Genomic DNA, 57,671 nt, shown 5'->3' on the forward strand with positions numbered 1-57,671 from the left:
CGCCGGCCTGCAGATCGCCTCGACTACTAATCGCATTGAAGGCGGCACCAACGCCCAACTCCGGTTGCTGCTGCGGGCCCACCGGGGCATGAGTGAAGAACATCGAAAACGCGCGATCGAGTGGTACCTCTACCTGCACAGCGAACAGCCCCTGCCACCGGCCAAACTCATCAAAGCCGTGCATTACCGTCCGGCCAAGACCGAAGCCATCACCACGACCGAGCAGAAGCCCGGGCCCGAGCTCTACAGCACCGGACTCAGCGCCGACGAAGGACTCTGGCATCGCAAAGGATGGGCAGGCCGCACATGACACACCCGAGATTTACACACGTTTTGTCCTATAACCCAAAGACCAACTCATTACGGGAAATAACCGATACCCCTCAGAAGAAGTCGCTTTATCTAATGTGATTCGGCTCGCATAATGTACTGCGAGCTCATCACCGTTCCACGCCTATGGCAGGAGTACCCCCATGAATCAACAGACGGCTTCCAAGTCCGTCCTGAGGCGCAAGCCCATCGACGACATCGAGGAAGAAAGCAAACACAGCGGACTCTTTAAGAGTCTTGGCCTCTGGCAACTGACAGCAATCGGCGTTGGCGGAATTATCGGCGTCGGGATTTTCTCCCTTGCCGGCCTTGTAGCCCACGGCAGCGAGGGCAACCCGGGCGTAGGCCCCGCCGTGCTCTTTTCCTTCCTGATCGCCGGCCTGGCTTCCGGTGCAGCCGCGCTCTCCTACGCGGAATTCGCCGGCATGATCCCGCGCGCCGGCTCGGCCTACACCTACGGCTACGTTGCCCTTGGCGAGATCATTGGCTGGTTCATCGGCTGGGATCTGCTGCTGGAGTACATTGCGATCGTGGCTGTAGTGGCCATCGGCATCTCCGGCTACTTTGATGCTTTCCTCTCCGGCATCGGAATTCACATGCCAACCTGGATGACGTCCACGGCCGACGAGGGCAAGGGCGGAATCATCAACCTCCCGGCAATCCTGGTCTGCCTCCTGGTCACCTGGATCCTCAGCCGCGGAACCAAGGCCTTTGGCCGGTTCGAGCTGGTAGCTGTGGCCATCAAGGTCATCCTGATCCTGTTCATCATTGGACTGGGCATCTTCTACGTCAACACCGAAAACTACAACCCGTTCATGCCCAGCGGCTTCGGCCCGGTCATTGCCGGTGCCGCCACCGTCTTCTTCGCCGTCTTCGGCTATGACGCCATGAGCACGGCGGCCGAAGAGGCAAAGGACGGCAAGAAGCACATGCCCAAGGCCATCATCCTGTCCTTGATCATTGCCATGCTCCTGTACGTAGCCGCCACGCTGGTCCTGACCGGCATGCAGAACTACAAGGACATCAATCCCACAGCCGGCTTCGCATCGGCGTTCCAGGGCGTGGGACTGCCCGTCATTGCCACCATCATCTCCGTGTTCGCGGTTCTGTCCATCCTGACCGTCATGCTGACCTTCCTGTTGGGCGTCACCCGCGTGTGGTTCTCCATGAGCCGTGACGGCCTGCTGCCGGGCTGGTTCGCCAAGACGGACCGGCACGGGACGCCGCAGCGCGTTACGTGGATCGCCGGCGTTGCTTCGGCATTCCTTGCCGGCGTCTTCCCCATCAAGGAAGTAGCCGACCTCACCAATATCGGCATCCTGGCTGCATTCGTGGTGGTGTGTGTCTCGGTGATTGTCTTCCGCTACACCAAGCCGAACGCTCCAAGGACGTTCCGGTTGCCGCTCATGCCGCTCGTGCCTGCCTTCGGTGTCCTGGCTTCGGCATTCCTGATGTTCCAGCTCCACTGGGAAACCTGGGTACGGTTTGGCGTATGGCTCGTGATTGGCCTGGTGATCTACTTCGCTTACGGCCGACGACACTCCCTGATGAATCCGGACAGCCCCCGCCACAAGGTGGAAAGTACGCCGTTGGCGTAGTTTATCCACAGGCCAATCCGGAACCCTTGGCACCCTTGAAAAGTGGTGTTAGGGTCGGACGCGGAGGAGCGAACTGGCTCCGCGATGGAAGGGAGGTGCCCGTGGGTTTAATTGACGACCTGAAGGGCAAGGCTCAGGGTCTCATTCAAGGCAACGAAGAAGCCATCAAGAATGGCATCGAAAAGGCCGGGGATTTTGTGGACGAGAAGACGGGCGGCAAGTATGCCGGCCACGTCGACAAGGTCCAGAACGCCGCTTCCGACTTCGTGGCCAAGAACGACGGTCAGCCTGGACAGGCTCCCGTCACGGATGAGCCGAAGCAGCCATAGCTGCCTGAGCCGCCGTACCAGATACGTCAAGGGGGCACCGGTCCCGCCGAGAGGCGCCACCGGTGCCCTTGGCGTTTAACGCCCACCCTCTGACGGTCGGGTACGTTGATCTTTATGCCTTCCGTCTCCCCGCCCCGAACGCACGACAGTTCCAGCCGGGAGACACTGGGACCTCCGATTACCGCCGGTATCGTCACCGCGCTGGTGGGTTTCACCTCATCATTTGCCGTCGTCCTTGCCGGCCTGCAGGCGGTGGGCGCCAACCAGGCCCAGGCATCGAGCGGACTACTCGCTCTCACCCTCACCTTTGGCCTTGGAATCCTGTGGCTGTCCTGGCGTTCCAGGTTGCCGGTGACGCTCGCCTGGTCCACGCCCGGGGCGGCGCTGCTCGCCTCAGCCGGAACGGTCGACGGCGGATGGCCGGCTGCCGTGGGGGCGTTCCTTATGGTTGGGGTGCTGATCGTCCTGACTGGACTGTTGCCGGTATTGGGGCGGCTCATGGCAAAAATCCCGACGGCACTTGCCCAAGCCATGCTTGCCGGAGTCCTGCTCCCCCTGTGCCTGGCTCCTTTCAAGTCGCTGGGATCGGCTCCGCTGCTGATTGCTCCCGTGGTCCTGTGCTGGGTTGTCCTGATGAAGTTCGCGCCGCGGTGGTCAGTCCCGGCATCGTTGCTGGTGGCCCTGGCCGTTATCGGAATCCACATTGCCTCCAACGGCGTCCAGATCCCCGTGGACAGTCTCTTGCCAAGGTTGGAGTGGACCACACCGGCTTTCTCCGTGGAGGCGGCAGTAGGGCTGGCCTTGCCCTTGTTCATCGTCACCATGGCCTCCCAGAACATCCCGGGAGTCGCTGTCCTGAAGTCGTTTGGTTACACCACACCTTGGCGTTCCTCCATGCTGGTCACCGGAGCCGGAACCATCGTGGGAGCGCCATTCGGCGGCCATGCAATCAACCTTGCCGCCCTCAGCGCAGCCCTGGCAGCGGGCGAGGAGGCGGGCAGGAACCACAGCAGGCGTTGGATCGCAGCGTTCGTCTCCGGTTTGGCCTACCTGGTCCTGGCCGCAGCTTCGGCGGCCCTGGTGACCTTGGTAGCGGCGGCACCATCGGGGCTGTTGGAAGCCGTAGCCGGCCTGGCACTCCTGGGGACCTTGGCGGCGTCCATTTCCTCTGCGCTGGCCGTCGCAGAGGAACGCATACCAGCCTGCATCACTTTCCTGCTGGCAGCGTCAGGCCTCAGCTTCGCCGGTGTGGGCGCCGCGTTCTGGGCGCTTGCCGGAGGCATCCTGGTTCGCTGGATGCTCAAGAGCCGCGAACCAGTACAGAAAGCGTGAGTCAGGCAGGCTCGTGGTTTTGCGCCTCGCGGGCAAGCGCTGTCAGCCTGGACACAGCACGGAAGTACTTCTTGGTATAGCCGCCGGTCATCATCTCTTCGGTAAAGAGCTTGTCGAAGGGGACGCCACTGGCCAGGATGGGCACATCCTTGTCATAGAGCCTGTCCGCCAACACCACAAAGCGGAGGGCCACAGCCTGTTCCGTGATGGTTTCGACGTCGCTCCAGACCACTGCTTCGACGCCGGAGATGAGCTGCCGGTAGCGGCTGGGGTGTACCGCAGCCAGATGGTTGACCAGTGTGCGGAAATCGTCCACTGCCACCGTCTTGCCTGCAAATTCGGCCTTCATGCGGTGCTTGAGTTCTTCAGTCTTGAGGGGTGCCGGAGCAGCAGGCAAGCCGCGGTGCCGGAAATCCTCGCCGTCGATCCTGACAACATCGAATTGGTCGGCAAGAACCTGGATCTCGCGCTGGAAATCGACGGCGGCAAAGCGCCCCTCACCCAGTGAGCCAGGCAAGGTGTTCGATGTGGCGGCCAGTTTGACGCCGGCGTCGGCCAGTTCGCGCATCAGGCGGGACATCAACACCGTGTCACCTGGATCATCGAGTTCGAATTCGTCGATGCAGACCAGCTTGTAGCTGCTCAGGGCCTCGACGGTCTTGCGGAACGAAAGCGCACCAACCAGGTTGGTGTATTCCACGAACGTGCCGAATGCCTTGGGGCCCGGAGACCTGTGCCACAAGGAGGCCAGGAGGTGGGTTTTGCCCACTCCAAAACCACCGTCAAGGTAGATTCCTGCCCTGGTGGCCGGAGCCTTTTTGGCGAAGAGCTTCTTGAACAATCCGCCACTGTCCTCGGAGCCAACCCCGTCGGCGAAGGCCGAAAGGAGCTTCACGGCGTTGGCCTGGCTCGGCTGCGAGGGATCGGGACGGTAACTGTCGAACGAGACCTCTCCGAATCGCGGAGAGGGGTAGAAACCCTTGAGGAGTTCCTCCACGGAGACTGCCGGTGTGCGGGCAGCCAGTTGTTCGATCTGTACCACGGTGGTCCGTTCCTTCGGTATTAGGTCCCCAGCAAGAATACCGGCATTGGAAGGTCCGGGAAGGACACGTGACCAAGCACATGTTTCATCGTGTGACCGCCGGGAAGCAATCCGGGCAGCCCGTGGTTAGTGTTGGGAGAACGCCGGGCTGGCACCTGCACCATTTTCCACGGCCTGGCTCCCGTCCGTTGTCAGTGAAAGGCCATCACCATGTCCTACCCCGTTGAACAGAACGAAAAGTTTGCCGCATACGCAAACCCGGAACGCCTCGTCTCCACAGAGTGGCTGGCATCAGCCCTGGCCGACGGTGCCATCGCCGACGGCAAGCTGGTAGTGGTGGAGTCCGATGAAGATGTCCTCCTCTACGAGACCGGGCATATCCCGGGGGCCGTGAAGATCGACTGGCACACCGACCTGAACGACGAGGTCACCCGTGACTACGTCGACGGTGCCGCGTTCGCTGCCCTCGCTGCGTCCAAGGGAATCTCCCGTGACAGCACCGTGGTCATCTATGGGGACAAGTCCAACTGGTGGGCTGCTTACGCCCTCTGGGTTTTCACTCTCTTCGGCCACGAAGACGTCCGGCTCCTTGACGGCGGGCGCGACAAGTGGATCGCAGAAGGACGCGCTCTCACCACCGACGCTTCCCAGCCCGTCGTCGGCGAATATCCCGTGGTGGAGCGCAATGACGCCCCCATCCGTGCGTTCAAGGAAGACGTCCTGGCGCACCTGGGCAACCCGCTGATCGATGTCCGCTCCCCCGAGGAATACACCGGCCAACGTACCCACATGCCTGCCTACCCCGAAGAAGGCGCCCTCCGCGGCGGCCACATCCCCACGGCAGCATCGATTCCGTGGGCACGTGCAGCTGCAGAAGATGGCACCTACCGCAGCCGCGAAGAGCTTGAAGCCCTGTACCTGGGTGAAGCCGGGCTCGAAGCCGGCGATGACGTGGTGGCCTACTGCCGGATCGGCGAACGTTCAAGCCACACGTGGTTCGCGCTCAAATACCTGCTGGGCTTTGATTCCGTGCGCAACTACGACGGCTCCTGGACGGAGTGGGGCAACGCAGTACGCGTTCCCATCGTCAAGGGCGCCGATCGGGGCTCGGTACCGGCCGCCTTCGCTCGCAGCTGATACGTGAACGGGAGTCCCGTAGTGTTGCGGTACACAGAGCCATTCCGCCCCGGTTGTGCGTAAGCTGGAAGAGATGAGTACGTACACTTTGCCCACCGCGTTGGCGGAAATCGTCGATGACTTCCAGGCACTGACGGAGCCCGACCGCCTCCAGCTCCTGCTTGAGTTCTCCAGGGGACTGCCGGAGCTTCCGGAACGCTTGAAGGACCACCCCGAGTTGCTGGAACAGGTTGTGGAGTGCCAATCTCCGCTGTTCCTCACGATCGAGTCGGAGAAGAATCCTGATGGCGTCCGGAAGTACCGGCTCTTCTTCAAGGCTCCCCAGGAAGCGCCGACCACCCGCGGCTTCGCCGGTGTCCTGCACGAGGGACTCGACGGATTAACGGCCGAAGATATTCTCGCCGTCCCGGATGACATGCCTGAACTGCTGGGCCTGACCAGGGCCATCACTCCCCTGCGGATGCGGGGAATGACCGCCATGCTCGGCCGCATCAAACGCAAAGTTGCAGCCGCCAACCGGTTGGAACACTGATTCCGTCAGAGCACTGAAAGGCGACACCACACGGTATGGCCAAAAAGATGGCTTCACAGGGAACGCCGGCCACTGCAGCCCTCGCTGCGGCCGGCGTTTCCTTTGTGCTTCACCCGTACGTCCATGACCCGGCGGCAACCAGCTACGGCCTGGAAGCGGCAGAGGTCCTGGGCATTGAACCGGCGCGGGTCTTCAAAACCCTCATGGTTGAAGTCGAAGCCCGCCTTGCCGTGGCCATTGTCCCCGTATCGGGCAACCTGGACCTGAAATCAGTGGCGGCAGCGCTGGGAGCCAAAAAAGCAGCCATGGCAGATCCCAGGGCTGCGGAGCGCCGAACCGGCTACGTGCTCGGCGGCATATCCCCCTTGGGGCAGCGCCAGCCCTCCCCCACTGTCCTTGACGCTTCAGCGCTCGCCTTTGATGCCATCCTGGTATCCGGAGGCCGGCGCGGGCTGGACATCGAACTTGCTCCGACGGACCTGGTCCGGCTGACCAACGCCACTGTCGCGGCCATTAAGACCACACCAACGGCCCAAGGCTAACCAGCCAGCGCGTTCAGCCGCGAGGGCCCTGAACGCCGGCTGTGCCTCCACCGTCCACAGAATCCCCACCATGTACCTGGGCCGTGCCGTCCGTCGGCCCTGCTCCGCCCGCTTGTCCCGGGTTGTTCCGCGGTGCCAGCTGCCGCTGCAGCCATGAGCGCACTATGCGCTCCCACCGTTCCGGGTCCACATTCCATTCCTTGGTGTGCCGGGCGCCGTTGAATGGCTCAAAGGTCACCATCTCCGGGTTCTTCTCGGCAAGGCTCGCCGAGGGTCCGAACGGAACATAGTCATCGTCAACGCTGTGGATCAAAAGCGTGGGTGTGCGCAGCTCCACTGCCCGGGCTTCCCAATCCATTGCCTTGAGGTCAACGGGGGCCGCAAGACCGGTGAGCCTGCGACCCAGCGGGTGACCCAGCATCAACTGCCCGTAGCGCCCCACAGTGTAGGGAATCCTGTTCATCTGCGCGTGGTGTGCCATGACATTGACCCAGTTGATGACAGGGGCATCCAGGACCAGGGCCCGGATGAGATGCCGGTGGCTGGACAGATCGGCGGTCTGGAGGCTGATCGCTCCGCCCATCGACCACCCGAACAGCACGATCTCCTCCGCTCCGTGTTCACGCGCGTAGTCAATGGCAGCCTCTACGTCGCGCCATTCGGTGGATCCCAGGCCGTAGCGTCCATCGAGGGCTGACGGGGCAAGGCCGTCGTTGCGGTAGGAGATGAGCAGGCTGTCCATGCCCAGGCTCTGCGCCGTTCGCACAGCCCGAAGGCCTTCAAGGCGTGTGGCCCCACGCCCGTGGACCATGATTGCCCAGACCGCTGCCGGATTGGACGCCTCGGCGCGGACCAACCACGCAGGTGCCACACCGCCGTCGACCGCTATGTCCACGTCTTGGGCCACCAGGCCAATCGACGCCGGGTCCGGGTAGGTGGCGCCGCTCCACCACCCACGGCGGGCCTCTGCAAGATTTCCGCTGTAGACCTCTTCAACCTCCCGGAGAACGGTCTGCTCGGCCGGGGAATAGGACACGATCCTGCCAATCCGTGCATGGCCCTGACCTCCGGCGAAGAAGAGGCTGAATACGCCGTCTATGGTGGTGTCGGGAGTAGCGGCCAGGATGACTTGGGGGCCCTTGTCGCCCTGGATGACGGCGAGGACCTCCTGGTCCTCATGCCTGGCAGCGGGGGTGATGACGCGGCGGGCAAAGTAGACGGCGAGCGCAGAGGATCCTGCGCCCAGCAGTCCGGCGAGGGTGCCGCCCGCGAGGAAGCCGCCGATGGCCCATTTGGTGCGGAGGGACAGTTTGTTCTCTGCAGCGTCGCTCGCTGACCGGTTAGTCGATGCCATGCTTCCATTGTTGCCGGTCCTTGGCGGTGCCTGGTGCAGGTGCCGGGCGCGCGGCGCCACTGTGCATTGAATCGGCGCGTTGATTCAGTGCGTTGATTCGGCGGCAAAAGCCTGCGGACGCACGTTGGGCGGGACTACGCTGTAGCCATGAGTGATCCCATAGTCATCCTGACTGAAGAGCCCCTTGGCCCCGACGACCGCGTAAACATCGCCAAACTGGTGGACGGCGGTGACACGCCCCTTGTTGTACTGGTTCCGGCCAATACCGAGCGACATCTCCTGGTGGATTTCCTGGAGAACCTCTCGTTACTCGATATTGCCAAGGCATTCCGTGAGCTCACTGCGCAGTCACCGGATCCGGTAGCCGAGCGGGCTGAAGCGTCGGAGACGTTGGCTGCCTCGTTGGCGGCTTTGGCCGGCGTGGGTGGTGGCGTCACCGGTGAAGTAGTCGACGGCGGTGCGGTAGCCGGCTTGGTGGCCAAGGTGCGGGCACTGGATGCTGCTCAAGCTGTGGTGGTCACGCGGCCCCACGCGATCGCCGACACGTTCCACACGGACTGGGCCAACAAGGCCCAGGATCAATTGGGGCTTCCGGTGCTGCATTTGTACGCGGGTTCGGGATTTATCGGCGACTCGTGAGCGTTGGAGAAGACATGAACACTCCTGAGAACACCAGCAAGACAACCGCTGCGCCCGTGGAGAAGAGCGATGCCCAGTGGCGCGAGGAGTTAACCCCGGAGGAATACCGGGTTCTGCGGCAGGCGGGAACGGAGCGACCCTACACCGGGGAGTACTGGGATACCCACACCGAGGGCGTCTATCAGTGCCGTGCTTGTGGCAGCGAACTTTTTACCAGCAAGGAGAAGTTCGATTCCCATTGCGGCTGGCCCTCGTTCTGGGCTCCCCTGGCCGATGGCACGGTCCGATACCTTCATGACCGCACCATGGGGATGGACCGGGTAGAGGTCCGCTGCGCCAACTGTGATTCCCATCTGGGGCACGTGTTCGAGGGTGAGGGCTACGGCACTCCCACCGACCAGCGGTTCTGCATCAATTCCGTTTCCCTCCGCCTGGTCAACGCGGAAGAGAACTGACGCGTCCGGACGGGCCAGCTATTTACTGGTCCGTCCGGCATCGTTCGGAGGAGAAACGCTGCGCGCTGGACCTCGAACGGGACAGAAGCACCCGAAGAGCAAGAGTTGCTTATGCTGAGGGCTTTTTTGGATTAGCAATGCTTTTCGCTTGCTACGCTCGGCCCAGAAGCAATAACTACTTCGGAAAGGGCCGAGCTCCATGACAACCATCGCCACCTCCACCCTCCCGCGTGTCACCGCCGACAACGCCGAGTGGACATCGCTGAAGGCCGCGGCCACAGCGCTCCAGGCACACCAGGAACAGGACGGCTCCATCGCCGATCCTTCTGCCCACGCCGGGGCAGCCGCGCTCGTCGCAACGATCTGCGAAGCCATTACCGCCCTGGCTCCCCTCTTCCCCCACGATGCCCGCTACCTGGAGTTGCTGGTGGAAGACTTCGGCCGGTGGGTGAACGACGGTTTTGGCGTACCTGACTTCCTGGATTCCCTGCAGGCGTTCCAGCCCCAGGAACTTCGCGTGGACGGCCTCCAGCACCTGGTGGTCTTCCCCATGTACACGCAGAACGGCAGCACCAACCGGCTGGTCGAGGCCGTCCTGATCGAGGTTATCTGGCCGGAGTTCATTGGAGGCCTGGAAGCAGGCGAGTACTCCAACAAGCTCTTCGTCCCCATCCGCTTCATCGATTTCACTCCGGGGTACGACACCAACTCAGCGGTCCTCTTCCCCGAAACGGTTGCGGTGCGCGAGACTCCCACCTTCACTTGGGGCGCCATCTTCGCCGACCGCGAAGCCGCACGCTTCCGTCGGGTCCTCAAAGCTGCAGCAGCAACTACGTCACTGGAACTTCCCGCGGATGCAGCCCAGTTGATCGAGGACCAGGAACTCACGCAGCGCACGTTCGTTATGTGGGACCTCATCCACGACCGGACCCACATGCGTGGTGATCTTCCGTTTGATCCGTTCATGATCAAGCAGCGCATGCCGTTCTTCCTCTACTCACTGGAGGAGCTGCGCTGTGACCTGACCGCTTTCCGTGAGTCGGTGCGCATCGAAAAGGACGAGAACGCAGATCCCGATGCCCGGAAGCACGCAAAACTGGTTCAGTATGCGGTGATCTTTGACCGGATCTTCCGTTTCGCCATCACCGGCAGCCGCGTCCGCAACTACGACGGGCTCGGCGGGCAACTGCTGTTCGCCTGGATGCACCAGCACCACGTTCTGCACTGGACCGACAGCAAACTCTCCATTGACTGGGAAGATGCTGCTGCAGTCGTGGTTGAACTCGGCGCAAAGATCGAGGAACTGTACTGGCGTTCGATCGACCGCCCCAAGGCCGCCCACTGGTTGGCTGCTTACGAACTCATTTCCGGCACCGTCACAGCCCACCCGGCGTCGGTATGGGCCAAGGGTCCGGATGCCCTGCCGTTGGACGGTCCTCCCCGCGGGCTCACCGACCAGGTCCTTGACGATGAGTTCCCCCTGTCCATGTTCTACGAAGCACTGGAGAAGAAAATGCGCCCCGTCATCGAATCCACCACCGGCATCACTGGCGCGACGGCAGCCTGATGCCCGGTTTGACCATCCTTGTAACCGGCGGCAGCAGCGCGTCCGGCATCGCCACGGCGCGTGCGTTGGGGGCCGCCGGTCACAAGGTTTTCACCGTCGGCTCGGACGATGCCCGGATCAAGGCCGCGGCGGATGATGCCGGCAACGGAGTCACCCCCATGGTGTGTGACCTCGCCTCCTACGATGCCGTTCGTGAACTGGCCCGCGGGCTCACCGGCCGCGGCGTGGACCGCGTGGATGGTGTGATCCACTTGGTGGGCGGTTGGCGTGGAGCGAAAGGTATAGAAGACCAGTCCGATGAGGACTGGGATGCGATGGAACGCGGCGCTATCACTACCCTGCGCAATGTTTCCCGCGTTTTCTACAGCCAGATTGAGGCCTCCCCCCATGGCCGGCTGGCGATGATTTCCTCCACTGTCGTTTCCTCCCCCACCGCCGCTGCCGCCAGCTACGCCGCTTCCAAAGCCGCCGCTGAAGCCTGGACCCTGGCGGTGGCTGACGGGTTCCGCAGGGCGCAGGCTGACGGCCGGGCCGAAACCCAGCACCAGCCCCAAGACGTGCACAGTGCCGCTGTCATCTTCGTCGTCAAGGCTCTGGTGGATCCTGCCATGCGGGCCGCACACCCGGAGAGGCGGTTCCCCGGCTACACGGACGTCGAAGACCTGGCGGCCGCCGTCGTCGGATTGTTCGAAGAGCCGGCCGCAAACCTCAACGGCCAGCGCATCCTGCTGGCCAAATAGACTTGAAAGCGTGAATGAACAAGTGACGAGCACAACAGAGGCCACTGCCACCGCCAACACGATGGCCGGGCACCAACAACTCCACGACCCATCGGTGCGTGGATTTGCCTCCGACAACTACTCCGGCGTGCATCCTGAGATCCTTGCCGCCTTGGCCGCTGCCAACGGTGGCCACCAGGTTTCCTACGGCGAGGACGTCTACACTGCGCGCCTCCAGGAAGTTCTGGAGCAGCAGTTCGGCTCCGGCATTGAGAGTTTCCCTGTCTTCAACGGCACAGGCGCCAACGTCCTGGCTCTGCAGTCCCTCCTGCCGCGTTGGGGAGCCGTCATCTGCGCTTCCACCGCGCACATCAACATGGATGAGAACGGCGCACCGGAACGCGTCGGCGGGATCAAGCTCCTGCAGGTCCCCACAGAAGACGGCAAGCTCACGCCCGAATTGATTGATCGGGAAGCATGGGGATGGGGCGACGAGCACCGCGCACAGCCCCTGGTGGTCTCCATTACCCAAACCACCGAACTGGGCACCTGCTACACCCCTGAAGAAGTACGTGCCATTGCAGAACACGCCCACGCCAAGGGCATGAAGCTCCACATGGACGGCGCGCGGCTGGCAAACGCCGCGGCCTACCTGGATGTGCCCCTGCGCGCCTTCACCCGCGATGCCGGAGTGGACATCCTCTCCTTTGGCGGCACCAAGAACGGCCTGCTCTTTGGCGAAGTGGTGGTTGCCCTGAACCCTGAGGCAGCGGACGGACTGAAGTTCCTGCGGAAGATGAACATGCAGCTGGCTTCGAAGATGCGCTTCATTTCCGCACAGTTCATCGCCCTGCTTGAGGACGGGCTGTGGTTGCGGTCTGCCGCGCATGCCAACGCCATGGCGGCCCGTCTTCGCACGGCTGTCGAGGCAATCGACGGCGTGGAGCCCACCCAGGCAACGCAGTCCAACGGCGTCTTTGCCATCCTGCCGGCCGGCGTTGCCGATCGCCTGCGCAGGAACTTTGCCTTCTACGATTGGGACGCAGCCAGGGGCGAGGTCCGGTGGATGTGCTCCTTCGACACTACCGAAGCAGACATCGACGCCTTCGTCGCAGGAATCAAGCGGGAACTGGGCTCCCTCTAACCCCGTGCATCCGGGGCGGCGAGCCTGCTGGGAATCGCCGTCCCGGAAGCATAACCTGCGAGGGTGAACGCCCTCGCACAGGTTCCCTCGGACTTTCTTCTCGCTTTGGGAACGCTACGAAAAGCCCAATGCCGCAGCGAACTGCGGCTTGACGAAATCCCTGCACCGGCACGGCTGGCACCCTATGCAGTAGCCCTCGGAGCAGAAGTCTTCAGCCCCACCGCGGCAACACGTCGGGTGCCCGTGCACGGGCCGGCAGCCAAAGCATTCGCAGCCAGCCAGGCCAACACGCCGGCAAGCGAGGACGACGACGAACTGGCCACGGGCCGGTTCATCCTCCTCTACGATCCCGACGGCTCGGCAGTATGGGAAGGCGAATTCCGGATCGTCACCTACATCAGGGCCCAAATGGACGCGGAGATGGGCAATGACTCCATGCTTGGCTCAGTCGCGTGGACATGGCTGGTGGATGCCTTGGAGAACCACGCGGCACCGTACCGCGCGGCCGGTGGCACGGCAACCAGGATCCTCTCCGAGAGCTTCGGCACGCTGGCCGAACGTCCGGACACCATAGACATTGAACTCCGCGCTTCGTGGACGCCGGCCGGCGCTGATGTCCAGGCCCACTTGGAAGCCTGGTCCGACATGGTGTGCACGTTCGCGGGACTTCCACCCCTTCCACCGGGTGTCACCGGACTGCCCAACAGGAGACTCAATTGACCAATAATCACCTACCGGCACAGGCGCCCAAGGTGCTGCCATCACCACGCCCCGGCGTGATCCCGGCATGAATCGGTAAGCTTAAGCCACCATGACCCCTGAAAACCTGGATAAAAACACAGCCGGCGTTCCGGTTGCTGATCCCACCACGCACATCAAGGTAGACGGCTTCGACAGCCACGTCCCTGAAGTCATCGATCTCGATACGCCACGCGAAGGCGTGCCCGTAGTCATCGATACGCCTTCTGGACTGGAACGGTGCGCCGCCGCCATCGCCGCCGGAACAGGACCAGCCGGGGTGGACGCAGAACGCGCCTCCGGCTTCCGCTACGGACAACGCGCCTTCCTGGTGCAGATCCGCCGCGAGGGGGCAGGAACCTGGCTGATTGACCCCGAGCCTTTCGAGAACCTGGTCATCATTAACGAGGCCCTCCGGGGAGTCGAATGGATCCTGCACGCAGCAACACAGGATCTCCCCTGCCTGTCCGAGCTCGGCATGTGGCCGGACAAACTGTTCGACACCGAACTTGCCGCACGGCTTGCCGGCCTTCCGCGCGTGGGCCTGGCCGCCGTCATTGAACAACTCCTGGGATTCGGCCTCGCCAAAGAACACTCAGCGGCCGACTGGTCCACCCGCCCGCTGCCCGAGCCGTGGCTCCGGTACGCAGCCCTCGACGTCGAAGTTCTTGCCGAATTGCGCGAAGAACTTATCGAACTGCTCGAAGCCGACGGCAAACTTCAGTACGCAGAGCAGGAATTTGCCGGCATCCTTGCCGCCGGCATTTCAGCACCCAGGGTGGATCCCTGGCGGAAGACGTCCGGCCTGCACCAGATCCGGGACCGACGCCAATTGGCAGCCGTCCGTGAACTGTGGCAGGAGCGCGACCAGCTGGCCCGCAAGCGTGACGTGGCTCCGGGTCGCCTGATTCCCGATTCTGCGCTGGTGGCAGCCGCCAAAGCCATGCCTACCACTGTCCCCCAACTGCTGGCCACCAAGGGATTCCATGGCCGCTCAGCCCAACGTGAGGCGCCACGCTGGCTGCGCTGCATCACCAATGCCCGGACCCTGACGGACGTGCCGCCCTTGCACTTGCCCACGAACGCTCCGCCGCCACCGCGGGTCTGGGTGGATCGGGACCCCGAGGCCGCGGCCCGCCTGGCTACCGCGCGCCCTGCGCTCCAGGCCAAAGCTGACGAACTCAACCTACCGGTGGAAAACCTGCTGACGCCGGACTTCCTCAGGCGCATCACGTGGCGACCCCCTGCGGAGATCTCCCTTGAGACCGTGGCTGCTGAATTGCGGGCGCTGGGCGCGCGCGAATGGCAGGTCGACTTTGCCGCCCCGATCCTCACCGATGCCTGCTTGAACCCCAAACCGCTTCCGGCCAAGGAATCAAAAGCGAAAGACAACCCACAGTCCCCGGGAACCCAAGAGTCCAAGGACTCCGCCTGAGCCTTATCGGACCGCCTAGGCCCTATTGGCCCGGCCGGCCCGTCGCCCGAACCACGGTTCGCGGTGGCGGGCCTTTCTCGTCTCCCCATGCACGATGAACGGATGTGACGCACCTTGCACCCTAAGTTACCGACGAGTAACATGGGCTTAATGCCAAACCGGAGCACCCGCAACGCGGGCCGGCACCATGTCTCAACGAGGAGTTAATACATGAGTCCATCACGCAGCGCCCAGAGGACCGTCCGGGATGTCGTCTTCGTGGACGGAGTCCGCACGCCCTTCGGCAAGGCCGGCGATAAGGGAATCTACGCTGGCACCAGGGCCGATGACCTCGTGGTGAAGTGCATCCGCGAACTGATGCGCCGCAACCCCTCGCTGCCTGCCGAACGTGTGGACGAAGTAGCGATTGCCGCCACCACCCAAACGGGCGACCAAGGCCTCACTATCGGACGCACTGCCGCTTTGCTGGCAGGTCTTCCGCGCACAGTGCCCGGCTTCGCGATCGACCGCATGTGTGCAGGTGCCATGACGGCAGTAACGACGACGGCGAGCGGCATCGGCTTTGGCGCTTATGACGTGGTCATCGCCGGCGGCGTCGAACACATGGGCAACCACCCCATGGGCGCAGGAGCTGACCCCAACCCCCGGTTCATGTCCGAGCGCTTGGTGGACCCGGCCGCCCTGAACATGGGGAACACCGCAGAGAACCTCCATGACCGCTTTCCGGCCATCACCAAGGACCGCACCGATGCCTACGCTGCTGCTTCTCAGGCGAAGCTCGCCGCAGCCTATGCCAACGAACAAATCCAGCACGACCTCGTTCCCGTGGCTACCATGAAGCCGGGCCAAGGCTGGGCGCTTCACACCACCGACGAACCCCCGCGCCCAGGAACCACGGTGGCGGACCTTGCCGAGCTGCGCACCCCGTTCCGCGCCCACGGCCGCGTGACCGCCGGCAATGCCGCAGGACTCAACGACGGCGCCACCGCCGCCGTGCTGGCCTCAGCTGACGCGGCGGAAGAGCTGGGCCTGTCGGTCAAAATGCGCCTTGTCTCCTACGCCTTCGCCGGCGTCGAACCTGAGGTCATGGGCATCGGCCCCGTCCCGGCCACGGAAAAGGCCCTGAAGAACGCCGGACTGGGCATCGAAGACATCGGGCTCTTCGAGATCAACGAGGCTTTTGCCGTCCAGGTGCTCAGCTTCCTGGACCATTTCGGCATCGCAGACGAGGACCCCCGCGTCAACCGCTATGGCGGGGCGATCGCCGTCGGACATCCGCTCGCTTCCTCCGGTGTTCGCCTGATGAACCAGCTGGCCCGGCAGTTCGAGGAAGATCCCTCGGTGCGTTATGGCATCACCACCATGTGCATCGGCCTGGGCATGGGTGCCACAGTGATCTGGGAGAACCCGCACCACGCCGACTACGCTTCCTCCACCGCTGATACCGCCACCACCGAAGGAGCCGCCGCATGAGCGCCGCCGAATTCCAGAAGCTCGCCGCCCTCTTCCCTGATGAAGTCCGCACCCACTCCTACGTGCAGGACATCCAGCTGCCAGGTGGCGCAGGAACCTTCGCGCTGATCACCCTGGATAACGGCCTGGACCACTCCAAACCGACCACGCTGGGCCCCAACACGCTTGTTGAACTGGGCGGCGTCCTGGACGCCCTCAAGGAGCGCGCCTCGAAGGGCGAGATCGTCGGCGTCGGCGTCACCGGCAAGCCGTACTTCCTGGTGGCCGGCGCGGACCTGTCTGCGGTCAAAACGCTCAAGGAGCGCGAGCACGGCCTCTGGATGGCACAGCTTGGCCATGCCGTCTACAACACCCTGGCCAACCTTGGCGTTCCCAGCTTCGCCTTCATCAACGGCCTCGCCTTGGGCGGTGGCCTCGAAATCGCCCTGCAGTCCACGTACCGGACGGTCTCCACGGGCGCCGGCGCCTTGGCCCTGCCCGAAGCGTTCATCGGCTTGGTCCCGGGTTGGGGCGGGGTCTACATCCTGCCTCGCCTCATTGGCCCGGAAAACGCCGTCAAGGTCATGATCGAGAATCCCCTCAGCAACAACCGGACCCTCACCGGCCCGCAGGCCTTCGAGCTCGGTGTAGCTGATGCCATTTTCGAGCCAGCCGACTTCGTCGAACAGTCAATCGCATGGGCCGCCAAAGTCATCTCCGGTGCCGTAACACCGGAGCGGAAGAACTCCGTGGATGCCGGCGATGACACCGTCGCCGGCCGCTGGGCAGACGCTGTGGCCGCTGGACGTGCCTTTGTGGAGTCCAAGACCTCAAACGCTTCACCTGCCCCGGCAAAGGTCCTGGATGTCATGGAGGCCAACCGCACCATGACGCAGGCCGAATCGGCCGCCCTCGAGTGTGAGACCCTGGCGGGCCTCATGCAAACCGACGAGTTCCGGTCCACGGTGTACGCATTCCTGGACCTCGTCCAGAAACGCTCCAAGCGTCCTGCCGGCGCCCCTGACCGCAAGCTTGCCCGGCCGGTCATGAAGATCGGCGTGGTGGGTGCAGGGCTCATGGCAAGCCAACTGGCGTTGCTGTTCGCCCGGCAACTGAAAGTCCCCGTGGTCATGACGGACATCGACCAGGCACGGGTGGATAAGGGCGTGGCCTACGTCCATGCCGAAGTCGACAAGATGCTGGCGAAAAAGAGGATCAAACCCGACGCCGCCAACAGGACCAAGGCATTGGTCACAGGCTCGGTCTCCAAGGAAGCCTTCGCAGACGCTGATTTTGTCATCGAGGCAGTCTTCGAGGAACTCCACGTCAAGAAGCAGGTCTTCGCAGAGGTTGAAGCAATTGTTTCCCCCGAATGCATCCTGGCCACCAACACATCCTCGCTGTCCGTCACTGCGATGGCCGAGGACCTGAAGAACCCGGAACGACTGGTGGGCTTCCACTTCTTCAACCCGGTGGCTGTCATGCCGCTCCTGGAGATAGTGCGGGCACCCAAGACAGACGACGCCGTGCTGGCCACCGCGTTCGAGCTCGCCAAGGGACTCAAGAAGACGGCCGTGCTGGTCAAGGACGCTGCAGCCTTTGTGGTCAACCGCATCCTGCTGCGCCTCATGGGTGAAGTCATCGCAGCCTTTGACGAAGGAACTCCTGCCGACGTCGCTGACAACGCCCTCCGTCCCATGGGCCTGCCGATGTCACCGTTTACTTTGGCTGCCATGGTTGGCCTCCCGGTTGCCCAGCATGTCCAGGAGTCCCTGCACAGCGCATTCGGTGAGCGGTTCCCCGTCTCGCAGAACCTGCAGAAGCTCATCGACAACGGAGTCAAGACCCTGTGGGTTCCCGGCTCCGAGGGCAAGCCCGTCATCCCGGCTGAAACCCTTGCCATCCTGTCGTTCGGGAACACCCCGTCCACCGGCGAAGAAGTCCTTCGACGCACGCAGGATGCTTTGGCAGAGGAAATCGGGCTCATGCTCGAGGAAGGCGTCGTGGCAGGACCGGAAGACATCGACCTCTGCGTCATCATGGGCGCCGGCTGGCCGATGTTCCTCGGTGGCATCACACCATACCTGGACCGTGTAGGCGCTTCCGAGCGTGTCAACGGGAAGCGGTTCCTGGCACCCGGGATTGCCTCGGCACCGGCTTAGGCCGGGCGTGTCCCTTTCCAGTACTGTCCGGCCACGTCCGGTCCCGTCCCTGATAGACAACCAAAGGCCCCTATAGGCAATCAAAGAGGGCAGTGGCCCGGAGCAGATGCTCCGGGCCACTGCCCTCTTTGCCTATCACCCGGCAACTTCCAACGCTGGGCCGGTCAATCCATTTCTAGAACAGTGCCACTTTCGGAGCCTGCGGGAAGATTCCGTCCAATTCCGCGCGATCTTCCGGAGTGGGAACCCAGCACACCGCTTCGGCATTCTGGCGGATCTGCTCCGGACGCGTGGCGCCGGCAATGACGCTGCTGACGCCGGGCTGTGCCGCCAGCCAGGAGAACGCCAACTGCAATTCAGTGATGTCCCGCTCCTTGGCGAATTGTCCAAAGCGGCCCAACTGGTCCCAGTCGGCGTCATGAACCAGGTTGGTGCGCGTGTGGCTAAGCCGGGTTCCTTCGGGCGCCTTTCCAGCGGAGTATTTGCCCGTGAGCAGCCCATTGGCAAGGGGAAAATACGGGAGCACGCCCAGGGAGAAGGCACCAGCGGCGGGAAGAACCTCCAGTTCAGCACGGCGATCCAGCAGGTTGTAATGGTTCTGGGTGGAAATGAAGCGTGCACCGCCGGCCTGGCGGCCAACATATTCGGCTTCGGCGATCTGCCAGCCAGCGAAGTTCGAGTGTCCTATATAGCGGACCTTGCCTTCGGTCACCAGGTCATCGAGCGCCGCAAGCGTCTCTTCGATGGGGGTCAGCGCGTCTGGGGTGTGGAACTGGTAAAGATCGATCCACTCCGTATCCAGTCGCCGGAGCGATGCTTCGACGGCCTTGACGATGTAGCGGCGTGAACCACGGGCTCCAAAATCATTCCCATTGACCCCTTGCATGTCCATGCCGAACTTGGTGCCGATGACGACGTCATCGCGCTTGCCCTTGAGGGCTTTGCCCAACATGGTCTCGCTCAGTCCGGGCTCGCGTCCGTAGACGTCGGCAACATCAAAGAACGTCACACCGGCCTCAATCGCAGCATGGACAACGGCGTCCGTGCCTTCCTGGGACTCGGTGGGCGTATTGGCGCGGCCCAAATTGTTACAGCCCAGCCCTACAGCTGAGACTGTCAGTCCGGAATGGCCAAGGCGTCGGTATTCAGTCATGAATTCAGCCTAGCCTCCGTTGTAGGAGATACCCGATTCCTCCATGGCGTCCTCCAGCTGGGCGATCGCCACCGGCCCCATACCGTGCAGCGTGGAGATCTTCGACTCGCCGAATTCCGCCAGCTGCTCCAACGTTTCGATTCCCTCATGCGCCAGTGCCCGTCTCGCCGGTGCAGCGAGCCCCTTGGGCAGTGGTGTATGTCCGGGCCAGTTGCTCTTGGACGCCATGGAAGTCCCTTCTGGTGCGTTGGGTGCTACTTAGAGAGTAAAGCCCATCCCCTGCTTGGGCGAGTGCTTCACCTTGAAGGCGTCGGGCTCGTTGTAGGGCGCCGAGGCGATGGTGAGCTTGGTGAAGTCCAGATCCTCACCGCGAACGCAGATCTTGATCGCGTTCACAGCCTTGTTGACGTCCGGGCAGAGGCAAAAAATGTTCAGGTGGCCATTTCCTATGTCGGAACGGTCCACCACGCCCAATCCACGCCATGCCAGTTCCCCGGTCAGGGCTGCCTTGGCTTTGCGTTCAAGATGGCGGTCCCGTTCAGTGCCGTCCTTGGTCTTGAGCGCAATTTGGGCGACGACCCAGAACTGCTCGGACTCGGGAATCTCCGCATATCCGTCTTCCTCGCACTGCGCGGCAAAGGCCGCCATCAACCCCTCCACCGACGACTCATCCTCAACGCCGGTTTCATCGGTTTTACTCTGGTGTCCCACTACGCCGTGATTGATCACGAACTGCTGGTCCTCGTCGTCGTACCAGGCTTCGCGGAAGTGGAGAACTCCCTCGTCATCCCGCTTGTATGTACGAATAATCCCGCTCATGCCCGTCCTTTCCTGAACCATTCGGCGCTGGTACTGGCACCAGAGACATCGAAGGGTGCTTTCATGGCCGCTACAGCCTCCAAGAGGGCTGCGCATTCCGCGCGCATAGCGGCCACTGTTTCGTCCGGATAGCCCATGGCCACCCGGTGCTGCTCAAACTCGTCTTCATCGTCAACAAACACGCCGTGGCGGGTGGAACGGATCACGTCCAGATCCATGTCGATCACATGGAACTCCGTTACACCGGGCTTGATGGTGTTCCAACTGTGGGACGTGGCCAGATCAACATAGATCCGGAAGTCCCCGGGGTAGGTGTCGTCGTAGAACGTGGCTACGAACTCACCACTCCGCGGAACCAGCAGGACAGCGTCCGAGGCCGTGTAGAAGGCCGCCCCGGGACGGGAACAGAACTCCCCCGCGCCCTGGAAAACCCACCAGCCGTGGATGTCCTCGCCAAGGTACCTGCCCGGCACCACCCAGTGGGCTTTACCGTTGAATTTCCTGTTCCTCGACACAACGAGGTCGCCGGGCTGCAGTGAGCCCGGCCCGCGTTCGTCCATCACAACGTGGGCAGACTGCCGGTGGTGGGATGTTCCTGACCTGGAAGGGGCCTGGCAAAGGGGACCTTTGTCCCCAAAACCTGGGCTACGACGTCGTGCGTGATCTTCTGGGCCGTCAGCCCAACGCGCTCCAGGACCTGGCTCCGCGAGCCGTGCACAAGGAACTCCACCGGCAAACCGACTTCGTTGAGGGCCGTGTCCACCCCCGCGGCGCGCATTTCCTGCCGGATGCGGGAACCGACGCCGCCGGCCCGCACACCGTCCTCGATGCAAATGACCAGGCGATGCCGGGCAGCCAGGGCAATGATCGATTTCCGCACGGGAAGGAGCCAGCGGGGGTCCACCACCGTGGAACTGATGCCTTGGGCCCCCAGCCTGCCTGCTACATCCAGGGCGAGTTCGGACATTGCACCGACGCTGACAATCAGGACATCGTTTTCGGTGGACCCCTCGGGACGACGGGCAAGGATGTCGACGCCGTCGTGGAGCCGCTCGATCGCTTCGACCTCTGACCCGACACTGCCCTTGGAGAAACGCACCACCGTGGGGGCGTCGTCAATTGCAACGGCCTCCCGCAGTTCTTCCCGGAGCCTCGTGGCGTCGCGGGGGGCGGCCAGGTGAAGACCCGGGACGATCTGGACCATGGCCATGTCCCACATACCGTGGTGGCTGGGGCCGTCCGGGCCGGTGACGCCGGCCCTGTCCAAGACAATCGTGACGCCGGCCTTGTGCAGGGCGACGTCCATCAGGAGCTGGTCAAAGGCCCGGTTGAGGAAAGTGGCATACACGGCCACTACCGGATGCAGTCCGCCGAAGGCCATGCCTGCAGCTGACGTGAGGGCGTGCTGCTCTGCGATACCGACATCAATGACGCGTTCCGGGTGGCGCTCGGCAAACTTGTGCAGGCCCACGGGGATGAGCATGGCTCCCGTGATCCCCACAATGTCCTGGCGCTCGTCGGCTATGTCCGCGATCTCTTCGGCGAATACCGAGGTCCAGGACCTTGCACCTGGCATCTCAGTGGACTCACCCGTTTCGGGATCGATGATTCCTACGGCATGGAATTGGTCTGCCTCGTTGGCCAGGGCCGGGGCGTAGCCGTGGCCCTTCTCGGTCATCGCGTGCACGATCACCGGACCGCCGTACGCTTTCGCGGTGCTCAGGGCGTTCTCCATGGCCTGGAGGCTATGGCCATCCACTGGACCGATGTACTTCATTCCCAGGTCCTCGAACATGCCCTGGGGCGCCCACCAGTCCTTGATGCCCTTCTTCATGGCGTGCAGGCTCTTGTAAGTGAATTGCCCGGCGGGTCCGCCGTCCTGGAGCTTCTTCTTCCACCAGTCCAGCATCCGCTCATAGGCCGGAGTGGTGCGCAAGGAGTCAATGGTGGGGCGCAGTGAAGCGAGGTAATCGGCAAAACCGCCGACAGTAGGTGCGTAGGAACGCCCGTTGTCATTGACCACAATGACAACGCGGCGTCGCTTGTCGGCGGCAATGTTGTTGATGGCTTCCCAGGTCATCCCACCGGTGAGCGCCCCATCACCAACAACGGCGACGACGAACCGGTCACCTTCGCCGGTCAGCTGGCGGGCACGCGAAATGCCGTCGGCCCAGGACAGGGAGGATGAGGCGTGGGAGCTCTCCACAATGTCATGCTCTGATTCGGCGCGCTCTGGATAGCCGGAGAGCCCGCCCTGCTGACGGAGGGTGCTGAAATCCTGGCGGCCGGTGAGCAGCTTGTGCACATAGGACTGGTGTCCGGTGTCGAAGACGATGCTGTCACGCGGGGACTCGAAGATCCGATGGACAGCCAAGGTAAGTTCAACAACACCCAGGTTCGGGCCCAGGTGTCCGCCTGTCGCGGCTACGTTGGTGATCAGGAATTCCCTGATTTCGCCAGCCAGTTGTTCCAGCTCGGTGCCGGACAGTTTGGCCAGGTCCTGTGGATCCTTGACGGTTTCCAAAAGTCCCAACGGCCCTCCTTAGGGTGAATGACGTGCTTGTTAACTTTAGCGTGTACGCGGGACCCCCGCGTTTCCCACGCCTGAGCACTGGCGGGCTGTGCGCCGGCCCCGGACGGCAACAGCCCCGGCTGGTCATTCGACCGGCCGGGGCTGCATGCCTCGGAATCAGCTGAAACCAGCTGGTTCGCTACGCGGAGATCTGGCGCAGAACGTACTGCAGGATGCCACCGTTGCGGTAGTAGTCCGCTTCACCCGGGGTATCGATACGCAGGACAGCGTCGAAGGACTTGGACGTGCCGTCCTCGGCCGTTGCCGTCACCTTGAGCGTCTTGGGCGTGGTGCCGTTGTTCAGCTCCGTCACGCCCTCAACAGCGAAGGTTTCCGTACCGGTCAGACCCAGCGTTGCAGCGGACTCGCCGGCCGGGTACTGCAGCGGGAGCACGCCCATGCCAATCAGGTTGGACCGGTGGATGCGCTCGTAGCTCTCAGCAACAACGGCCTTGACACCCAGGAGCGCAGTGCCCTTGGCTGCCCAGTCACGGGATGAACCCGAACCGTATTCCTTGCCTGCCAGGACCACCAGCGGCGTTCCCGCAGCCTGGTAGTTCTGGGCGGCATCGTAGACGTAAGCCTGCGGTGCACCTTCCTGGCTGAAGTCGCGGGTGAAGCCACCCTCAACGCCATCCAGGAGCTGGTTCTTGATACGGATGTTCGCGAACGTACCGCGGATCATCACTTCGTGGTTGCCACGGCGCGAACCGTAGGAGTTGAAGTCCTTGCGCTCCACGCCGTTGGCCAGGAGGTACTGGCCTGCCGGGGTGTCCGACTTGAACGAGCCGGCCGGGGAGATGTGGTCCGTGGTGACGGAATCGCCAAGCTTCAGGAGCACACGGGCACCGGAAATGTCCTGGACGGGATCCGGCTGGGCCTTCATGCCTTCGAAGTATGGGGGCTTCCGTACGTAGGTGGAATCCTCAGCCCAGGCGAAGGTGTCACCGGCAGGGGTGTCCAGCGCCTTCCAACGGTCGTCGCCGTCGAAAACGCCCTCATAACCCTTGGCGAACATTGCCTCGTCGATGGAGGAGTCAATGACTTCCTGCACCTCTGTGGGGTTCGGCCAAATGTCCTTCAGGAAGACCTCGTTGCCTTCGGAATCGGTGCCCAGGGCATCGGTGTCGAAGTCGAAGTCCATCGAACCGGCCAGTGCGTAGGCGATGACCAACGGCGGCGAAGCCAGGTAGTTCATCTTCACGTCCGGGTTGATGCGGCCTTCGAAGTTGCGGTTACCGGAGAGGACTGCCGTAACGGAGAGGTCGTTGGCCTGGATTGCCTCGGAGATTTCCGGCTCAAGCGGGCCGGAGTTGCCGATGCAGGTGGCGCAGCCGTAACCAACAATGTAGAAGCCAAGCTTCTCGAGGTACGGGGTGAGGCCGGACTTCTCGTAGTAGTCGGTGACAACCTTGGAACCGGGGGCAACGGAGGTCTTGACCCACGGCTTGGACGTCAGGCCCTTGTCTACGGCGTTGCGTGCCAGGAGGGCAGCAGCCAGCATGACGGAGGGGTTGGACGTGTTGGTGCATGAGGTGATCGAGGCGATCGATACTGCACCATGGTCCAACTCGAACTCGCGGCCGTCGGCCGTGGTGACCTTGACCGGCGTCGAGGGCCGGCCGTGCGCACCGTTGGCGGCGGAGTAGACGCGGTCCGTCTCGGTGGTGTGCGAGTCAGCATGGGTGAACGACGGTGCATCCGAAGCCGGGAAGGATTCGTCCAGGGACTCGTCCACGCTGCCGTCTTCGATGGCGACGTAGTTGTGGATGTCCTTGCGGAACTGTTCCTTGGCATCGGTGAGTTCAATGCGGTCCTGCGGACGCTTGGGACCGGAGATGGAGGGAACAACCGTGGACAGGTCCAGCTCGAGGAACTCGGAGAAACGAAGTTCGCGGGAGGGGTCGTGCCAGAGGCCCTGTTCCTTGCTGTACGCCTCCACGAGGGCGACGTTCGCCTCGGAACGGCCCGTCAGGCGCAGGTAGTCCAGTGTGACGTCATCGATCGGGAACATGGCAGCGGTGGAACCGAATTCCGGGCTCATGTTGCCGATGGTGGCGCGGTTGGCCAGCGGCACAGCGGCGACGCCTTCGCCGTAGAACTCAACGAACTTGCCAACAACGCCGTGCTTGCGCAGCATTTCGGTGATGGTCAGGACGACGTCGGTGGCGGTAGCACCGGCCGGGATGCTGCCCTTGAGCTTGAAGCCCACAACACGGGGAATCAGCATGGAGACAGGCTGGCCAAGCATTGCGGCCTCGGCTTCGATGCCGCCAACGCCCCAACCCAGGATGCCCAGGCCGTTGACCATGGTGGTGTGTGAGTCAGTGCCGACGCAGGTGTCGGGGTAAGCGCGCAGAACGCCGTCCACTTCGCGGGTCATGACGGTGCGTGCCAGGTATTCTATGTTGACCTGGTGGACAATGCCGGTTCCCGGGGGAACTACCTTGAAGTCGTCGAACGCGGTCTGGCCCCAGCGAAGGAACTGGTAACGCTCGCCGTTGCGCTGGTACTCGATCTCCATGTTGCGCTCCAGGGCGCCGGAGTTACCGAAGGCGTCGATCTGGACGGAGTGGTCGATGACCATTTCTGCAGGTGCCAAGGGGTTGACGCGCTTGGGATCGCCGCCGAGCTCCTTGACTGCTTCGCGCATGGTGGCGAGGTCAACAACGCAGGGAACGCCGGTGAAGTCCTGCATGATGACGCGGGCGGGGGTGAACTGGATTTCCGTGTCGGGCTCCGCATTGGGATCCCAACCGGCCAGGGCGCGGACATGGTCCGCCGTAATATTGGCGCCATCCTCAGTCCGCAGGAGGTTTTCAAGCAATACCTTAAGGCTGAACGGAAGGCTGTCTGCGCCCTCTACGGAGTTCAACCGGAAAATTTCATAATCGGTGCCGGCTACATTCAGTACGCCTTTGGAACCGAAGCTGTCCACAGTGCTCATGGCAGGACTCCTCTCGCAACAGTTTCATCTTTGTCGCGTGGTTGGCCGCTAGCCAGTTAGGCGCACCTTACTTAGCCGGGCGGCATCTCTCTTGGTCACCCCGGGCCGCGGTGTTGATTCCCCCGGAGCGGGACTACTACGCCCATCGTAGTGGCATCCGTCCCAAGAGTGGCACGCCTGACCCCAAACCCGCGCCGCCCGCCGGACTCCGGCGGGCGTACGCGCCAGGGGGTCAGAGGGAGGGGACGATCAGGCCTACTGTTTCGAGGTGATGCGTGTGGGGGTAGAGATCGAACGCGCGCAGCGACTCCAGGCGCCAACCACCCTGATGGAAGTAACCCAGATCACGCGCAAAGGACGCCGGATCGCAGGACACATAGGCAATTGCGCGCGGTCCAGTGGCCATCAATTGCTTGACCACAGCCTTTCCGGCCCCGGCGCGTGGCGGGTCCAGCACCAGCGAATCAAAGCTTCGCGCACTCTGGTGCAGCACACGTTCCACCCGCCCCTGGACTATTTCCACCTGTGGTTGCCCGTGCAGGTTCTTGCGGGCATCCCGGCTGGTCCCGGGGGCGCCCTCCACCGAAAGCACCGATCCCGTGACACCTACCGCGTCGGCCAAGGGGGCCGTGAACAGCCCTGCGCCGGCATAGAGATCGGCAACGGCGGCACCGGGCTGCAAGTACCCGCCCCGTGAAAGATAATCCGTCACAGCACCCACCAAGGTTCCGGGCGCGTCCTTATGGATCTGCCAGAACCCCTCGCCAGTGACCCTGTATTCATGGCCGGCGGCGGACTCCTGCACCCAGGTCCTCCCCCGCAACTGCAGGACCTCGCCCTTTCCCGGGTCGAAGCTGGCTACTGACACCTCATGCGGCAATTGGGACACGATGCTGTGCACCCTCTTGGGGCTCGTCCCTTCTTCCGGGGCCAACAGAATCAGCGGCCGTGAACCGTTGGCCGGCACGGCAACCTCGACGCGGGCGATCCCGGTGAGGTCCAGGTCCCACAGCTTCAGTTCATTGACTCCGGGCAGCGCCAGTGGCATTTCAATAATGGGAAGCACCAGATCGGAGCGATGCGCGTGCATGCCCAACCGTCCCTTGGAAGTCACGGCGAAGCTGGCGCGCGTGCGCCAGCCGAGGCCGTCGTCGTGCTGGTCCCCGACCGCTTCAACCTCGGTGGCGAGGTCGAGGCCGGCAAGCCTCTGGAGTTGCTCGGCCAGCACCCCGGACTTCAGTTCACGTTGGTGCTCCAGCGAGATATGTCCGAGCTCAGCGCCGCCCACCGGAGGCCCGCCCCGTTTCCACGAGGCCAAGGAGTCCGCCGGTTTCCAGAAATGCGGAACGCGGTGGGGCGATGCTTCAAGGACTTCGACGACGTCGGCCCGCCAGAAGCGCGACGAGTCACCGGAGTCGGTCAACCGGATGCGGACCTTCTCCCCCGGGATGGCATGCCGGACGAAGATGACGCGCCCTTCGTGCCGTGCGACAAAGTGGCCACCGTGGGCGATCGGTCCGATGTCCACGACGAGTTCGGTACCTGCCGCGCCTGGATGTTCGCCGGCGGCCTGTGCGGTGGGGTGGGAAGTGGTGTGGGAGGTCATTTAGGTATCCTGCAGTGCCTTTGCTTCTTCGGACGATTTCAGCTGCCACGGAACGCTGGCAACCATGACTCCAGGTTCAAAGTGGAGCCGCGTCTTGATTCGGAGTGCTGTCTGGTTGTGGACCAGTTGCTCCCACCATTTGCCCACCACATATTCGGGGATGTAGACCACGATCAGGTCCCGGGGCGAGTCACGCCGCATGTTCTTGATGTAGTCCATGATGGGTGTCACGGTTTCGCGGTAAGGGCTGGCCAGCACGGTCAGGGGCACCGGAATTTCCAGCTTCTCCCAGTCCCGGACGGTGTGCTGGGTCTCTTCTGTGTTGATGTCCACGGTAATTGCGTCAAGGCGCGAGGGCCTGGATGCCCTGGCATATGCCAGCGCCCGGAGGACGGGCTTGCGGACGTGCGAGACGAGGAGAACCGCATGGACGCGGGTAGGCAGGGCGCGCGGTGACGAGTCCTCGTCGACCGCCAGTTCCCTGGCCACGTTGTCATAGTGGGCGCGGATGCTCCACATGATGAGGAAGAGGACAAACATGGCAAGCAAAGCGATCCAGGCGCCCTGCTCGAACTTGGTGATCAGGACGATCACCAGGACCAGGGCCGTCATGCCGAAACCGACCATGTTGATGGTGCGCGACTTGATAATCCTCCGGCGGACGGCCTTGTCCCTGGCGAGTTTCAATTCGCGTCCCCAGTGCCGGATCATCCCGAGCTGGCTGGCCGTGAAGGAGATGAAGACGCCCACGATGTAGAGCTGGATCAGCTTGGTGACATCGGCGTTGAAAGCGAGGATCAGCACCAGGGCACCCGCGGCCAAGGCCAGGACGCCGTTGCTGAACGCGAGCCTGTCGCCGCGGGTTCGGAGTTGACGCGGGAGGTAGCCGTCCTGGGCAAGTATGGAGCCAAGGACAGGGAACCCGTTGAAGGCAGTATTCGAGGCGAACACCAGGATGACACCTGTTGCCGCCACCACGATGTAGAACGGAATGGACCCTGCACCGAAAATGGTGTCGGCAATCTGGCTGATGGCCGGGTTTTGGATGTAGCCCTCGGGAAGCGGCTTGCCGTCCACCAGGAACTCCGTGGCGGGGTCAAGGACGATGTGTACCTTGGTGGCATTGGCCAGGAAGAGGATGCCGGCCAACATTGCCGCGGCGATTGCGCCGAGCAGCAGCAACGTTGTTGCCGCGTTTTTGCTCTTGGGCTTCTGGAAGTTTGGTACGCCATTGCTGATGGCTTCGACGCCGGTCAGTGCCGCAGCGCCGGAGGAGAACGCCCGAAGCAGGAGGAAAGCGCCGGCCAGTCCAACCAGGCCCTCATCAAATCCGGACTGCGGGACGATGGTGAAGTTTGCCGACTGTGCCTCCCCCAGTTGCCCGGTGGCAAACTGGAAAATACCCACGGCGGTCATGCCCAGGATCGAAGCCATGAAAATGTAAGTGGGAACAGCAAAAACCGAGCCCGCTTCCTTGATTCCACGAAGGTTCACCAGCGCAAGGATGACGACGCCGATAGTGGCAATGAGGGCCTGTTGTCCGTGCAGCGAAGGAATTGCCGTGGTGACATAGGCTGCAGCGGAAGACATGGACACGGCAACGGTCAACACGTAGTCCACCAGAAGGGCTGAGGCCACGGTGAGCCCGGCATACTTGCCCAGGTTGACGTTCGCGATCTCATAGTCGCCGCCACCGGAGGGGTAGGCGTGGACGTTTTGGCGGTAGGACGCCACAACTGTGAGCAAAACCACCATGACGGCGAGGCCGACCAACGGCGAGAAAGCTACGGCACTGACGCCCGCGAGGGCCAGCGTCAGCAGGATTTCATCAGGGGCATAGGCTACCGAGGACAGCGCATCCGAGGCGAAGATCGGCAAAGCGATGCGTTTGGGCAACAAGGTGTGGGACAGGCGGTCATTCCTGACCGGCCTGCCCACCAACACCCGCTTCGCGGCATTCAAAATTGTCAGCACTCCGCAAAGCTACTCTGAATCCCCATCGATGTCATGACGGTTGTTCACAGCCAAGCCACTGCGCACCGGTAAAGTCATACCGAGCGGGACGGACAGCACAGATAAAGGAGACATGGTGGCACACTTCGTGATCATGGGTTGCGGCCGTGTTGGCGCAACCCTGGCACACACTTTGGAGGATGCCGGCCATTCGGTCGCCATCATCGACCAGGACGAGCGGGCCTTCCGCCGGTTGCGTAATACCTTTGCCGGCCGCAAGGTCACCGGCGTCGGTTTCGACAGGGACACCCTCAAGCAGGCCGGTGTGGAAGAGGCCTACGCCTTCGCCGCAGTTTCCAGCGGCGACAACTCCAACATCCTGGCCACCCGGGTGGCCCGCGAGACCTTTCATGTTGCCCATGTTGTGGCGCGGATCTACGACCCCGGACGTGCCGAGATCTACCAGCGCCTGGGCATCCCCACCGTGGCAGCTGTCCGTTGGAGCGCCGACCAGGTCCTGCGCCGCATTCTTCCCGAACAGCATCTGGCCGGGGATTACCGTGAGCCCTCGGGCCGGCTGGTTTTAGCCGAGGTGGATCTCCACGAGGAGTGGATCGGGCACAGCCTCGCATCCATTGAAGCCGCCTCGGGAATACGCATTGCCTTCATTACCCGGTTTGGCGAGGGCGTCCTCCCCACGACGGGCACGGCCTACCAGGAAGGCGACACCGTCCACGCGATGCTGAGCCTGGACAGAACGTCCGAGATCAGCCGGATCCTCGCCAAAGCACCCGCCAAGGAGTCTTAGTGAAAGTCGTTATTGTTGGTGCAGGAAGCGTCGGTTCGTCCATTGCGCGTGAACTTCTGGCCCATAAGCACCAGATCCTGCTGATCGACCTCAAGCCCGAGGTCATTGGCCGCAGCGGACTGCGGGGCGCCCGCTGGCTGGTGGGCGATGCCTGCGAACTCAGTACCCTGCAGGACGCAAAACTTGAGGATGCCGACGTCGTGGTCTCTGCCACCGGCGACGACAAAGTCAACCTGGTGGTATCCCTCTTGGCCAAGACGGAATTCGGCGTGGGCCGCACCGTGGGCCGTGTGAACAATCCCAAGAACGACTGGATGTTCAATGATTCCTGGGGCGTAGACGTCGCGGTCAATACTCCGCAGCTCATGACAGCCCTGGTGGAAGAAGCCGTCGAAATCGGCGACATCGTCCGCTTGCTGACGTTGCAGACAGGAGTGGCCTCGATCGTGGAATTCACGGTCCCGCATGACTCCCATGTCATTGGCAGCACGGTCGGCGGGATCGATTGGCCGGAGGACGCCACACTGGTGGCAATCCTGCGCGACCAGGCACCCATTACCCCCACCCGCGACGACGTCCTCGATGGCGGCGACGAGCTGTTCTTCGTCACCACCATCGCAGCAGAGGACGGCCTGAGGTCACTGTTGTCGCCGGGTTACGACGACGACAACGAACCTCGTGAGGGAACGTCGGGAACCGGGGATCAGGCCTCCGAGGACGACGGCTTCGACGGCTGAGGTGCGGGCTTGGTGACCAGCCAGGCAACCCAGAGGCCCAGGATGTACAGCGGGGCTCCCATCAGGAGCCTGGTGGTTGCCAGGGCTGTCAGGCCTGCTTCGCCCATGAAGTACAGCGGGACCTGCACGAGAAGACGCAGAGCCAGGACGGCAACCACGATCCACGTTCCCAGCTTGTAAGCCCTCAGCCGTTCAGGGTCCTTGCGCCATTCGAGTCCCTCATTGCGGACGAACCCGAAGAGCAGGCCCGCCACCGGCCATTTGAGGACGATGGAGAGCACCATGGCGAGGATATAGGCGATGTTGGTGAAGAAGCCCAGGACGTAGAAGTCCTCGGCTTTGCCTGTGGTGTTGGCCAGCCACGCCGAAATACCGACCCCCACAACCCCGGCCAAGGCCTGGGTCAGTGGGCGCCGTTGGATCAACCGGACCACAGTGAACACGGCTGCCGTAGCCAAAGCCGCCACCAATGCAGGGGTGAGATCCCTGGCCACCGTGAACACCACCAGGAAGACCAATCCCGGGAGAATGCTCTCGGCGATGCCCTGCCAGCCACCGGCGGACTTCAGCATGTCCACGTGCCCGGCGCTGTTCCGGTGAAGGCCGGCCTTTTGTGCGTAGCCGGCAGCGAGATCGGAAACACCGGGTGCTTCCGCTGACGGCTTTGCGGCTTCCCCGGACAGGGAAGGGCGGCCATCCGGAACAGAGTCTCCGGTGTTCTTCGGTTCTGATCCGTTGGCCACTGTCATAGGTGCTCCTGGCGGGAAAGTATTTCGTAGCGTGGATTAAACATGGCCGGCAGCCCGTCAAGCTGGGTCACCATGCCGTTGAGGCGAAGCTGCACTCCGGCTTCGATACCGGGTACGCGGGTCCTGCCCAGCCAAATGACGCGAAGACGGTCGTAGGGCTTCCGGATGCCCCCTGCATTGGTGGCCTGGAGGGCTGCTGGGCCAAGGTCATCGACCACCACGGCGGAGAAAAATGGCTGCTCGCTGGGCGGTTGATGCGTCACCGATTCAATGTAGCCGGTACACACCGCCCTTCCCCTGGCTGGAAGATCACGGACGCCCTGCGCGCGGGGACGCTGGCCGGCCAGCCCACCTTTGCCCGAAGTGTCAGCCAATCTGGGTGATCTCCGGCCCTCGTTCAGGCTGTTCCATGGCCGGTGCGCCCTCAGGAGCGCCAGCCTGACCCGGCACGGCGGCGTCCTTGGGCAGGCGCAGCTGCAGCAGTTCGCGCGGGGGCATCGGATTATCGCCGCGCACCACCACTACCCTGCGGAAAAGTTCTTCCAGGCCTGCCGCGGCGTCACGTTCCAACGCAGCCTGCCCGCCGAGGACGCCCCGGAGGAACCAACGCGGCCCGTCCACGCCCATGAAGCGTGCGGCACGGAAGCCGCGGCTGCCATCAGCAGCTTCGGCGGGCAACTTGGCCACGAGTTCAGTACCGAACGCTCCGGAGACTTCTTCGGTTTCCCCGCCCTGGCTGGCTACGGACTGGGTGATCTGTTCCCGGATCTCGTCCCACAAGCCTTCCGAACGCGGAGCCGCGAAGGCCTGGAGCTGCAGGCTGGAACCTTCCAGGTCCATGGTCACTGCCACCACCCGCTGGGTGGCTTCTTCGACCTCAAGCCTCAGTTGGAGACCCTCGGCAGGAGCGATCAGGAGCGCACCGAGGTCCACGTAGCCATCACGGTCCTCGATCTCGTCTATATCCAAGGGGCCTTTGGCCAGCCTGAAATCACCGGCAGTGCCGGGCTGGACCGATTCAGGACTTCGTGCCTCAGCACCGGATTCCTCGACGGTGCCGGCGGATTCCGACCGCTCGTCCTTGGACTTCTTGCCGCGCCCAAAAAGCATTGGGTTTTCTCCTTAGTAGTGGTCTATCCCCAAGTAAACCGCACCCACGTTGAACCACGTTAAACCACGCCAAGGCGACGCCTGGGACGTGGGGAGGGTCCAGTGGCTTCCTTTAGGCCTTCGATGCGTTGAAGCCACCGGTGGAACCGAAGCCACCGGTGCCACGAACGGAATCGGACAGCTGGTCAACAGCTACGAACCGTGCGTACTCAACGCGCTGAATTACCATTTGTGCAATTCTATCGCCGCGCTTGAGGTCGATGGCGTGGTTTTGGTCGGTGTTCAGGAGCGTCACCGCAATTTCGCCACGGTAGCCCGCGTCCACAGTGCCTGGGGCGTTGACGACCGTCAGGCCATGCTTGGTGGCAAGGCCTGAGCGTGGGTGGATGAGGGCAACGAATCCGTCCGGGAGGGCGATGGAGACGCCCGTCGGAACCAGTTTCCGCTCGCCGGGGGCGAGGTGTACGTCCTCCCGGGCGCGGAGGTCGGCTCCGGCATCTCCCGGGTGGGCATACGACGGCGCTTCCAGCCCGGCGTCGAGCATTTTCAGCTGCACTTCCAAAGTGGGGGCGCCGTAAGCCGCCGCGGTCTCACTGCCGCTGCCGGTGTCGGGGGCTGTGTTTGCGTCTGTGTCTGTGTCTGTGTCTGTGTCTGTGTCTGTGTCTGTACTGAATACTGCCGTCTCATTGCTCACAGTGGTCCATTCTACTGGGAGCCGTACCCCGGGCACCGGCTTGCCAAGAGTTCCTTGCCTGAAGGTGATTGCCGGCAGGTGACTGCCGGAGGGTGATCGCCGACTTCCCGGTGGACGCAGCAGCCGTGCATCGCCGGATAAGCTGGAGGCATGCCTACGCCTGACCAGTCCTCCCCCGTGCCTGCCCGGAACACTCCATCCCCGGAGGTCCTTTACTCCGAAAAACTGTGGCCGTCAGTGTGGATCTGGATCGTGGTGGTTGGCTTGTCCGGCGCGGGCATCCTGATGTTCGGTCCCATCAGTGCGGCAACGGGCATTATCGCGGCTTTGGTCCTGCTGGCCATCATGACCGTCATGCTGGTGCTCTCGACGCCCACCATCACTGTTACCCCAACTACGGTCCGTGTGGGCCGTGCGAGCATCGATCGGAAGTTCGTGGGAACCGTCCAGGCCTTCACCAAGGACGAAGCCACCGCTGAACGTGGTCCCCGGCTCAATGGACTCGCCTACATGTGCTTCAGGGGCTGGATCGATCCCGTGGTCAAGATTGAAATCACCGATCCCGCAGACCGGACTCCGTACTGGCTGGCCTCGTCCCGCAGGCCTGACGAGCTGGTTTCGGCCTTGTCAGCTCCGCGGGCCTGAAAGCGCCGGGACAACACCCTAACAACGGCCCCTCAACAGTGGCCCCTTAACAAGGGCCGGACGTCGCCTTAACAGCGCCCGGCCACTACCCGGGCGATACTTGCAGCTACGCCCCGTCCCTGCAGCCACTCCCAATCCTTGCAGGTAGGCATTGCGCACTGATGCGCCTAGCTTTCGCACTCCGTGCAATACAAGTGACCGCCCCGCTCCGCGGCGATCTGCGACCTGTGCTTCACCAGGAAGCAGTTGAAGCAGGTGAACTCGTCCGGCTGCGGAGGCATCACCTGAATCAGGAGTTCCTCGCCGGACAAATCAGCGCCGGGCAGCTCAAAACTGTCGGCAAGATCGGACTCATCGACGTCCACAGCCGAGGACTGCTTACCCGACTGGTGCGTCTTGAGTTCTTCCAGGGAATCCTCGCTGACGTCTTCCTCGGTCTTTCGAGGGGCATCGTAATCGGTGGCCATGGTCCTTCCTTGTCCTCCATACCTGCTGCGGGTTCTGTCCGGTCCGGCGGTCCATCCCCGGCCGGTGTTAGGGTCCAACACCGGACGTCCCGGATTTGTGCCCGATATCGGCCAGATTTTCCTCCCCCGGCCCTGAAAAGTCCATAGACACCGCTTCTTACCGAAAAGTGCTAAAAACGCTGCCTACAGGGGCGGTTTCAGCGGAATATCACGGCACGCCCTTGCTCCTAATAGGAAAAGGCCGCGGCGGGTGGCAGAGTTTCGAATGTCAGTTATGCCATGTGGTGGAGGGTGTTATGCAGGATCTACGACTGGTAGGCGTCCACGACGACGGCGGGCATCTGCTTTTGAGCGGCCCCGGCGGTGAGATGTTCCAGCTTCCGATCGACGAGGCCTTGAGGGCAGCGGCGAGCCGGACCCCTGCCCAAGTGGCGGCCCGGGCCGCCAACACACCCATTGCCATGTCACCCCGTGACATCCAGTCCAGAATTCGCAGTGGCGCGACGGCGGCCGAAGTGGCCGAATTGTCCGGGCTGCCCCTCGCCAACGTCCAACGCTACGAAGGCCCCGTCCTCGCAGAGCGTGAATACGTCGCCAGGCAAGCACGCAACATTGAGGTCGCTGCCCCTGCTCCGGGCCATGACGCCTACCGCTCAGCCTTCGGGGACAACCCGGCCACGCTCGGAGAGATGGTGGACCACCGGCTGGCTGCCCACGGCATCGATTCGTCCACCGTGGACTGGGATTCATGGCGCCGGACGGACGGTTCCTGGACCGTCGTCGCACGCTTCGAGACGGTGCCGGGCACGCACAGCAGCATCGGCGAAGAGCCTCCCGCCATGTGGACCTTCAGCCCGCAGCGCAAGTCACTTCAGAACGCCAACCGTTGGGCACAGCAGCTCAGCGAACTCGAGCCCTTGGACGGACCAGTTCCGGCGCGCCGGCTCGCTGCTGTCTCGGACCGTCCCTTCGACTTCGAGACTGATGCTGAAACAGCCGCACGTGTCTCTGCCAAGGAAGCCAAGGAAGCGGACAGCCTCCTGGAGATGCTCCGGTCGCGTCGGGGTCAGCGCCTGGGAGTGGACGAGGACGGAGACGACGCCTTGGCAGTGCTGCTGAGCAACGTTCCGGCAGCCCACCCGCGGCCGGGAGACGGGAACGACGACGTCGACGAAGCCCCCGGTGCAGAACCCGCGCCCGCAGCGGTTCCTGCTGAGGAACCCGTGCGCAAGGACGGACGTCCGTCGATGCTGTCGCGGCTGAGCCTCGCGCCACGGCACTTCGAACCCCAGGATGACGATGACGATGATTCGCTGAAGCTTCACCAGGGCGTCAGCACGGAAACGCGGGAGATCACGGTGGTGGCCAGCCCGCTGCGCCCCGTCACGCCTCTCGCCGGGCGCAAACCGGCCGGGCTTGACGAGCTTCTGGGCGGCAGCAACGTTTCCCGCGACGCGCAGGAGCAGCAGGAGTCACATGACGGGAACCCGGATTCGACAATTCCGGCCGATTCCACGGACTCCGAGGTCCGCAAGGACGCCGATGCGCCAGCAGAACGCCAGCCTTCACGGCCAAAGCGGTCCAGCATCCCCAGTTGGGATGAGATCGTTTTCGGAGCCCGCGGGGACTAGTTTTACAGCCTAGCTGCGGTGGAGCTCCCCGGCGCCCGGCCAGAGGCAAGCGTCAATATCGAAGGGAAGCGGCTAGTCCGCCCCTGCCATCAGGTTGGCACCATGGGCCGTGACACGCCTCATGTAGTGACGGCGGCACAATGTCTCGTAACCCACCACGGCTTCCCGGCCTTCGACGCCGGCATCGGCCGCGCCCGTGGCGCCGTCACTTCCGGTGGAAGGTGCTACATCGCCCACCATCACCTGTTTGCCTTCCACCACCATGATGCCGTTCACTGTCCTGGCATTCTGGGTTGCCCTGCGCCCGCACCAGCACAACGCTTCGACTTGCAGAACCTGGACCTTGTCGGCAAGCTCGATGAGCCGCTGCGATCCGGGGAACAGCCGGGTGCGGAAGTCTGAGGTGATGCCAAAGGCGAAGACATCCACCTCCATCTCATCCACCACACGCGCCAACTGCTCAACTTGGGCGGGAGTGTAGAACTGCGCTTCATCGCAAATGAGGTAGTCGACACGAAGTCCGCTGGTCCGCCGAACCACCACCTCGTCCCAGAAATCCGTGTTGCCTTCGACTTCCACGGCATCGATGTGGAGGCCCAGCCTGCTGGAAATGGTGGAATACCCGGCGCGGTCGTTACAGCTGAAGCGGACGCCTCCGCGCCCCCTGGCACGGTGGTTGTGGTCCATCTGAAGGGCAAGCGTGGACTTGCCGCAGTCCATGGTGCCTGAGAAAAAGACCAGTTCAGCCACGTTTGCCTTTCCTGCCGGCTGCGGGGAAACACACCAGGGGTACTTCACGCTCGGATTTGGTCAGGGAACCGTGCTGGCCCACCACCTCCAGGGAGGCGGGGCGGACACGGCGGGTGTCATAGAGTGCCAGGGTGTCACGGGCAGCAATCATGACGTCCCCGATGCGGGGTGCGACTTCCGGGCGGACATCACCGAATAATCCGGCGTCCACGGCCTGGGTCCTCGTGAAGGCCCAGATCCGTTCACCGAACCGACGACGCCACGCAGCAAGAAGAGCGTCGCGGTGCTCCGCTGTGGCGTCCGGCTCAAGGTACAGGTGCACCATGCGCGGCTCCCCTGCCGTGTGCCGCACTCCTGCCACCAAGGGCTCATCGGCGGAGTAGTCGATCCTCTGGGACTCGGGCACGTCCACCATGCCGTGGTCACCGGTCAACAGGATGGTGGTTCCAGCAGGGAGCGTTGAGGACAGCCGTTTGACCGTGGAGTCCAGTTCCTCGAGCTGATGCTCCCAACGGTCCGACTGGCTGCCATAGCGGTGGCCGGCTTTGTCCAGCTCATTGAGGTAGAAGTACATCAAGGAACGTCCGCCTCCGGACATTGCTTCAGCGGCCGCGGCCGTCCGTGCGTGGAGCGTGGTGCCGCCAACGAACCGGCTGCCCCTCAGCGCGGCCTGCGTCATGGGCGAATCACCGAATTGCGGCAGGCTGACCGTCACCACGTCCAGCTCACCGGCCAAGCGTTCAAAAACGGTGGCATGGGGCTGCCATTCCAGCGGGTCCACGTGCGGATCCCAGTTGCCCAGGAGGTTCACTACCTTGTCCTGCGCAGGATCCAGGACGTCGTAGCCCACCATGCCATGTTGGCCTGCCGGCAGGCCGGTCCCCAGGCTCGCCAAGGAGGCCGCCGTGGTGCTCGGGAAGGCTGAGTCAATCCACTGCGGGACGTTACCCTGCCCGTTGGCAAGGACGGACCGAAGGAACGGCGTGTGCGAGGCCTTTTGTTTGAGCAGGTTGCGTCCCAAACCATCGGCGAGGACAACGCAGACGCGCTGTGATGCAGGCACCTGCAGGCGGTTGGCGAAGCCTGGTACGCCGAGGGCTGCCGCAGCGCTGACAAAGACTTCGGCAATCGACTTGCTCCCGAACAGCGGCGCGGTAGGAACGTCGGTTACGGCGCTGGTTGCCGACGACGGTGTCTGTGCAGCGTCCCTCAACGCTGGTGTCCGCGGCTCAGGCGGTTGCTGAAGACGCCCGAACGCGGCCGTGGCGCGGGGATGCCGGGGTGCTGGACCGGTGCCGGGTTTCCGGTGTTGACCGCACGCAGGGCGCGGGCAAACAGCTTGGCATCCTGGACCGCCTGCAAGCCGTCGGCTTCAGCGCTGATGCGGAGGACGATGTCTTCCTGGGCAATGGTTCCGCTGTACCCGTGATCGGCTTCGCATTGGGGATCTCCGCAACTGGCCGGCCCCATGTCCAAACGCTGGCCTCCGGACCATGCGATGGAGACGGTGAGCTCCCGCACAGGATCGGAAGGCTTGTAGTCCTGGGGCTGGGAGTACATGTAGCTGAGCACCACCGACCGGATCTGGGCCACGGGAACTGACTCCGTGGAGATCTGCGCGACGATTTGCTCTCCGGCTTCGTCCAGCTGCTGGTCGTCGACATGGGTGATCACCAGCATGTCTTCCGTCAGCACCAGCACAGTAATGTGCCTGCGGACCTCTGCCCGGTCAAAGTGCGTCTCGAGGTGGACCAGATGTGAAAGGCACTCCCTGCCGTCCAGGGCGTCATCGACGACATCTGCCACCAACCGCGGATAGAATCCGGCCTGCTGCAGCGCCTGGTCCAGGCTCTGACCCTGCGAGCTGTGGTTGTGCGCAGTGTGGTTCCCGGTATTGGACGGGCGTGATTGAGGCGTCGGAGACTGAGTGCTCATTCCCCCATTTTCACAGATCGCTTGGTGACTTCCTAACCGCCGGTCCCCTCCTGTGGCTAACTTCGCATCGCGCGCCGGGCACTGTCAGTTCGCTGCGCGGCGTTGCCGATCCAGACGTCTGCGCCCAGGATCGTGGCCCCTGCAGGGCCGGCAAGGACGGGGTTGAATTCCACCAGCGCGATTCCCGGGTGGTCGTCCTTGAGCTTGGCGAGCCGGGCCGCTATGTCCTCCAAGGAAGCCACGTCCACCGCCGGCAGCCCTTGGTAGCCGAAGAGTTTCCTGGAAGCGCGGGGCGAGCGGATGACATCGTGCAGGTCCGCAGCCGATAACGGCGGTACCCGGTGGGCCCAATCGTCCAGCAGGTTCACGGCGTCACCTGCCAGGCCAAAGGAGAGCACGGGCCCCAGCAAGGGATCCTCCATGGCCCGGAAAGTGCAGGCCTGTCCCACCGGAGCCATGGCCTGGACCTCGAGGGAAGGCGATCCGTACGGTTCCAAGGCCCGCCGCATCTGTGCAACATTCTGCCGCAGCGATTCGGCGTCCTGGATATCCAGGCGCACGCCGCCGAGGTCCAGCCGGTGCCGCAAGGCGGGATCGGTGGTCTTCAGGACAACCGGCCATCCCACGGTGTTGGCAGCCTGCACGGCCTCGTCGGGCGTACCGAAACCAAGGGTGGGAACAACGTCGATTCCGTAGCCGGCAAGCAGTGCCGCGGCAGCACCGGCGTCGAGCTTCCTGATCTTTTCGCCGGTAACACCGGCAAGCATTGCCGTCAGCGTTTCCCGGGTGCCTTCAACGTCGCAGCCCTCCGGTTCGACAAACAAGCCCTGGTCCCGGTCACGCCATTGCGCATAGCCGACAATGGCTGCCAGGGCAGCAACCGCGGCGCCGGCATTCGAATAGCACGGAAGCATGGGCTTTCCCGCCGAACCCACCATTCCTTCGACGTGCACAGACGGGTCCAGGATGCCGGTGAAGGCAGCAACAACAGGTTTCCGGGCCTCCGCGGCGCACTCTGCCAAGACACCGGCCAATGCCTCCGCTGTAAGCCCCCGCGCCGGGAGAAGCGCCGCAACCACCGCGTGAACCGAGTCATCGGCCAGGCTTTCCATAAGACTGGCCCGGAGTGCAGGCAGGGCAACGGACATTCCCGCATCGAGGTCAACGTCGGTGACCAGGCGGCTCACATCAAGCCCGAGTGGACCGGCACTGTCCGATACCACTTTGCCCAGGGCCACCGAGTTGGAATAGACGGCCACGCCGGGGCCTTGTGGCAGAGCCTGGGATGAGACGATCTGGGCAATGTCCATGAGCTGTTCAATGGTTTCGACCCGGATGACGCCGGCCTGGCGCATCATGGCATCCACTGCGGCTGAAGGGGCCTGGGTGGTCCGCACTTCATGTCCTGGCGGTAGGCTCAGGCCCGTCACATCGGATTTGGCGACAATCACGGGCTTGCTGCGCGACAACCGGCGGGCCAGGCGCGAGAACTTACGGGGATTGCCAATGGATTCCAGGTACAGGCCCACCGCGGAGGTATCGGCGTCGTCCTCCCAATACTGCATGGCATCGTTGCCCGAGACGTCGGCACGGTTTCCTGCGGAGAGGAACGAGGACAGCCCGAGCCTGCGGCGGCTTGCGGCGGCATAGACGGCAACACCCACCGCAGCAGACTGGCTGAACAAGCCCAGGCTGCCCCGGGGCGGCATGGCCGGGGCCATGGAGGCGTTGAGCGACACGGCCGGGTGGGTGTTCAGGATTCCCAGGGACTCGGGGCCGATGACCCGCATGCCGTTGGCACGGGCCCGGCGCACGAGATCGTGCTGGCGCGCCAAACCCCGCTCGCCGTCGTCGGCAAATCCTGCAGTTGCCACCACGATGCCCTTGACGCCGGCAGCAGCGCACTCATCCACCACCTTGGGGACTTCCTCATATGGCACGGCGACGATCGCCAACTGCACGGGCCCCGGAATTTCGGACAGTTTTCCAAAGGAGACCATGCCGGCCAGTTCGAAAGCTTCGGGGTTCACGGCGTAGACCGGACCCTTGAACCCGCCTTCGATGATGTGTTCCAGCAGTTGGTAGCCAACGGTCCCCCACTTGCGGCTGGCACCAATAACAGCAACCGACGACGGCGACAACAGGTCGCGTACGCTGCGTGCCTCTGCGCGGTGCTCACGCGATTCCATGACGGCCCGGGATTTCTCCGTGGGGTCGATGTTGAACTCGACGCTCACCACGCCGTCGTCGAATTGCCTTGTGAGGTCGTAGCCTGCATCGGCGAAGACCATCAGCATCTTCCTGTTGTCCGGCAGGACCTCGGCCGTGAAGCGCCGGATGCCGTTTTCGCGGGCGGCAACCGCCAGGTGTTCAAGGAGGATCGAGCCGATCCCGCGGCCCTGGTGGGCATCTGAGATATTGAACGCGACTTCGGCCTCGTCAGGATCATCCAGTCGGTCGTACCGGCCGATTCCCATGATCTCGCCGCCGATGGTGATGACGAAGGCCACACGGTTGATGTGGTCCACCTCGGTGAACCGGCGCACTTCCTTGCCGGAGAGCCGGGGCTTGAAGGAAAAGAACCGCATGTAGATCGACGCCTGCGACTGGCCGGCATGGAAAGCCTGCAACGCATCGGCGTCCTCGGGCCGGATAGGGCGCAGGTGGGCGGTGCCGCCGTCGCGCAGGACGACATCAGCCTCCCAATATTCCGGATAAATGCCGACGCCGGGCTGATCCACCATAGGCTTAGCCTAGCTAAAACATCCGCAGTACAACTTCAAGGATTCACCGACCCCATGGCCCGCAGCCAAAAATCAGCACGGACAGCCGAGCCACTCGGCGATTTCACCGAGAACATCGTGGACATCGACGTCACTTCGGAGATGGAAGGCTCCTTCCTGGAGTACGCCTACTCAGTGATTTATTCGCGAGCGCTCCCGGACGCCCGCGACGGACTGAAGCCCGTACAGCGCCGCATCCTGTACATGATGTCCGACATGGGACTCCGCCCGGATCGCGGACACGTCAAGAGCGCCCGCGTGGTGGGCGAAGTCATGGGCAAGCTCCACCCCCACGGCGATACCGCGATCTACGACGCCATGGTGCGCATGGCGCAGGACTTTTCCCTCCGACTGCCGCTGATTGATGGCCACGGAAACTTCGGATCGCTCGACGACGGACCGGCAGCACCGCGGTACACCGAGGCACGCTTGGCGGCCGCCGCGCTGACCATGACGGACCACCTGGACGAAGACGTCGTGGACTTCGTCCCCAATTACGACAACCAACTGACCCAGCCGGATGTCCTCCCCGCAGCTTTCCCCAACCTGCTGGTCAACGGCACCACGGGCATCGCGGTGGGCATGGCGACGAACATGCCGCCCCACAACCTCGTCGAGGTCATCGCCGCCGCGCGCCACCTGATCGCCAACCCGGATGCCACGCTGGATGACATTATGAGGTTCATCCCGGGTCCCGACCTTCCCACAGGGGGCCGGATCGTTGGGCTGGACGGAATCCGTGACGCCTACGCCACGGGCCGTGGTTCCTTCAGGACCCGCGCCAAGGTTGAGGTGGAACAGCTCTCCGCCCGCCGGACCGGCCTGGTGGTCACTGAACTGCCCTACATGGTGGGCCCGGAAAAGGTGATCGAGAAGATCAAGGATGCCGTCAACGCCAAGAAGCTGACCGGCATCAGCGACGTCGTGGACCTGACGGACCGCAACCACGGCCTGCGCCTGGTCATCGAACTCAAGAACGGTTTCAACCCGAACGCCGTCCTCCAGCAGCTTTACCGCTACTCGCCCATGGAAGATTCCTTCGGCATCAACAACGTCACGTTGGTGGATGGCCAGCCGCAGACGCTGGGCCTCCTGCAGTTGTTGCAGGTGTACGTCGAGCACCGGCTGACCGTGGTCCGCCGTCGTACGTCCTTCCGCCTGGGCAAAAAGAAAGACCGCCTCCACCTGGTGGAGGGCCTGCTGATCGCCATCGTCGACATCGACGAGGTCATCCAGATCATTCGTTCCTCCGACGAGGCTTCCGCGGCGCGGGAGCGGTTGATGTCCATCTACGACCTCACCGAGATCCAGGCCAACTACATCCTGGAACTGCGCCTGCGTCAGCTGACCAAGTACTCCCGGCTTGAACTCGAAAAGGAACAGGACGAGCTCCGCCGCGAAATCGAGGCCCTTGAGGCCATCCTTGCCTCCGATGAGCTGCTCCGCGATCTCGTCTCCGGCGAGTTGGCCGTAGTCGCTGAGAAGTACGGCACACCCCGGCGCACCGTACTCCTTGAGTCCGAAGCTGTCTCCCCCACCGTTGCTGCGGCCCTCGCCGCTTCCACCCCGGGGCCCAAGGGCAAAGCTGCGGCTCTGCCCTTGGAGATCCCGGACGACCCCTGCTGGGCCCTGCTCAGCGTCTCCGGCCAGATCGCCAGGACCTCCAACCAGGAGCCATTGGCCGAAGCCGGGCCGCGGGCCAAGCATGATGTCTTCCGTTCGGTGGTCAAGACCACTGCCCGCGGCGAGATCGGCGCGGTGACTTCCCAAGGCCGCATGCTGCGACTCCAGGTCATGGACATGCCTGTCCTCCCGCCGATGTCAGGCCTGCCGAACCTTGCCGGGGGCGTCGCGGCGAAGGACTTCATCACCCTGCTCAAGGGCGAAACCCTGGTGGCGTTCGTTCCCCTGGATTCCGTCCTCGCCATTGGCACTGTCCAGGGCGTCGTGAAGCGCGTGCTGCCGGACTACCCGCTGAACCGTGAGGACTGGGAGATCATTGCCCTGAAGGACAAGGATTCGGTCCTCGCAGTGGAACCGGCGCAAGGGGACGACGTCGATCTCGTCTTCGTGACGCGCCAGGCGCAGTTGTTGCGGTTCAGTGCCTCCAATGTCCGCCCACAGGGCCGCACGGCCGGAGGTATGGCAGGCATCAAACTGGCCGCCGGCGACGACGTGATCCACTTCGGTGCCGTGCGTGCCAACGACCCCGCCGCCGTCGTGGTCACTATTGCCGGAACCACCGGCGCCCTGCCGGGCACGGCACCGGGCACTGCGAAGGTTACGGCTTTCGAGGAGTATCCAATCAAGGGCCGCGCCACCGGCGGTGTCCGGGTCCACCGTTTCCTCAAGGGTGAGGACACCCTTTTGCTGGCCTGGGCCGGACATGGACCGGCCAAGGCATCCTCAGCTGCCGGCGTGGCCCGTGCCCTCCCGCACGAGCATGGCCGGCGGGACGGTTCAGGGGTGCCCCTGTCACAGCCCGTGGAGGCCATCGGACCCAGCATGGCTTGGGACGAATCCGCCTCATAGGACAGCTTGAACAGCACAGGCCAGCTTGAACAGCACAGGACAGCACAGCAAAGGCCGGGGTAAGACGCCCCGGCCTTTGTTGTGCCATGGCCTCGCGGCCACGTGGGCTAGCCGGTTTGGTTGACGCTGAGTATGTTTCCCTCGCTGTCGAGGAACCATGCGGCGGCGCTGCCGTCAGGCATTGTGGCAATGCCGTCTTCTGTCTTCAGTCCAGGGAAGTCGTAGTCTTCGAATTGAACTCCCTTGCCGCGCAACTCCTGCACCGTGGCCCTCAGGTCGCTGACGTTCCAGCCCATCTGGGTATTTTTGGCAGTCCCTGCGTTGGACGTTTGGTACACCATGAATCCGGTGGAATCGCCGCACCTGTATTGAAGGTTGTCGCCATCGTCCGGATTTTCGGGTTCCAGTCCGAGTTTTTCGCTGTAGTACGCGCGGGCCCGGGCTATGTCCTGTGCCGGTAGGACGGCACCAACTTGCTGATCCTTGAGCATGTTTTTCTCTTTCCGGCTCTCCCCCCGGAACGAACTTTACTCTTGGGCGGGCCGCTAAGTAATGCGAAAACGACACCATATTTCAGGGTCTTCGATGGGGTGCGGCGAGTGTCGGCTTAGACTGGCGGCATGCCGATCATCCCTGACGAAAAAGACTGGACCTGGGTGCTCTCCCAGCCGTGCCCCGAGTGCGGTTTCGACCCCGCCACGGTGACTCCTGCCACCGTGCCGGGCACCGTACTGAACATGCTTCCGCGGTGGAGGGCTGTCCTCCGGCGTGAGGATGCAGCCGTTCGACCTGACGATCACACATGGTCCAACCTGGAGTACGCCTGCCATGTCCGCGATGTGTTCAGCCTCTTCGACCAGCGGCTGAACCTGATGCTGGCCGAAGATGACGCCCGGTTCGCCAATTGGGACCAGGACCAGGCTGCCATCGACGGCGAGTACGGTTCAGCGGACCCGCGAACGGTGGCCGACGAAATCGAGGCAGAGGGCACGGAGATCGCCGAGTCCTTCGCCCGGGTCACCGAGAACGACTGGCCACGCACAGGGACCCGCAGCAACGGGTCAGCCTTTACTGTGCTGACGTTCTCCCAGTACTTCCTTCATGATGTGGTCCACCATTTGCATGATGTGGACGGCTAGCACGGGCTAGAGCATCTTCTCCCACGTCATGCTGCGGTTCACCGGCTCGTAGCCCATGCGAAGGTAGAGCTCCAGGGCCCCGGTGGGGTTGGCCGAATCCACATCCAGTGATGCCACCTCCATCCCGGCCCCGGTGTACCGCTGCATTGCATCCGCCAGCAGGGCCTGGGCTATCCCCCGGCCCCTGTAGGCGCGACGTACGCCCAGAAGCTCCGTGTAGCCTTCCGTGAAACCACGGTCGGCGGCGGAAGCGGCATCAAAACTGCTCAGCTGGTATCCGGCCACCTCTCCGGTTGCCGAATCCAGGACTACTGCGCTGAGGTCGTGCCGTGCCGTGGGTTCCTCGATGGTGAAGCGCCACGACTCTTCGTCCCTGGGTTCGCTGCCCCAATGGTCCCTGAAGGCATCATTATGCGCCTGGCGCACGGGCTCAAAGAACACCGGATCCAGGGTCCTGAGTTCCAGGCCCGCGCCCAGCGGAACAACCGGCAGGCCTGCGGACGGCTGTCCCGGCGACAACGGACGGTGCATCTCATTGAACCAACGGACGGCCCGGTAACCGTGGCCCATCAGGAGAGTGGCCTGGTGTTCGTGCTTTTCCTCAGTTTGGATACGGAGGCGGGGCGGTGCAGCGGTATGCCCGGCTGCTTGATCGTCGGCGAACCGCCCGCGCACCTGCCCTTCCTGCCACACCAGAACCGCGGAGCCGATGCCGCGTTCCTGCCACTCCGGATCAACGCAGGCCATTCCGGTGGCCTTGTCTCCCTCCGGGTTCTTGGATATACGGCCATAAGCCCGGGCTGTGCCGTCGGTGTCCAGCCCCAGGACGGTGCTCGTCTCCGGCGGGTTCTTCCTGGATTCAAGGACATGGGCAAGATCCCCGCGTTTCTCGTACCAGACAGGATGTTCGACGGCGGCCGTCCGGGCTATCAGGCCCGCCCAGTTATCCAGATCCCCTTCGGTGGCGGGCCGCCACTGCAGGCCAGTTACGTCGGCGTCGGGCATGGCAGGGCTTGCGGCGTTGAAAGGCATGCCAACAGGCTACTGATGGACCTGCTTTTGGACCAGTTCCGCCGCGCGCGTGCCGGGTGCGCCAGCGCTGGGTCCCCACGTTTCCTGCGGCGGAGCCTGGCCGGCCGCGGGCAGTTCCAGCCGCGTATCCCCGGGATCGATGTCCTCGGGATTGTGCGTTACCAGCACTACAGTCACCTCAGTCAGTCCCCGGCGAAGGATGGCCATCATTTCCCGCGCCGAACCGGCATCAAGATGTGCGGTGGGCTCATCCAGCAGCAATACCGAGGCTCCGGTCAGAAGGGTCCTGGCCATGGCAAGCCGCTGCCGCTCGCCACCGCTGAGGAACGAGCCGCCTGGACCGATGCGGGCATCGAGCCCACCGGGCAGGGCCTGGACCACTGAATCAAGTCCGACGTCGGCCAGCGCCTTTTGCATCTCCGCCTCGCTGGGCTTTGCCGCGGCGGGTCGTCCCAGCAAGAGGTTGCCGCGGATGGTGGAGTCGAAGAGGTGGGCTTCCTGGGGGCACCAGGCCGCTGTGCCTGTCAGCTTCGCTGATCCCCCACTCAGGGGCAGGAAACCCAGCAGCACGGACAACAACGTGGTCTTTCCCGCACCGGAGGGCCCAGTCACGGCTAGCCAGCGGCCGGGTTCGGCTACGGCAGTGATCCCGGTAAAGGCATCCGGTCCCCCGGGCCAGCCGGCCGAAGCGTCCGTCAGCTCAAGCCCTGCTTTCCCGTCGCGGTCCGGAAGAGGGCGTGGGCCGTTGAGGGCTGAACCGCCATTAGCGGCAGTGGCCGGAACGTCCAACGCCCCGGAAGCGGCAACCCGGCCCAGGACGGACGCGAGCGCTGGAGCCTGGCGTACCGCGGAAACGATGCCGCCGAAAGCATCCACCAGGGCAAGCTGCATCAGGACAATCACGGCCACAAGTTCGGGGGGAACGGCGCCGCTGGCCACCGAAGGAGCGCTGAGGGCTCCTGCCCACAAGGCAGCCAGTGAGCAGGCCAGCACCACCACGGATTGGCCGAGGCCTTCGGCCCATGCCGAGCGTTGCGCGGATCGGGTGGCTGCGCGGTCTTTGCTGCGCAGATCCTTCAGCACCGGCCCGGCTACTGCATTGGCCGTCAGTTCTGCCCGGGCGTCCAGGGCTGCGGCTACACCGTGGAGAACTACCGAGCGCATGTGCTGACCGGCCTTTGCGGCATTCCTGTCAGCCAGGACGGCAAGAAGCGGCGCGAGGACAAGTCCCACGATTGATGCCAGCACCACAGCCGGCAGCGCGGGAGGCAGAACGATTGCCGTGCCAATGATGGCCGCCGCTCCCACACCTACTGCTGTGACCGGTGGAAGCGCAACACGCGGCAGGAGGTCCCGGAGGGTATCGACGTCATCGACGATTGCGCCAAGCACGTTGCCGCCCTGGAGCAAGCGCCGCAGGGTCAGCGCCCTGCGGCTCAGCGTCGCCCACAGCACCCCGCGCAGGCGTGTCATCGCGGCAAAGACGGCGTCGTGGGTCAGAAGCCTCTCACAGTAGCGCAGCACTGCCCTGCCGATCCCGAAAAACCTGACGCCCACAATCGCGCCGAGCAGATAGAGGATGGGCGGTTGCTCGCTTGCCCTGATGATCAGCCATCCGGACAGTCCTGACAATGCCACGGCGAACAGGGCCGCCAGGACGGCCACGGTTCCGGCAGCGGCAAATTTCCACTGCACTGGTTTCAGGACCCCCGCCAGCCGTTTCAGGCTTCCGGAGCGTGCGCTGGAAGCCTGGGCGGGATGTGCCAGGGCATCGGCTACTGTGCTGTTCCCGCCGGCGGCGGCATCAATGGTGTTTCCGGAATTCCCTGATGGAAGCAGGGGTGCGTCCTGGAAGCGCTTGGCGCCTACGGGCACCACATGGTCCGCGAGCGCACGGGTGGCGGAGTCGTGGGCCACCAGGATGACTGTGACGCTGCCTCGCAGCGCCTCGATGGCGTTGCGGACTACGTGCGCTGAATAGGGGTCAAGGTGGGCGGTGGGCTCGTCCAGGAGCAGGAGCGCGGCGCCCGTCTCCACTCGTGCCAATCCCCGGGCAAGCGCAACGCGGCGCAGCTCGCCTGGACTGAGCTCGGCCGGGTTTTTCGGCGCCAGGTGGGCAGCCTTGGCTTCGGACAGGATACGGGTCGCTGCTTGGGCAACATCGCCTTGGTATCCGTCCAGATACAAGGACAGCTCTTCCTGGACGGTGTGAGCTGCCATGACGGGGTGTTGCGGCACCCATGCCACAGCCCCTGTGCCGACTCCCGAGACTGTCCCGGTCACCGTGGCGCCGGGACCGGGACCGATCAATCCTGCCAGGACGGCCAGGACAGTGCTCTTCCCGGCGCCGCTGTCGCCGTCGAGGGCTGTAATGCTGCCCTGCGGGGCAGTAAAGCTCAGGGGCCCGACGGCGGCAGCGGACCGTCCTGCGTAGGTCACCGACAGGCGCTCCACCACTACGCCCGAAGAAGTGCCGGCTGGCACGCCAGGCGCGGAGAGGGTTTCGTGCGCGGGCGCAGCCAGCACGGCGTTGGTGGTTTCCAATGCGGCGCGGCCGTCGTCGCTGGCGTGGTGGGCAGTACCCAGTTCCCGCAACGGAAGATAGCAGTCCGGGGCCAGGATGAGGGCCAAAAGGCCGGCCTCCAGCGCCATGTCCCCACCTACGAGCCTGACGCCGATGAACACAGCGACGACGGCCACCGAAATGGTGGCAATAAGCTCAAGCGCCAACGCTGAGAGGAAGGCTGTCCGGAGGGTTCCCATGGTCCGGCTCCGGTACTGCTCGGAGATATCTTCCAGGGCCGCGCGCTGTTCACTCGCGCGGCCCAGGCCCACCAGGACAGGCAGGCCTTTGGCCAGTTCAAGGATGTGGCCGGAGAGTTTCCGCAAGGTGGTCTGGGCATCCCGGACGCTGTCCTCGGTATGCCGGCCAATCAGGACCATGAACAACGGCACCAGGGGAACAGTCAGAACGATCACCACGGCACTGACCCAATCGGCGAAGAGGATCCTTGCACCGATCAACAGCGGCACCGTCGCGCAGTTGACCAACGCCGGAAGGTACTGGGTGTAGTAGTCGTCCAGCGCATCCAGGCCGCGCGTTGCCAGGATTGCCAGACCGCCGTCGTTCATTCCTTCCACCCGCGGCGACCCGCCCTCGGACAGCGAGCGCCTGAGCAACTGAGCCCGCAATTCCTCCTTGACGCCAAGGGCGGCCCGCCGGGAGGCTACGCCTTGCCCCCAGACCGTGAGCGACCTCAGGATTGCTCCCGCTGCGCCCCAGGCAAGTCCGCCGCTCCAGTCTCCCGTTCCGGATGCCAGGCCTGCCAGCATCCCTGCCACGGCCTGCGCCATGAGCACCAGGGACAGCGCTTTGAGTGCGGACAGGAGCCCTATGGTGTACAGCGCGGAGCGGGTGGCCGGACCGGTGGGGAACACGGGTTTCATGGGGCGGTTATTCTCCCTTGGTGCCAGTGGCTGGTTGGCTGTCCTTGGAAATCAGGACCTTGGCCGCAATCGCCGGCAGGAAACCGTGCGCTTCAGGGATGTGTGCGGCGCTGACACGCCGGCGGAACACCCAGTAGGTCCAGGACTGGTACGCGATCACCAACGGAAGCCCCACGGCTGCGACGATGCTCATCAGGCCCAGGGTGTAGTCCGAGGAGGAGGCGTTGGAAATGGTCAGGTTGAAGGCCGGATCCAGCGTGGAGGGAATGACCACGGGGAAGGCTGCCCCGAAGATCGACGCTGTGGCGCAGACGATGAACCCGCCGAGGGCCGCGAAGGCGCGTCCTTCTGCCCCTGCACGGGCCAGCGTCCAGGCCAGGACTACGGCCACCATTCCGGCTGCCACCAGGGCCCAGGTCCACGGCTTGCCGCTGAGGAACTGTACCGAGACCATCCATCCGAACATTGGCAACACCGCGAACGGCACCAACCGGACAAACCAGCTGCGGGCCCGGTGCCGGACGTCGCCGTCGGTCTTGAGGGCCAGGAAGGCGAGGGCGTGAACCAGAGCGAACGCCACCACACCGAACCCGCCCAGCAGCGCGTAGCCGCTGAACCAGGACATCGGCCCACCGCTGCGGTCGCCGTTGGCGTTCAAGGGCAATCCGGTGGTGGTAAGGGCCAGTGCTGCGCCGATCCCAAAGGCAGCAACAAAAGAACCGATCCCGATCGCCCAGTCCCAGCGGTTGCGCCACCGCTCCGAGTCCACCTTGCCGCGGTATTCGAAGGCCACAGCACGGAAGATCAACGCGGCCAGGACTGCCAGGAGCGGCAAGTACAGCGCTGAGAACAACGAGGCGTACCACAACGGAAAGGCAGCGAAGGTGGCACCGGCGGCAGTGAGCAGCCACACCTCGTTGCCGTCCCATACAGGGCCGATGGTGTTGAGCAGTACGCGGCGGTCCGTGTTGTTGCGGGCGAAAATCTTCATGAGCATGCCGACGCCAAGGTCAAAGCCCTCCAGAAAGAGGTAACCCGTCCACAGCACCGCGATGGCCACAAACCAGATGGTTGGCAAGAGTTCCATTCTCAGTTTCCCCTGTTCCTAGTACGCGAATGCCAGGACGTCGTCGCCGGAGTTGCCGGGACCGGCGTCGTGCTTGTCGTTTTTATGGTCCCTGTCGTCATCGTTCTGGTCCCGGGCCGGGTGTGCCAGCTCCGGCATGGCAGAGGCCACACCGCCGCGGATGTATTTGACCAACAGCTTCACTTCCACCACCAGCAACACGGCGTAGATGGCAGTGAGGACCACAAGGGACGTCAGGATCTCACCGGCACTTACTCCCGGGGACACCGCAGCAGCAGTAAACATGAACACTTGGTCGATGCCGTTCATGTCCGGGTTTGGCGCCACCACGAACGGCTGCCTGCCCATCTCCGTGAAGATCCAGCCGGCTGCGTTCGCGCCAAAAGGTGCAAGGATGCCGAACACAGCAAGGCGCATCAGCCACTTGGATTGCGGCACCACGCCCTTACGGGTCACCCAGAGTGCCAGCAAGGCGGCGAAGGCAGCGATCCCGCCGAAGCCGATCATCATGCGGAAGCCCCAGTAGGTCACTTCCATGACGGGCACGTATTGGATTTCCTGGCCTGCACGGTCGCCGTACAGCGGGTTGTCCGGGAGGTGGGTTCCGTACTTTTCCTTGTACTCGCCCAGCAGGCTGTTGACGCCCTTTACCTCGGTGGTGAAGTCCCCCTTGGCCAGGAAGGACAGGATGCCGGGTACTTCGATAACGGCAACAATGTCATCGCAGTTGGAGGCGCCAAGGTTGCCGACGCTCAGGACCGAGAAGCCAGTGCCGTCGTGGCAGGCGGCCTCTGCTGCAGCCATTTTCATGGGCTGCTGCTCGAACATCAGCTTGCCCTGCAGGTCGCCGGTGATGGCGGTCCCTGCAAAAGAGATCATGGCAACTACGGCACCGATCCGCAGGCTCTTCATCCACACGCTGTAATCGGACTTGTCCCGGCCGGGGATCGCTGCTTCCCCGGGAACCAGTTTGCCGTCCTTGCCCACGACGTCGATGCCATCATGCCGCCGGCGCCACAGGTGGTACCACGCGATCCCCAGAAGGAAGGCTCCTGCAACGGCCAGAGCTCCGAACAGAGTGTGCGGTACGGCCACGAGGGCTGTGTTGTTGGTGAAGACCGCCCAGGCATCGGTCATGACGGGCCGCCCGTCCACCATCTCCACTCCCACGGGGTGCTGCATCCAGGAGTTCGCCACAATGATGAAGTAGGCGGAGAAGACGGAACCGATCACCGCAATCCACAGGCAGGCCAGGTGAACGCCGCGTTTGAGTTGCTTCCAGCCGAAGATCCACAAACCCAGGAACGTTGATTCCACAAAGAACGCCAGCAACGCTTCCAGGGCCAGCGGTGCGCCAAATACGTCACCGACAAACCGGCTGTACTCACTCCAGGCCATACCGAACTGGAATTCCTGCACGATGCCCGTAGCCACGCCCATGATGAAGTTGATGAGGAAGAGCTTTCCCCAGAACTTGGTCATCCGCAGGTATTCGGGCTTGCCCGTGCGGTACCAGATGGTCTGCATGATGGCCACCACCAGGCCCAGGCCAATGGTGAGGGGCACCATCATGAAGTGGTAGACGGTAGTGATACCGAATTGCCAGCGTGCGATTTCCAAGGCGTCCATGGCTGTCCTTTGTGCGGTGGACCGAAGTACGATGACGTGACTTCTACGATTCGTAGAAAACTTGTCTTCTACACAGTGTAGAACAAATGGCAGGCGACGAAACCCATTCTTCAAGTGGCGTTACGCACGCGCAAGGGTTCCGGGTGGAACGCGGCGCGCCGATAGTTCTACCTCACGTAGAATGAAGAGCTGAAAAGCTGTAGATTTATGGTGGAATGTTGGATCATCGCTCCCGGCGGCAGTAATCCTGCACCGGGAAGCGGAAGGTAGGGACGTATACATGGCAAGTCTTGGGGAACTGGAACGGGCAGTGATGGATCTGCTCTGGGCAGGCCAGGAGGCTGCAACTGCCAATACCCTGCGCGATCTTTTGGCGCAGGACTCCGAAGCCGGCGACGGCACTGCGGGACACCAAGGCAAGGACCTGGCCGTAACCACGGTCCTCACGGTCCTCTCACGCCTGGAAAAGAAGGGCTTGGTGGAGCGTGAACGCGGTACGCGACCGCACCGCTACCAAGCCGTTTCCAGCCGCGCGGACCACACCGCCGAACTCATGCATGAGGTCCTGGGATCCGCTCCTGACCGCGAGGCCGTCCTGGCCCGCTTCATTGGTTCCGTCACCGAAAGCGAAGCCGCTACCCTGCGCAAACTGCTCGGCTACAATTAGCCACTATGTTCTGGACCTCATACCTGCTTGCGGTCCTGGCATTGATTTTGGCATGGCCGGTCCCGGTGTTGCTCTCCCGCGCCCAGTGGCCGGCACGCTCACCGTTTACGGCCATGGTCCTTTGGCAGGCAATCGCCCTTGCCGGTGGGCTGTCCATGATCGGCGCCATGCTGGTCTACGGCCTGGAGCCGATCGGCGATAACCTCATTGCCGGACTCAAGAGCCTGGCTGGGATGGTCTTCAACAACGAACCCACAACAGCCTTGGGTTTTTGGCACCTTTTCGCCCTGTCCGCGGCGGCATTGTTGACTGCGCACCTGGTCTTCACCCTGCTGCTGACGTACTACAAGATCGAGCGCCAACGGCGGCGGCACCGCGAACTGCTGGCCCTGCTCGCCTCACCATCAGACGATGGCCCGGGAACGGTGGTCATCAACCACGACTCCCCCGTGGCCTACTGCCTGCCCGGCGGCGCCCGGTCCGTCACGGTACTTTCCGACGGACTGATGGCAGCCTTGGAACCGGCCGAGCTCAGGGCTGTACTCATTCACGAGAATGCGCATCTGTCGCAGCGCCATGACCTCTTACTGTGGGCTTTCGCTGCCTGGCGGCAGGCACTGCCCTGGTTCCCCACCACGCGACTGGCCCAGACGGCGGTTAACTCCCTGATCGAGATGCTGGCCGACGACGTCGCACTGCGGACCGAAAGCAAGGGCACCCTGATCAAGGCCATCGCAATCGTCGCCAGCGGAACATCCCAACCTGCCATCGGAACCGGGTCACTCAATGCCGGCGGCGCCGTGGTGGAGAGCAACGCCGTCAGCGCCACAGGCGGCGCCGACTCACCGCGCACGACGGCGTCACGCGTCAGCCGCTTACTCTCGCCACAGCCGCCACTCACCAAGGGCCTGCGCATCCTTGTTTTGGTGGCATCGGCCATGTTGCTGGCGGTGCCTACGGCCCTGTTGATTGTTCCAGGGCTGCTGGGCTAGGCGGAATTGCCGGGCTTGTCCGGGTCGGGCAACTTGGCTGCACTGGCTGCGCTAACGGGACTTGCTGGGCTCGGACTGGGCTTGGACTGCGTTTGGACTGGGTTTGGAAAGGACAGGCCGCACTGGTTGGACGATTACTCGGCGAGCGTGGCGTCGTACACCATGGCTGCATAGCCTTCCAGGGCCTCCGCGCATCGGGCCACAAGGGACGCCGCTTCGCCTGCTTGAGCCAAATGCAGGACATCACGCGACTTCAATTCCCTGTACCATCGCCGCAGCCGTTCCAAGCTCTGCTCCTCTTCTTCGAGCTCGGCAAACGTGAACTTGCCCAAGGAAATCTCCTTGGCGATCTCCTGTTCGAACTTCCCACAATCGGCAGCGAACTCCGCCCATTCCTCGAGCCGGGCTGCCTCGAAGGCGCTGCGGAACGTCGCTGCGCCGCTCTCGCGCGGAGATGCGTCAACCAATGTCCAGGATCCATCACCCTTGGCAACCAGTGCCTCAGCCTTCTTGAGCCCCTCGGAAAAGGCCGGATGGGCAGGGAGCAGCCATGTTCCCGGAGACAAGGGAACGGCTCCCATGCGCCGCAGTTCCCGCCAAACCGCCACCCTGTGTCGGGAGGGCTGCGAAGGAACCTGGACCAGGATCAGTAACCATCGCTCTTCAATCACACCAACGAATGTAGCACCTGTTACATTGTGAAGCGTGAAACCCACTGATGTGACCCCTGTGCCCGCGCATGCCGCACAACGCTGGCCCCTCTACGCGGCAGGATTCACCACCGCCTTCGGCGCCCACGCTGTCGCAGCGGGGCTGGGGGCCGAAAGCGCGGACATCGGCATGAGCCTGCTGACCTTGGGGTTCCTCCTGGCCCTCTACGACATAGCCGAGGTATTCCTAAAGCCGGTGTTCGGAGCCTTGAGTGACCGCATCGGACCAAAACCCGTGATTGTGGGCGGGCTGTTGGCATTTTCCGCTGCGTCACTGCTCGGTTTGTGGGCGGATGAGCCTGCCTTGCTGGCCGCGGCCCGACTGGGCCAAGGCATGGCGGCGTCGGCTTTCTCCCCGGCCTCCTCTGCAGGCGTGGCCCGCCTCTCCGGAAAAAGCACGGGACGCTATTTCGGACGCTATGGTTCGTGGAAGGGGCTCGGGTACGCGGCGGGGCCACTGATTGGGGCTGTTGCCATCATCAGCGGAGGCTTCACGCTCCTGTTCGCGGTCCTTTCGGTTCTTGGCCTTGTTGTTGCCGTTTGGGCTGCGGCAAGAGTCCCCCACCTGGCCCCCTTGCCCCGCCCCCGCTACACCATCGTGGACGTATGGCGTCAGAGCACAGAGCGATCATTCCTTGGCCCTACGCTGGTCCTGGCCGCAGCCACCGGAGCCCTCGGTGCCGCCGTCGGCTTCCTACCCGCCCTGGCGGCGCGCGCGGGCCTTGGTACAGCGGGCAGTGTGGCAGTGGTGACGGTACTGGCACTGGCGTCCTCGCTGATCCAACCACGCATTGGAAAGCTGCGGGACCAAGGCCGGCTCGGCGACAAGCCAGGCATGGTGTCAGGCCTTCTCTTCATTGCCGGGGGCACGCTGATGGCAGGGCTCCTCCCCGGAGCGGCCTGGATCTATTGTGCCGCCGTCCTGATCGGCGCAGGAATAGGCGTCGCCACCCCCTTGGCATTTGCACACCTGGCCGATTCGACCCCCTCCGAACGGTTGGGCCGCACCATGGGCTCGGCCGAGCTGGGTCGGGAACTCGGTGACGCCGGCGGCCCCTTGCTGGTGGGCGGAATCGCTGTAACAGCCGGGCTCCCCTGGGGATTGGGAACCTTGGCCCTGCTGGTGGGGCTCACGGCATTCGCGGCGCCCGGAGCCGGAGCCAATGAAACGACGGCTCCGCCCTGCGCAGACTAAGCGTCGATGCGCTCCCGGTCCAGTGTGGCGGCACCTGCAATGATGAACTCCTTGCGCGGGGCCACATCTGAGCCCATCAGAAGGTCAAAAACCTCTTCCGCGCGCTGGGCACTCTCAATGCCAACCTTCCGCAGCGTCCGGTGCCGCGGGTCCATGGTGGTCTCAGCCAGTTGCTGCGCATCCATTTCACCCAGGCCCTTGTAGCGCTGGATAGGCTCCTTGTAGCGCTTGCCTTCCTTGGCGAGTTTGGCAAGGAGAACGTGGAGCTCCGCCTCCGAGTAGGTATAGATCATCTCGTTGGCCTTCTGGCCAGGGTTGATTACTTCCACACGGTGCAGCGGCGGAACCGCGGCAAAGACACGTCCCTCTTCCACCATGGGGCGCATGTAACGGAAAAACAGTGTGAGCAACAGGGTCCGGATATGGGCACCGTCCACGTCGGCATCGGTCATGAGGATGACTTTGCCGTAGCGGGCTGCCTCAATATCGAAACTGCGGCCAGAACCTGCTCCAACTACCTGAATCAGGGCCGCGCACTCGGCGTTCGAGAGCATGTCACCTACAGAAGCCTTTTGGACGTTCAGGATTTTGCCCCGAATAGGCAACAAGGCCTGGAAATCCGACGACCTGGCGAGTTTCGCTGTCCCCAAAGCAGAGTCACCCTCCACAATGAACAACTCAGAACGGGCTACATCATCGGTGCGGCAATCTGCCAGCTTGGTGGGCATTGAGGAGGTTTCCAACGCATTCTTGCGTCGCTGCGTTTCCTTGTGGACCCTCGCCGAGATGCGTGACTTCATCTCGCTGACCATCTTCTCCAGCAGGAGAGCCGACTGGGCTTTGTCGTTGCGGTTGGCCGAATTCAACCGGCCGGTGATCTCCTTCTCCACCACCTTGGCAACAATGGCCCGTACCGCAGACGTGCCCAGGATCTCTTTCGTCTGGCCTTCGAATTGCGGCTCCGCCAAACGGACGGTCAGGACAGCCGTGAGCCCGGCGAGGATGTCATCCTTCTCGATCTTGTCGTTGCCGGCTTTGAGCTTGCGGGCATTCGTTTCCACGGCCTTGCGGAAGGTCTTCAGCAGGGCCGCTTCGAAGCCTGACTGGTGCGTGCCGCCCTTGGGCGTGGCGATGATGTTGACGAAGCTGCGCATAGTGGTCTCGTAGCCGATACCCCAGCGCAGGGCGATGTCCACCTCGCAATCGCGTTCGACTTCGGCGATCTTGCTATGCCCGTTCTCATCGAGCACGGGGACAGTCTCCTTGAATTTTCCGGAGCCATGGAGCCGCCAGACATCTGTCACTCCGGAATCTGCAGCGAGGAACTCGACGAATTCCGAGATGCCGCCATCATGGTGGAACACTTCCTCGTGAG

50 protein-coding genes and 1 pseudogene (1 of these 51 running past the window's edge) are annotated in these 57,671 nt (G+C 63.4%); 25 read left to right on the top strand and 26 right to left on the bottom strand.

Annotated elements, in window-relative coordinates:
- From BLQ01_RS22480 to BLQ01_RS20760, 4 genes and pseudogenes are all read left to right on the top strand, one after another.
- A pseudogene (locus BLQ01_RS22480) lies at window positions 1–310 on the top strand (IS256 family transposase); the annotation flags it as partial.
- A gap of 163 nt (window positions 311–473) precedes the next feature.
- Window positions 474–1,928: an amino acid permease gene (locus BLQ01_RS20750; protein ID WP_026540339.1), complete on the top strand. Its 1,455-nt coding sequence runs from the start codon at window positions 474–476 to the stop codon at window positions 1,926–1,928.
- A gap of 95 nt (window positions 1,929–2,023) precedes the next feature.
- Window positions 2,024–2,257, top strand: coding sequence for an antitoxin (locus BLQ01_RS20755; protein ID WP_026540338.1), 234 nt, complete (start codon window positions 2,024–2,026; stop codon window positions 2,255–2,257).
- 114 nt (window positions 2,258–2,371) lie between these two features.
- A complete protein-coding gene (locus BLQ01_RS20760; RefSeq protein ID WP_091554126.1) occupies window positions 2,372–3,589 on the top strand; it encodes a benzoate/H(+) symporter BenE family transporter in 1,218 nt (405 codons plus the stop codon).
- 1 nt (window position 3,590) lies between these two features.
- On the opposite strand, the gene zapE is transcribed toward BLQ01_RS20760, so the two are convergent.
- Window positions 3,591–4,631, bottom strand: a complete 1,041-nt coding sequence (zapE, locus tag BLQ01_RS20765; RefSeq protein WP_026540336.1) for a cell division protein ZapE — start codon at window positions 4,629–4,631, stop codon at window positions 3,591–3,593.
- A gap of 210 nt (window positions 4,632–4,841) precedes the next feature.
- Here zapE and BLQ01_RS20770 point away from each other — a divergent pair, with 210 nt between their 5' ends.
- The 3 genes from BLQ01_RS20770 (at window position 4,842) to ybaK (ending at window position 6,842) form a co-directional block, all read left to right on the top strand.
- The gene (locus BLQ01_RS20770) at window positions 4,842–5,768 is read left to right on the top strand and encodes a sulfurtransferase (RefSeq protein WP_026540335.1); all 927 of its coding nucleotides are present in this window, start codon (window positions 4,842–4,844) and stop codon (window positions 5,766–5,768) included.
- A gap of 73 nt (window positions 5,769–5,841) precedes the next feature.
- A complete protein-coding gene (locus BLQ01_RS20775) occupies window positions 5,842–6,300 on the top strand; it encodes a SufE family protein (RefSeq protein ID WP_175493510.1) in 459 nt (152 codons plus the stop codon).
- A 35-nt stretch (window positions 6,301–6,335) separates the two neighbouring features.
- Complete coding sequence (ybaK, locus tag BLQ01_RS20780; RefSeq protein WP_091554130.1) at window positions 6,336–6,842, top strand: Cys-tRNA(Pro) deacylase; 507 nt, start codon at window positions 6,336–6,338, stop codon at window positions 6,840–6,842.
- Window positions 6,843–6,855: 13 nt separating this feature from the next.
- On the opposite strand, the gene BLQ01_RS20785 is transcribed toward ybaK, so the two are convergent.
- Window positions 6,856–8,196 carry an alpha/beta hydrolase family protein gene (locus BLQ01_RS20785; RefSeq protein ID WP_254779555.1) on the bottom strand — a complete coding sequence of 447 codons (1,341 nt, stop codon included), beginning with the start codon at window positions 8,194–8,196 and terminating at the stop codon, window positions 6,856–6,858.
- A gap of 147 nt (window positions 8,197–8,343) precedes the next feature.
- Here BLQ01_RS20785 and BLQ01_RS20790 point away from each other — a divergent pair, with 147 nt between their 5' ends.
- The 9 genes from BLQ01_RS20790 (at window position 8,344) to BLQ01_RS20830 (ending at window position 18,507) form a co-directional block, all read left to right on the top strand.
- A complete protein-coding gene (locus BLQ01_RS20790) occupies window positions 8,344–8,835 on the top strand; it encodes a hypothetical protein (protein WP_026540332.1) in 492 nt (163 codons plus the stop codon).
- A 14-nt stretch (window positions 8,836–8,849) separates the two neighbouring features.
- Complete coding sequence (msrB, locus tag BLQ01_RS20795) at window positions 8,850–9,290, top strand: peptide-methionine (R)-S-oxide reductase MsrB (RefSeq protein WP_026546602.1); 441 nt, start codon at window positions 8,850–8,852, stop codon at window positions 9,288–9,290.
- A 199-nt stretch (window positions 9,291–9,489) separates the two neighbouring features.
- A complete protein-coding gene (locus BLQ01_RS20800; protein ID WP_091554133.1) occupies window positions 9,490–10,857 on the top strand; it encodes a DUF6421 family protein in 1,368 nt (455 codons plus the stop codon).
- On the top strand, window positions 10,857–11,597 hold the full coding sequence (locus BLQ01_RS20805) for an SDR family oxidoreductase (protein WP_091554135.1): 741 nt from the start codon (window positions 10,857–10,859) through the stop codon (window positions 11,595–11,597). Before BLQ01_RS20800 ends, BLQ01_RS20805 begins: the two co-directional genes overlap by 1 nt.
- Before the next feature lie 10 nt (window positions 11,598–11,607).
- The gene (locus BLQ01_RS20810) at window positions 11,608–12,720 is read left to right on the top strand and encodes a threonine aldolase family protein (RefSeq protein ID WP_223945172.1); all 1,113 of its coding nucleotides are present in this window, start codon (window positions 11,608–11,610) and stop codon (window positions 12,718–12,720) included.
- A gap of 63 nt (window positions 12,721–12,783) precedes the next feature.
- Entirely contained in the window at window positions 12,784–13,440 is a 657-nt protein-coding gene (locus tag BLQ01_RS20815) for a DUF3000 domain-containing protein (RefSeq protein ID WP_026540327.1), read from the top strand.
- Between the two features lie 91 nt (window positions 13,441–13,531).
- On the top strand, window positions 13,532–14,893 hold the full coding sequence (locus BLQ01_RS20820; RefSeq protein WP_091554137.1) for an HRDC domain-containing protein: 1,362 nt from the start codon (window positions 13,532–13,534) through the stop codon (window positions 14,891–14,893).
- Window positions 14,894–15,103: 210 nt separating this feature from the next.
- Window positions 15,104–16,366, top strand: a complete 1,263-nt coding sequence (locus tag BLQ01_RS20825) for a thiolase family protein (protein WP_091554140.1) — start codon at window positions 15,104–15,106, stop codon at window positions 16,364–16,366.
- Window positions 16,363–18,507 (top strand): 3-hydroxyacyl-CoA dehydrogenase NAD-binding domain-containing protein, encoded by a 2,145-nt coding sequence (locus BLQ01_RS20830; RefSeq protein ID WP_091554142.1) that lies wholly within the window; start codon window positions 16,363–16,365, stop codon window positions 18,505–18,507. The genes BLQ01_RS20825 and BLQ01_RS20830 overlap by 4 nt, the downstream gene beginning before the upstream one ends.
- A 175-nt stretch (window positions 18,508–18,682) precedes the next feature.
- Here BLQ01_RS20830 and BLQ01_RS20835 read toward each other — a convergent pair whose 3' ends face one another.
- The 8 genes from BLQ01_RS20835 to BLQ01_RS20870 form a co-directional block, all read right to left on the bottom strand.
- Complete coding sequence (locus BLQ01_RS20835; protein ID WP_026540323.1) at window positions 18,683–19,660, bottom strand: aldo/keto reductase; 978 nt, start codon at window positions 19,658–19,660, stop codon at window positions 18,683–18,685.
- Between the two features lie 9 nt (window positions 19,661–19,669).
- A complete protein-coding gene (locus BLQ01_RS20840; RefSeq protein WP_026540322.1) occupies window positions 19,670–19,888 on the bottom strand; it encodes a helix-hairpin-helix domain-containing protein in 219 nt (72 codons plus the stop codon).
- 30 nt (window positions 19,889–19,918) lie between these two features.
- Window positions 19,919–20,479 carry a hypothetical protein gene (locus BLQ01_RS20845; RefSeq protein ID WP_026540321.1) on the bottom strand — a complete coding sequence of 187 codons (561 nt, stop codon included), beginning with the start codon at window positions 20,477–20,479 and terminating at the stop codon, window positions 19,919–19,921.
- Window positions 20,476–21,042, bottom strand: coding sequence for a DUF402 domain-containing protein (locus BLQ01_RS20850; protein ID WP_091554145.1), 567 nt, complete (start codon window positions 21,040–21,042; stop codon window positions 20,476–20,478). The genes BLQ01_RS20845 and BLQ01_RS20850 overlap by 4 nt, the downstream gene beginning before the upstream one ends.
- Window positions 21,039–23,012 carry a 1-deoxy-D-xylulose-5-phosphate synthase gene (dxs, locus tag BLQ01_RS20855; protein ID WP_026540319.1) on the bottom strand — a complete coding sequence of 658 codons (1,974 nt, stop codon included), beginning with the start codon at window positions 23,010–23,012 and terminating at the stop codon, window positions 21,039–21,041. The genes BLQ01_RS20850 and dxs overlap by 4 nt, the downstream gene beginning before the upstream one ends.
- A gap of 178 nt (window positions 23,013–23,190) precedes the next feature.
- On the bottom strand, window positions 23,191–25,998 hold the full coding sequence (gene acnA, locus BLQ01_RS20860; RefSeq protein WP_026540318.1) for an aconitate hydratase AcnA: 2,808 nt from the start codon (window positions 25,996–25,998) through the stop codon (window positions 23,191–23,193).
- A gap of 232 nt (window positions 25,999–26,230) precedes the next feature.
- Window positions 26,231–27,604 carry a class I SAM-dependent RNA methyltransferase gene (locus tag BLQ01_RS20865; RefSeq protein WP_091554147.1) on the bottom strand — a complete coding sequence of 458 codons (1,374 nt, stop codon included), beginning with the start codon at window positions 27,602–27,604 and terminating at the stop codon, window positions 26,231–26,233.
- Window positions 27,605–29,578 carry an APC family permease gene (locus BLQ01_RS20870; protein ID WP_026540316.1) on the bottom strand — a complete coding sequence of 658 codons (1,974 nt, stop codon included), beginning with the start codon at window positions 29,576–29,578 and terminating at the stop codon, window positions 27,605–27,607.
- Window positions 29,579–29,693: 115 nt separating this feature from the next.
- Here BLQ01_RS20870 and BLQ01_RS20875 point away from each other — a divergent pair, with 115 nt between their 5' ends.
- Together BLQ01_RS20875 and BLQ01_RS20880 are read left to right on the top strand one after the other, a co-directional pair.
- On the top strand, window positions 29,694–30,365 hold the full coding sequence (locus tag BLQ01_RS20875; protein ID WP_026540315.1) for a potassium channel family protein: 672 nt from the start codon (window positions 29,694–29,696) through the stop codon (window positions 30,363–30,365).
- Window positions 30,365–31,102, top strand: coding sequence for a potassium channel family protein (locus BLQ01_RS20880; RefSeq protein ID WP_026540314.1), 738 nt, complete (start codon window positions 30,365–30,367; stop codon window positions 31,100–31,102). The genes BLQ01_RS20875 and BLQ01_RS20880 overlap by 1 nt, the downstream gene beginning before the upstream one ends.
- Here BLQ01_RS20880 and BLQ01_RS20885 read toward each other — a convergent pair.
- The 4 genes from BLQ01_RS20885 to dut all read right to left on the bottom strand — a co-directional run bounded on the left by BLQ01_RS20885 (window position 31,069) and on the right by dut (window position 33,655).
- Window positions 31,069–31,851, bottom strand: coding sequence for a DUF3159 domain-containing protein (locus BLQ01_RS20885; protein ID WP_026540313.1), 783 nt, complete (start codon window positions 31,849–31,851; stop codon window positions 31,069–31,071). The genes BLQ01_RS20880 and BLQ01_RS20885 overlap by 34 nt on opposite strands.
- Entirely contained in the window at window positions 31,848–32,114 is a 267-nt protein-coding gene (locus BLQ01_RS20890; RefSeq protein WP_081733297.1) for a hypothetical protein, read from the bottom strand. Before BLQ01_RS20890 ends, BLQ01_RS20885 begins: the two co-directional genes overlap by 4 nt.
- A gap of 103 nt (window positions 32,115–32,217) precedes the next feature.
- The gene (locus BLQ01_RS20895) at window positions 32,218–32,961 is read right to left on the bottom strand and encodes a DUF3710 domain-containing protein (RefSeq protein ID WP_091554150.1); all 744 of its coding nucleotides are present in this window, start codon (window positions 32,959–32,961) and stop codon (window positions 32,218–32,220) included.
- Between the two features lie 112 nt (window positions 32,962–33,073).
- On the bottom strand, window positions 33,074–33,655 hold the full coding sequence (gene dut / locus BLQ01_RS20900; RefSeq protein ID WP_254779556.1) for a dUTP diphosphatase: 582 nt from the start codon (window positions 33,653–33,655) through the stop codon (window positions 33,074–33,076).
- A 150-nt stretch (window positions 33,656–33,805) separates the two neighbouring features.
- On the opposite strand from dut, the gene BLQ01_RS20905 reads away from it, so the two are divergent.
- Window positions 33,806–34,300 carry a DUF3093 domain-containing protein gene (locus tag BLQ01_RS20905; protein ID WP_026540309.1) on the top strand — a complete coding sequence of 165 codons (495 nt, stop codon included), beginning with the start codon at window positions 33,806–33,808 and terminating at the stop codon, window positions 34,298–34,300.
- A 167-nt stretch (window positions 34,301–34,467) separates the two neighbouring features.
- Here BLQ01_RS20905 and BLQ01_RS20910 read toward each other — a convergent pair whose 3' ends face one another.
- On the bottom strand, window positions 34,468–34,767 hold the full coding sequence (locus BLQ01_RS20910) for a DUF4193 domain-containing protein (RefSeq protein ID WP_026540308.1): 300 nt from the start codon (window positions 34,765–34,767) through the stop codon (window positions 34,468–34,470).
- A 296-nt stretch (window positions 34,768–35,063) separates the two neighbouring features.
- Between BLQ01_RS20910 and sepH the strand changes: the two genes are divergently transcribed.
- Entirely contained in the window at window positions 35,064–36,398 is a 1,335-nt protein-coding gene (gene sepH, locus BLQ01_RS20915; protein ID WP_091554154.1) for a septation protein SepH, read from the top strand.
- A gap of 72 nt (window positions 36,399–36,470) precedes the next feature.
- Here sepH and BLQ01_RS20920 read toward each other — a convergent pair whose 3' ends face one another.
- The 4 genes from BLQ01_RS20920 to BLQ01_RS20935 are packed head-to-tail and all read right to left on the bottom strand — an operon-like array spanning window position 36,471 to window position 41,827.
- Window positions 36,471–37,148: a thymidine kinase gene (locus BLQ01_RS20920; RefSeq protein WP_254779557.1), complete on the bottom strand. Its 678-nt coding sequence runs from the start codon at window positions 37,146–37,148 to the stop codon at window positions 36,471–36,473.
- A complete protein-coding gene (locus tag BLQ01_RS20925) occupies window positions 37,141–38,361 on the bottom strand; it encodes an alkaline phosphatase family protein (protein WP_091554157.1) in 1,221 nt (406 codons plus the stop codon). Before BLQ01_RS20925 ends, BLQ01_RS20920 begins: the two co-directional genes overlap by 8 nt.
- Entirely contained in the window at window positions 38,358–39,083 is a 726-nt protein-coding gene (locus BLQ01_RS20930) for a DUF5998 family protein (protein WP_026546585.1), read from the bottom strand. The genes BLQ01_RS20925 and BLQ01_RS20930 overlap by 4 nt, the downstream gene beginning before the upstream one ends.
- Before the next feature lie 56 nt (window positions 39,084–39,139).
- Window positions 39,140–41,827 (bottom strand): bifunctional acetate--CoA ligase family protein/GNAT family N-acetyltransferase, encoded by a 2,688-nt coding sequence (locus BLQ01_RS20935; protein ID WP_026540303.1) that lies wholly within the window; start codon window positions 41,825–41,827, stop codon window positions 39,140–39,142.
- A 54-nt stretch (window positions 41,828–41,881) separates the two neighbouring features.
- Between BLQ01_RS20935 and BLQ01_RS20940 the strand changes: the two genes are divergently transcribed.
- Entirely contained in the window at window positions 41,882–44,398 is a 2,517-nt protein-coding gene (locus BLQ01_RS20940; protein WP_091554160.1) for a DNA gyrase/topoisomerase IV subunit A, read from the top strand.
- A 107-nt stretch (window positions 44,399–44,505) separates the two neighbouring features.
- Here BLQ01_RS20940 and BLQ01_RS20945 read toward each other — a convergent pair whose 3' ends face one another.
- Window positions 44,506–44,889 carry a VOC family protein gene (locus BLQ01_RS20945; protein WP_026540301.1) on the bottom strand — a complete coding sequence of 128 codons (384 nt, stop codon included), beginning with the start codon at window positions 44,887–44,889 and terminating at the stop codon, window positions 44,506–44,508.
- Between the two features lie 129 nt (window positions 44,890–45,018).
- Between BLQ01_RS20945 and BLQ01_RS20950 the strand changes: the two genes are divergently transcribed.
- Window positions 45,019–45,537, top strand: a complete 519-nt coding sequence (locus BLQ01_RS20950) for a DinB family protein (RefSeq protein WP_091554162.1) — start codon at window positions 45,019–45,021, stop codon at window positions 45,535–45,537.
- A gap of 6 nt (window positions 45,538–45,543) precedes the next feature.
- Here the strand turns inward: BLQ01_RS20950 and BLQ01_RS20955 are convergent, their stop codons facing one another.
- Genes BLQ01_RS20955 through BLQ01_RS20970 form a run of 4 tightly spaced genes read right to left on the bottom strand, consistent with a single transcriptional unit; the run spans window position 45,544 to window position 52,732 of the window.
- Entirely contained in the window at window positions 45,544–46,569 is a 1,026-nt protein-coding gene (locus tag BLQ01_RS20955) for a GNAT family N-acetyltransferase (protein WP_091554164.1), read from the bottom strand.
- Between the two features lie 9 nt (window positions 46,570–46,578).
- Window positions 46,579–50,016, bottom strand: coding sequence for a thiol reductant ABC exporter subunit CydD (gene cydD / locus BLQ01_RS20960; RefSeq protein ID WP_091554167.1), 3,438 nt, complete (start codon window positions 50,014–50,016; stop codon window positions 46,579–46,581).
- Between the two features lie 7 nt (window positions 50,017–50,023).
- On the bottom strand, window positions 50,024–51,103 hold the full coding sequence (gene cydB, locus BLQ01_RS20965) for a cytochrome d ubiquinol oxidase subunit II (RefSeq protein ID WP_091554169.1): 1,080 nt from the start codon (window positions 51,101–51,103) through the stop codon (window positions 50,024–50,026).
- An 18-nt stretch (window positions 51,104–51,121) separates the two neighbouring features.
- Window positions 51,122–52,732, bottom strand: a complete 1,611-nt coding sequence (locus BLQ01_RS20970; RefSeq protein ID WP_026546580.1) for a cytochrome ubiquinol oxidase subunit I — start codon at window positions 52,730–52,732, stop codon at window positions 51,122–51,124.
- Between the two features lie 280 nt (window positions 52,733–53,012).
- Here BLQ01_RS20970 and BLQ01_RS20975 point away from each other — a divergent pair, with 280 nt between their 5' ends.
- Entirely contained in the window at window positions 53,013–53,399 is a 387-nt protein-coding gene (locus tag BLQ01_RS20975; RefSeq protein ID WP_011774471.1) for a BlaI/MecI/CopY family transcriptional regulator, read from the top strand.
- Between the two features lie 5 nt (window positions 53,400–53,404).
- On the top strand, window positions 53,405–54,391 hold the full coding sequence (locus tag BLQ01_RS20980; RefSeq protein ID WP_026540295.1) for a M56 family metallopeptidase: 987 nt from the start codon (window positions 53,405–53,407) through the stop codon (window positions 54,389–54,391).
- A gap of 134 nt (window positions 54,392–54,525) precedes the next feature.
- On the opposite strand, the gene BLQ01_RS20985 is transcribed toward BLQ01_RS20980, so the two are convergent.
- Window positions 54,526–55,062 carry a Chromate resistance protein ChrB gene (locus tag BLQ01_RS20985; protein WP_026540294.1) on the bottom strand — a complete coding sequence of 179 codons (537 nt, stop codon included), beginning with the start codon at window positions 55,060–55,062 and terminating at the stop codon, window positions 54,526–54,528.
- 34 nt (window positions 55,063–55,096) lie between these two features.
- On the opposite strand from BLQ01_RS20985, the gene BLQ01_RS20990 reads away from it, so the two are divergent.
- Window positions 55,097–56,296: an MFS transporter gene (locus BLQ01_RS20990; RefSeq protein WP_091554172.1), complete on the top strand. Its 1,200-nt coding sequence runs from the start codon at window positions 55,097–55,099 to the stop codon at window positions 56,294–56,296.
- Here the strand turns inward: BLQ01_RS20990 and BLQ01_RS20995 are convergent.
- Window positions 56,293–57,671 carry the 3' portion of a DNA gyrase/topoisomerase IV subunit B gene (locus BLQ01_RS20995; protein ID WP_026540292.1) on the bottom strand. 730 nt of this gene lie beyond the right edge of the window, so 1,379 of the gene's 2,109 nt are visible here — the last part of the coding sequence; the start codon falls outside the window, past its right edge; its stop codon occupies window positions 56,293–56,295. The genes BLQ01_RS20990 and BLQ01_RS20995 overlap by 4 nt on opposite strands.

Source organism: Arthrobacter sp. UNCCL28, from assembly GCF_900102805.1.
Classification (GTDB): Bacteria; Actinomycetota; Actinomycetes; order Actinomycetales; family Micrococcaceae; genus Arthrobacter; species Arthrobacter nicotinovorans_A.

Coding starts and splice junctions, on each gene's coding strand:
- BLQ01_RS20750 (WP_026540339.1), top strand. CDS start 474: ATGAATCAACAGACGGCTTCCAAGTCCGTCCTGAGGCGCAAGCCCATC.
- BLQ01_RS20760 (WP_091554126.1), top strand. CDS start 2,372: ATGCCTTCCGTCTCCCCGCCCCGAACGCACGACAGTTCCAGCCGGGAG.
- BLQ01_RS20770 (WP_026540335.1), top strand. CDS start 4,842: ATGTCCTACCCCGTTGAACAGAACGAAAAGTTTGCCGCATACGCAAAC.
- BLQ01_RS20775 (WP_175493510.1), top strand. CDS start 5,842: ATGAGTACGTACACTTTGCCCACCGCGTTGGCGGAAATCGTCGATGAC.
- ybaK (WP_091554130.1), top strand. CDS start 6,336: ATGGCCAAAAAGATGGCTTCACAGGGAACGCCGGCCACTGCAGCCCTC.
- BLQ01_RS20785 (WP_254779555.1), bottom strand. CDS start 8,196: ATGGCATCGACTAACCGGTCAGCGAGCGACGCTGCAGAGAACAAACTG.
- BLQ01_RS20790 (WP_026540332.1), top strand. CDS start 8,344: ATGAGTGATCCCATAGTCATCCTGACTGAAGAGCCCCTTGGCCCCGAC.
- msrB (WP_026546602.1), top strand. CDS start 8,850: ATGAACACTCCTGAGAACACCAGCAAGACAACCGCTGCGCCCGTGGAG.
- BLQ01_RS20800 (WP_091554133.1), top strand. CDS start 9,490: ATGACAACCATCGCCACCTCCACCCTCCCGCGTGTCACCGCCGACAAC.
- BLQ01_RS20805 (WP_091554135.1), top strand. CDS start 10,857: ATGCCCGGTTTGACCATCCTTGTAACCGGCGGCAGCAGCGCGTCCGGC.
- BLQ01_RS20820 (WP_091554137.1), top strand. CDS start 13,532: ATGACCCCTGAAAACCTGGATAAAAACACAGCCGGCGTTCCGGTTGCT.
- BLQ01_RS20825 (WP_091554140.1), top strand. CDS start 15,104: ATGAGTCCATCACGCAGCGCCCAGAGGACCGTCCGGGATGTCGTCTTC.
- BLQ01_RS20830 (WP_091554142.1), top strand. CDS start 16,363: ATGAGCGCCGCCGAATTCCAGAAGCTCGCCGCCCTCTTCCCTGATGAA.
- BLQ01_RS20835 (WP_026540323.1), bottom strand. CDS start 19,660: ATGACTGAATACCGACGCCTTGGCCATTCCGGACTGACAGTCTCAGCT.
- BLQ01_RS20840 (WP_026540322.1), bottom strand. CDS start 19,888: ATGGCGTCCAAGAGCAACTGGCCCGGACATACACCACTGCCCAAGGGG.
- BLQ01_RS20845 (WP_026540321.1), bottom strand. CDS start 20,479: ATGAGCGGGATTATTCGTACATACAAGCGGGATGACGAGGGAGTTCTC.
- acnA (WP_026540318.1), bottom strand. CDS start 25,998: ATGAGCACTGTGGACAGCTTCGGTTCCAAAGGCGTACTGAATGTAGCC.
- BLQ01_RS20865 (WP_091554147.1), bottom strand. CDS start 27,604: ATGACCTCCCACACCACTTCCCACCCCACCGCACAGGCCGCCGGCGAA.
- BLQ01_RS20885 (WP_026540313.1), bottom strand. CDS start 31,851: ATGACAGTGGCCAACGGATCAGAACCGAAGAACACCGGAGACTCTGTT.
- BLQ01_RS20895 (WP_091554150.1), bottom strand. CDS start 32,961: ATGCTTTTTGGGCGCGGCAAGAAGTCCAAGGACGAGCGGTCGGAATCC.
- BLQ01_RS20905 (WP_026540309.1), top strand. CDS start 33,806: ATGCCTACGCCTGACCAGTCCTCCCCCGTGCCTGCCCGGAACACTCCA.
- BLQ01_RS20910 (WP_026540308.1), bottom strand. CDS start 34,767: ATGGCCACCGATTACGATGCCCCTCGAAAGACCGAGGAAGACGTCAGC.
- sepH (WP_091554154.1), top strand. CDS start 35,064: ATGCAGGATCTACGACTGGTAGGCGTCCACGACGACGGCGGGCATCTG.
- BLQ01_RS20930 (WP_026546585.1), bottom strand. CDS start 39,083: ATGAGCACTCAGTCTCCGACGCCTCAATCACGCCCGTCCAATACCGGG.
- BLQ01_RS20935 (WP_026540303.1), bottom strand. CDS start 41,827: ATGGTGGATCAGCCCGGCGTCGGCATTTATCCGGAATATTGGGAGGCT.
- BLQ01_RS20940 (WP_091554160.1), top strand. CDS start 41,882: ATGGCCCGCAGCCAAAAATCAGCACGGACAGCCGAGCCACTCGGCGAT.
- BLQ01_RS20945 (WP_026540301.1), bottom strand. CDS start 44,889: ATGCTCAAGGATCAGCAAGTTGGTGCCGTCCTACCGGCACAGGACATA.
- BLQ01_RS20950 (WP_091554162.1), top strand. CDS start 45,019: ATGCCGATCATCCCTGACGAAAAAGACTGGACCTGGGTGCTCTCCCAG.
- BLQ01_RS20955 (WP_091554164.1), bottom strand. CDS start 46,569: ATGCCTTTCAACGCCGCAAGCCCTGCCATGCCCGACGCCGACGTAACT.
- cydD (WP_091554167.1), bottom strand. CDS start 50,016: ATGAAACCCGTGTTCCCCACCGGTCCGGCCACCCGCTCCGCGCTGTAC.
- cydB (WP_091554169.1), bottom strand. CDS start 51,103: ATGGAACTCTTGCCAACCATCTGGTTTGTGGCCATCGCGGTGCTGTGG.
- BLQ01_RS20970 (WP_026546580.1), bottom strand. CDS start 52,732: ATGGACGCCTTGGAAATCGCACGCTGGCAATTCGGTATCACTACCGTC.
- BLQ01_RS20975 (WP_011774471.1), top strand. CDS start 53,013: ATGGCAAGTCTTGGGGAACTGGAACGGGCAGTGATGGATCTGCTCTGG.
- BLQ01_RS20980 (WP_026540295.1), top strand. CDS start 53,405: ATGTTCTGGACCTCATACCTGCTTGCGGTCCTGGCATTGATTTTGGCA.